Source organism: Streptomyces sp. NPDC046866, from assembly GCF_040704625.1.
Classification (GTDB): domain Bacteria; phylum Actinomycetota; class Actinomycetes; order Streptomycetales; family Streptomycetaceae; genus Streptomyces.
This window is the reverse complement of sequence record NZ_JBEYXN010000032.1, coordinates 1-57,139: the sequence shown is the minus strand read 5'-3', so window position 1 is coordinate 57,139 and position 57,139 is coordinate 1. Positions and strand designations below refer to the sequence as shown.

48 protein-coding genes (1 of these 48 cut by a window edge) are annotated in these 57,139 nt (G+C 73.7%); 25 read left to right on the top strand and 23 right to left on the bottom strand.

What is annotated here, in order from left to right:
• The 3 genes from AB0953_RS31805 to AB0953_RS31795 form a co-directional block, all read right to left on the bottom strand.
• Window positions 1-1,048, bottom strand: partial view of a hypothetical protein gene (locus tag AB0953_RS31805; protein ID WP_366863045.1) — the 5' portion only. The gene continues 518 nt to the left of window position 1, outside the view; the window shows 1,048 of its 1,566 coding nt (coding positions 1-1,048); the start codon lies at window positions 1,046-1,048; the stop codon falls past the left edge of the window.
• Window positions 1,045-2,559, bottom strand: a complete 1,515-nt coding sequence (gene pelF / locus AB0953_RS31800; protein WP_366863044.1) for a GT4 family glycosyltransferase PelF — start codon at window positions 2,557-2,559, stop codon at window positions 1,045-1,047. The genes AB0953_RS31805 and pelF overlap by 4 nt, the downstream gene beginning before the upstream one ends.
• A gap of 224 nt (window positions 2,560-2,783) precedes the next feature.
• Window positions 2,784-4,796 (bottom strand): hypothetical protein, encoded by a 2,013-nt coding sequence (locus AB0953_RS31795; RefSeq protein WP_366863043.1) that lies wholly within the window; start codon window positions 4,794-4,796, stop codon window positions 2,784-2,786.
• Between the two features lie 364 nt (window positions 4,797-5,160).
• On the opposite strand from AB0953_RS31795, the gene AB0953_RS31790 reads away from it, so the two are divergent.
• The 9 genes from AB0953_RS31790 (at window position 5,161) to AB0953_RS31750 (ending at window position 17,348) form a co-directional block, all read left to right on the top strand.
• Window positions 5,161-6,699 carry a leucyl aminopeptidase gene (locus AB0953_RS31790; RefSeq protein ID WP_366863042.1) on the top strand — a complete coding sequence of 513 codons (1,539 nt, stop codon included), beginning with the start codon at window positions 5,161-5,163 and terminating at the stop codon, window positions 6,697-6,699.
• Window positions 6,700-7,050: 351 nt separating this feature from the next.
• Window positions 7,051-8,439 (top strand): dihydrolipoyl dehydrogenase, encoded by a 1,389-nt coding sequence (gene lpdA / locus AB0953_RS31785; protein WP_366863041.1) that lies wholly within the window; start codon window positions 7,051-7,053, stop codon window positions 8,437-8,439.
• Window positions 8,440-8,492: 53 nt separating this feature from the next.
• Complete coding sequence (sucB, locus tag AB0953_RS31780) at window positions 8,493-10,298, top strand: 2-oxoglutarate dehydrogenase, E2 component, dihydrolipoamide succinyltransferase (RefSeq protein ID WP_366863040.1); 1,806 nt, start codon at window positions 8,493-8,495, stop codon at window positions 10,296-10,298.
• A 124-nt stretch (window positions 10,299-10,422) separates the two neighbouring features.
• Entirely contained in the window at window positions 10,423-10,686 is a 264-nt protein-coding gene (locus AB0953_RS31775) for a hypothetical protein (protein ID WP_366863039.1), read from the top strand.
• Window positions 10,683-11,165 (top strand): hypothetical protein, encoded by a 483-nt coding sequence (locus AB0953_RS31770; RefSeq protein ID WP_366863038.1) that lies wholly within the window; start codon window positions 10,683-10,685, stop codon window positions 11,163-11,165. Before AB0953_RS31775 ends, AB0953_RS31770 begins: the two co-directional genes overlap by 4 nt.
• Window positions 11,166-11,444: 279 nt before the next feature.
• On the top strand, window positions 11,445-12,077 hold the full coding sequence (locus AB0953_RS31765; RefSeq protein WP_366863037.1) for a hypothetical protein: 633 nt from the start codon (window positions 11,445-11,447) through the stop codon (window positions 12,075-12,077).
• 1,065 nt (window positions 12,078-13,142) lie between these two features.
• Window positions 13,143-13,766, top strand: coding sequence for a GntR family transcriptional regulator (locus tag AB0953_RS31760; RefSeq protein WP_362180694.1), 624 nt, complete (start codon window positions 13,143-13,145; stop codon window positions 13,764-13,766).
• A 244-nt stretch (window positions 13,767-14,010) separates the two neighbouring features.
• Entirely contained in the window at window positions 14,011-16,695 is a 2,685-nt protein-coding gene (gene aceE / locus AB0953_RS31755) for a pyruvate dehydrogenase (acetyl-transferring), homodimeric type (protein WP_366863036.1), read from the top strand.
• A 134-nt stretch (window positions 16,696-16,829) separates the two neighbouring features.
• Window positions 16,830-17,348 (top strand): DUF4240 domain-containing protein, encoded by a 519-nt coding sequence (locus AB0953_RS31750; RefSeq protein ID WP_366863052.1) that lies wholly within the window; start codon window positions 16,830-16,832, stop codon window positions 17,346-17,348.
• Window positions 17,349-17,372: 24 nt separating this feature from the next.
• Here AB0953_RS31750 and AB0953_RS31745 read toward each other — a convergent pair whose 3' ends face one another.
• The gene (locus AB0953_RS31745; protein WP_366863035.1) at window positions 17,373-18,143 is read right to left on the bottom strand and encodes an SDR family oxidoreductase; all 771 of its coding nucleotides are present in this window, start codon (window positions 18,141-18,143) and stop codon (window positions 17,373-17,375) included.
• A gap of 85 nt (window positions 18,144-18,228) precedes the next feature.
• Here AB0953_RS31745 and AB0953_RS31740 point away from each other — a divergent pair, with 85 nt between their 5' ends.
• Window positions 18,229-18,918, top strand: coding sequence for a TetR family transcriptional regulator (locus tag AB0953_RS31740; protein ID WP_366863034.1), 690 nt, complete (start codon window positions 18,229-18,231; stop codon window positions 18,916-18,918).
• Here the strand turns inward: AB0953_RS31740 and AB0953_RS31735 are convergent.
• Both AB0953_RS31735 and glnA read right to left on the bottom strand, forming a co-directional pair.
• On the bottom strand, window positions 18,890-19,207 hold the full coding sequence (locus AB0953_RS31735) for a MazG-like family protein (protein ID WP_366863033.1): 318 nt from the start codon (window positions 19,205-19,207) through the stop codon (window positions 18,890-18,892). The two genes, AB0953_RS31740 and AB0953_RS31735, sit on opposite strands and share 29 nt — an antisense overlap.
• 132 nt (window positions 19,208-19,339) lie before the next feature.
• Window positions 19,340-20,749, bottom strand: a complete 1,410-nt coding sequence (gene glnA / locus AB0953_RS31730; RefSeq protein WP_366863031.1) for a type I glutamate--ammonia ligase — start codon at window positions 20,747-20,749, stop codon at window positions 19,340-19,342.
• 185 nt (window positions 20,750-20,934) lie between these two features.
• Between glnA and AB0953_RS31725 the strand changes: the two genes are divergently transcribed.
• Entirely contained in the window at window positions 20,935-21,402 is a 468-nt protein-coding gene (locus tag AB0953_RS31725; RefSeq protein ID WP_366863030.1) for an RDD family protein, read from the top strand.
• 156 nt (window positions 21,403-21,558) lie between these two features.
• Here the strand turns inward: AB0953_RS31725 and AB0953_RS31720 are convergent, their stop codons facing one another.
• The 5 genes from AB0953_RS31720 to AB0953_RS31700 all read right to left on the bottom strand — a co-directional run bounded on the left by AB0953_RS31720 (window position 21,559) and on the right by AB0953_RS31700 (window position 25,009).
• Window positions 21,559-22,257 carry a DUF4191 domain-containing protein gene (locus AB0953_RS31720; protein WP_366863029.1) on the bottom strand — a complete coding sequence of 233 codons (699 nt, stop codon included), beginning with the start codon at window positions 22,255-22,257 and terminating at the stop codon, window positions 21,559-21,561.
• A gap of 10 nt (window positions 22,258-22,267) precedes the next feature.
• Window positions 22,268-22,465 carry a hypothetical protein gene (locus AB0953_RS31715; RefSeq protein WP_366863051.1) on the bottom strand — a complete coding sequence of 66 codons (198 nt, stop codon included), beginning with the start codon at window positions 22,463-22,465 and terminating at the stop codon, window positions 22,268-22,270.
• 293 nt (window positions 22,466-22,758) lie between these two features.
• Window positions 22,759-23,712 carry a lipoyl synthase gene (gene lipA / locus AB0953_RS31710; protein WP_366863028.1) on the bottom strand — a complete coding sequence of 318 codons (954 nt, stop codon included), beginning with the start codon at window positions 23,710-23,712 and terminating at the stop codon, window positions 22,759-22,761.
• 108 nt (window positions 23,713-23,820) lie between these two features.
• The gene (gene lipB / locus AB0953_RS31705) at window positions 23,821-24,621 is read right to left on the bottom strand and encodes a lipoyl(octanoyl) transferase LipB (RefSeq protein ID WP_366863027.1); all 801 of its coding nucleotides are present in this window, start codon (window positions 24,619-24,621) and stop codon (window positions 23,821-23,823) included.
• Window positions 24,622-24,697: 76 nt separating this feature from the next.
• A complete protein-coding gene (locus AB0953_RS31700; protein WP_366863026.1) occupies window positions 24,698-25,009 on the bottom strand; it encodes a hypothetical protein in 312 nt (103 codons plus the stop codon).
• Between the two features lie 173 nt (window positions 25,010-25,182).
• Between AB0953_RS31700 and AB0953_RS31695 the strand changes: the two genes are divergently transcribed.
• Window positions 25,183-26,625 (top strand): regulator, encoded by a 1,443-nt coding sequence (locus tag AB0953_RS31695; protein WP_366863025.1) that lies wholly within the window; start codon window positions 25,183-25,185, stop codon window positions 26,623-26,625.
• 48 nt (window positions 26,626-26,673) lie between these two features.
• Here the strand turns inward: AB0953_RS31695 and AB0953_RS31690 are convergent, their stop codons facing one another.
• The 3 genes from AB0953_RS31690 to AB0953_RS31680 form a co-directional block, all read right to left on the bottom strand.
• Complete coding sequence (locus AB0953_RS31690) at window positions 26,674-27,930, bottom strand: NAD(P)/FAD-dependent oxidoreductase (protein WP_366863024.1); 1,257 nt, start codon at window positions 27,928-27,930, stop codon at window positions 26,674-26,676.
• A 234-nt stretch (window positions 27,931-28,164) separates the two neighbouring features.
• Window positions 28,165-29,067: a TIGR01777 family oxidoreductase gene (locus tag AB0953_RS31685; RefSeq protein ID WP_366863023.1), complete on the bottom strand. Its 903-nt coding sequence runs from the start codon at window positions 29,065-29,067 to the stop codon at window positions 28,165-28,167.
• A 274-nt stretch (window positions 29,068-29,341) separates the two neighbouring features.
• Entirely contained in the window at window positions 29,342-30,007 is a 666-nt protein-coding gene (locus AB0953_RS31680) for a VIT family protein (RefSeq protein WP_366863050.1), read from the bottom strand.
• Window positions 30,008-30,123: 116 nt separating this feature from the next.
• Here AB0953_RS31680 and AB0953_RS31675 point away from each other — a divergent pair, with 116 nt between their 5' ends.
• Window positions 30,124-31,236, top strand: a complete 1,113-nt coding sequence (locus AB0953_RS31675) for a PP2C family protein-serine/threonine phosphatase (protein WP_366863022.1) — start codon at window positions 30,124-30,126, stop codon at window positions 31,234-31,236.
• A gap of 113 nt (window positions 31,237-31,349) precedes the next feature.
• On the opposite strand, the gene AB0953_RS31670 is transcribed toward AB0953_RS31675, so the two are convergent.
• On the bottom strand, window positions 31,350-31,607 hold the full coding sequence (locus AB0953_RS31670) for a hypothetical protein (protein ID WP_366863021.1): 258 nt from the start codon (window positions 31,605-31,607) through the stop codon (window positions 31,350-31,352).
• Between the two features lie 115 nt (window positions 31,608-31,722).
• Between AB0953_RS31670 and AB0953_RS31665 the strand changes: the two genes are divergently transcribed.
• From AB0953_RS31665 to AB0953_RS31655, 3 genes are all read left to right on the top strand, one after another.
• A complete protein-coding gene (locus tag AB0953_RS31665; protein ID WP_366863020.1) occupies window positions 31,723-32,094 on the top strand; it encodes an ArsC/Spx/MgsR family protein in 372 nt (123 codons plus the stop codon).
• 124 nt (window positions 32,095-32,218) lie between these two features.
• Window positions 32,219-32,755, top strand: a complete 537-nt coding sequence (locus AB0953_RS31660; protein WP_366863019.1) for a hypothetical protein — start codon at window positions 32,219-32,221, stop codon at window positions 32,753-32,755.
• Window positions 32,756-32,870: 115 nt separating this feature from the next.
• Window positions 32,871-33,854 (top strand): hypothetical protein, encoded by a 984-nt coding sequence (locus AB0953_RS31655; RefSeq protein WP_366863018.1) that lies wholly within the window; start codon window positions 32,871-32,873, stop codon window positions 33,852-33,854.
• Between the two features lie 63 nt (window positions 33,855-33,917).
• On the opposite strand, the gene AB0953_RS31650 is transcribed toward AB0953_RS31655, so the two are convergent.
• Window positions 33,918-34,847: a Gfo/Idh/MocA family oxidoreductase gene (locus AB0953_RS31650; protein ID WP_366863049.1), complete on the bottom strand. Its 930-nt coding sequence runs from the start codon at window positions 34,845-34,847 to the stop codon at window positions 33,918-33,920.
• Window positions 34,848-35,077: 230 nt separating this feature from the next.
• Between AB0953_RS31650 and glnII the strand changes: the two genes are divergently transcribed.
• Together glnII and AB0953_RS31640 are read left to right on the top strand one after the other, a co-directional pair.
• Window positions 35,078-36,097 (top strand): glutamine synthetase, encoded by a 1,020-nt coding sequence (gene glnII, locus AB0953_RS31645; protein ID WP_366863017.1) that lies wholly within the window; start codon window positions 35,078-35,080, stop codon window positions 36,095-36,097.
• 375 nt (window positions 36,098-36,472) lie between these two features.
• A complete protein-coding gene (locus AB0953_RS31640) occupies window positions 36,473-37,060 on the top strand; it encodes a winged helix-turn-helix domain-containing protein (RefSeq protein WP_366863016.1) in 588 nt (195 codons plus the stop codon).
• A 346-nt stretch (window positions 37,061-37,406) separates the two neighbouring features.
• Here AB0953_RS31640 and AB0953_RS31635 read toward each other — a convergent pair whose 3' ends face one another.
• Both AB0953_RS31635 and AB0953_RS31630 read right to left on the bottom strand, forming a co-directional pair.
• Complete coding sequence (locus AB0953_RS31635; protein WP_366863015.1) at window positions 37,407-38,879, bottom strand: PepSY domain-containing protein; 1,473 nt, start codon at window positions 38,877-38,879, stop codon at window positions 37,407-37,409.
• An 83-nt stretch (window positions 38,880-38,962) separates the two neighbouring features.
• Entirely contained in the window at window positions 38,963-39,727 is a 765-nt protein-coding gene (locus AB0953_RS31630; protein ID WP_366863014.1) for a hypothetical protein, read from the bottom strand.
• A 65-nt stretch (window positions 39,728-39,792) separates the two neighbouring features.
• Between AB0953_RS31630 and AB0953_RS31625 the strand changes: the two genes are divergently transcribed.
• From AB0953_RS31625 to AB0953_RS31615, 3 genes are all read left to right on the top strand, one after another.
• Window positions 39,793-40,395: a rhomboid-like protein gene (locus AB0953_RS31625; RefSeq protein ID WP_366863013.1), complete on the top strand. Its 603-nt coding sequence runs from the start codon at window positions 39,793-39,795 to the stop codon at window positions 40,393-40,395.
• Between the two features lie 31 nt (window positions 40,396-40,426).
• Window positions 40,427-41,227 (top strand): tyrosine-protein phosphatase, encoded by an 801-nt coding sequence (locus AB0953_RS31620; RefSeq protein WP_366863012.1) that lies wholly within the window; start codon window positions 40,427-40,429, stop codon window positions 41,225-41,227.
• Between the two features lie 124 nt (window positions 41,228-41,351).
• Entirely contained in the window at window positions 41,352-43,295 is a 1,944-nt protein-coding gene (locus AB0953_RS31615) for a hypothetical protein (protein ID WP_366863048.1), read from the top strand.
• Here the strand turns inward: AB0953_RS31615 and AB0953_RS31610 are convergent.
• The 3 genes from AB0953_RS31610 to AB0953_RS31600 form a co-directional block, all read right to left on the bottom strand.
• On the bottom strand, window positions 43,255-43,695 hold the full coding sequence (locus tag AB0953_RS31610) for a MarR family transcriptional regulator (RefSeq protein ID WP_366863011.1): 441 nt from the start codon (window positions 43,693-43,695) through the stop codon (window positions 43,255-43,257). The genes AB0953_RS31615 and AB0953_RS31610 overlap by 41 nt on opposite strands.
• Before the next feature lie 11 nt (window positions 43,696-43,706).
• On the bottom strand, window positions 43,707-44,627 hold the full coding sequence (locus AB0953_RS31605) for an NmrA/HSCARG family protein (RefSeq protein ID WP_366863010.1): 921 nt from the start codon (window positions 44,625-44,627) through the stop codon (window positions 43,707-43,709).
• A gap of 76 nt (window positions 44,628-44,703) precedes the next feature.
• Window positions 44,704-45,918, bottom strand: coding sequence for a serine hydrolase domain-containing protein (locus AB0953_RS31600; RefSeq protein WP_366863009.1), 1,215 nt, complete (start codon window positions 45,916-45,918; stop codon window positions 44,704-44,706).
• A gap of 136 nt (window positions 45,919-46,054) precedes the next feature.
• On the opposite strand from AB0953_RS31600, the gene AB0953_RS31595 reads away from it, so the two are divergent.
• From AB0953_RS31595 to AB0953_RS31580, 4 genes are all read left to right on the top strand, one after another.
• Window positions 46,055-47,005 carry a metal-dependent hydrolase gene (locus AB0953_RS31595; RefSeq protein WP_366863008.1) on the top strand — a complete coding sequence of 317 codons (951 nt, stop codon included), beginning with the start codon at window positions 46,055-46,057 and terminating at the stop codon, window positions 47,003-47,005.
• 41 nt (window positions 47,006-47,046) lie between these two features.
• Complete coding sequence (locus AB0953_RS31590) at window positions 47,047-48,105, top strand: PDR/VanB family oxidoreductase (protein ID WP_366863007.1); 1,059 nt, start codon at window positions 47,047-47,049, stop codon at window positions 48,103-48,105.
• 132 nt (window positions 48,106-48,237) lie between these two features.
• A complete protein-coding gene (locus AB0953_RS31585) occupies window positions 48,238-49,014 on the top strand; it encodes a TetR/AcrR family transcriptional regulator (RefSeq protein WP_366863006.1) in 777 nt (258 codons plus the stop codon).
• A 24-nt stretch (window positions 49,015-49,038) separates the two neighbouring features.
• Window positions 49,039-49,575: a GNAT family protein gene (locus AB0953_RS31580; protein ID WP_366863005.1), complete on the top strand. Its 537-nt coding sequence runs from the start codon at window positions 49,039-49,041 to the stop codon at window positions 49,573-49,575.
• Here the strand turns inward: AB0953_RS31580 and pulA are convergent.
• Both pulA and AB0953_RS31570 read right to left on the bottom strand, forming a co-directional pair.
• Complete coding sequence (gene pulA, locus AB0953_RS31575) at window positions 49,562-54,955, bottom strand: pullulanase-type alpha-1,6-glucosidase (protein WP_366863004.1); 5,394 nt, start codon at window positions 54,953-54,955, stop codon at window positions 49,562-49,564. The two genes, AB0953_RS31580 and pulA, sit on opposite strands and share 14 nt — an antisense overlap.
• A 119-nt stretch (window positions 54,956-55,074) precedes the next feature.
• Window positions 55,075-56,793 (bottom strand): carbohydrate-binding module family 20 domain-containing protein, encoded by a 1,719-nt coding sequence (locus tag AB0953_RS31570; protein ID WP_366863003.1) that lies wholly within the window; start codon window positions 56,791-56,793, stop codon window positions 55,075-55,077.
• Window positions 56,794-57,139: the final 346 nt, after the last annotated feature.

Genomic DNA, 57,139 nt, shown 5'->3' with positions numbered 1-57,139 from the left:
CGTACAGCACCAGCAGGCCGGTGCCGAGGCCGAAGACGCCGTACGGGACGGAGTCGGCGAGCCGCGGCCGCTGCGGGCCGTACTCCTCGCCGTCGCCGCGCAGCATCCGCCAGCGGACCGGGCCGCCGCCGGGCGCGGCGGGGCGGCGGCTCCACGGCGGCCGGTGCTCGCTGCGCCGGCGGATCCTGCGCGCGGCGGCCCGTACCGCGTCGGGCAGCGGCAGTTCCCGTACGGCGAGGGCGCAGGCGGCCAGCAGGGAGGCGGCCAGCAGGCCCACCCGCAGCGGCAGCGGCAGGTCGGTGACGAGGGCGAGCAGCGCGCCGGCGGTCATCGGGGCGAGCGCGGCGAAGAGCAGCCGTTCCCGGCCGAGGACGAGCAGGACGGTGGCGGCGCCGACGTAGACGGCCTGCCCGGCGGCGAAGGCGTAGCTGAACGGGGGCCCGCCGGGCACGGTGAGCGCGGCGGCGATGCCGAGCAGGGCCCCGGTGGGGGCGCCGACGAGCAGGGTCCGCCCGGCGGCGGCCCGGTCGCCCAGGCCCAGCCAGGAGTAGGCCCGGTGGGACAGGGTCTGGTCCCACACCCAGCCGATGAGCGCCCCGGCGAGGAGGGTGAGGGTGCCGGCGGGCAGGCCGAGCCGGTCGGGCGGCCCCTCCAGCAGGGGGGCGCCCAGGACGTAGGCGAGGCCGGGCAGTGCGAAGATCACCCCGCGCAGCAGGCAGGCGGCCAGGGGCACCTTCCAGGGGTCGGTGCGTTCCTCGGGCTCGGGGAAGGAGCGCGGCACCCGGGCGTAGAGCGCCTCGGCGAGGTCGAAGGAGTCCCGGCGGCCGTAGGTGAGGCGGATGTGCTCGTCGGTCATCCCGTCGGATTCGAGGATGGCGGCGATCTCGTCTGGGTGGACGGCGGCCGCGATGAACCCGTCGAGGCGCTCGGCGAGTTCCTCCATGGGGTCGGCGGCGGCGCAGGCGGTTCCCGGCCCGGTGCGGCGGGGCCGGGGGATGGCGGGCAGGGTGTCGCCGCCGGGGACGCGCAGCCAGAGGGATCCGCTCACCACAGGCTCCCGTCGGCGGCGAGTTCGCGGTACCAGGGGTCGGCGAGCCGCTGGGTCCAGTCGTCGCCGGCGCGGACGGGCAGGACCGGCTGGCCGGCGAGTTCCCGGTAGATGTGGCGGAAGCCGTCCACGGACTGGTGGAGGGTGAACTTCTCCACGACCCGTTTGCGGGAGAGCCGGCCCAGCTCGGCGCGGCGCGCGTCGTCGCGGAGGAGGGCGAGGGTGGCGCGGGCCATGGTCTCGGGCTCGCGCGGCGGGACGACCAGTCCGGTGTCCCCGACGGCCTCGCGGACGCCGCCGACGTCGGTGGAGACGGTGGTGCGGCCGCAGGACATGGCCTCGATGATGCTGAAGGGGAAGCCTTCGCTGATGCTGGAGAGCATCACGATGCTGCCGGCCGCGTAGGCGCGGGAGACCTGGGCGATGCGGCCCTCGTAGGTGATGCCGTCGGTGACGCCCAGTTCGGCGGCGAGCTTCTCCAGGCGCAGCTTGTACTCCTCGCAGCCGGCGGGGACGGGGCCGAAGAGGCGCAGCCGCAGGGCGGGCAGTTCGGCGCGCATGAGCGTGTAGGCCCGGATCAGGGTTTCGAGGTCCTTGATCGGGTCGATGCGGCCGCACCAGCTGAGGGTGGGCACCTCGGGTTCGGGTCCGGCCTCGGGGAAGGCGTACGGGTCGACGCCGTTGTAGACGGTGCGGATCCGGTCGGCGGCGGCGCCGCCGCGCTCCTCCCAGCGGCGGTTGTACTGGTTGCAGGGGGTGATCAGGTCGGCCTGCCGGTAGCCCTCGCTGTTGAGTTCGCGGTAGAAGCCGAGGAGGAGGGCCTTGACGGGCCAGCGCTGGGCGGCGGTGCGGTAGCCGAGGTAGCGCTCGCGCAGGTAGATGCCGTGCTCGGTGAGGAGGAAGGGCACCCGGTCGAGGTGTTTGGCGGCGAGGGCGGGGAGGGTGGCGAGGCCGCTGCTGACGGCGTGCGCGACGCTGTCGGGCGGGATGCGTACGGCCAGCGGGCGCAGCGCGTGCTCCAGCAGGTCGGTGGCGGTGAGCGCGTCGTGGATGGTGGGCGCGGCGGCGGCCGTGGCGAGGCCCGGGCGGGTCCAGACGGCCATGAGCAGCCGCAGGACCGTTTCGGAGCGCAGGGCCGGGGCGAGGCCGCCGGCCCGGGCGAGGACGGCGAGTTCGCGCAGGGCCTCGGAGAAGCCTCCCCGGGCTGGGTCGAGGAGGGAGAGCAGGAAGGTTTCGTAGGTGTCGGTGAAGCGGCGGTGTGCCTTGCCGCGCAGGGCCGCGCGGCGGGTGCGGCCGGGCGGCGGGCCCCACAGGGGCACGGCGGTGTGGCGGTAGACGTTGCGCGGCAGCTCCCAGGTGACCGGTTCGCGGCCGGTCCCGGTGAGGGCCATGACGTTGAAGTCGACCTCCGGCATCCCGCGGACCAGTTGGTCGCACCAGGTGCTGACGCCCCCGTGGACGTGCGGATAGGTGCCTTCGGTGAGCATGGTGACATGACGCCCATGGCTCATGTGCTGTGTCCCCCCGGACTGTTTTTCGGGGCGCGTTCGCTTCCGGGAGCAAACTCGGCCGGCGACGGCGGGCGTGGGTCCTCGGAAAACCGCTCGTTCCTCACGGTTTCCTCCGGGCGCTCGCCCGCCTTCGCGGCAGGCTCCCTTCGGCTCACGCGCGCCAGGCGGCAGCCGAGCGGGGGGCGAGGCCCGCTCGGCCGGACGAAAGGGTGGTGCGGGTCGGGTCAGCTCGGCAGCTTGAGCGTGACCGTGCTCTGGAGCAGTTCGGGCGCGGTCCAGGCCGAGCGGGTGCCGGCGTAGGCGGTGCCGAAGTCGGCGGTGCCGAGCAGGAGCTGCTTCTTGGTGCCGTTGGGTGCGGTGACCGGGGCGACGACGCCGGAGGGCGCCTTGACGGTGACCGTGGTGCCGATGCGGTAGGCGGTGACGCGGCCGTCGGCGAGGGCCTTGTCCCAGGCGGCCCGGCGGCCGAGCTCGACGCCGGTGTCCTTCATGCTCTGGTTGACGATCGGTGCGCTGGGCGCGAAGAGGGTGCGGTAGGTGTCGAGGACGCCGTCGAGGACGGGGTAGAGCGTGCGGTCCTCGGCCAGGTTCGACTGGTGGACGTAGTGCGGGCGCGGGTCGTTGGCCAGCACGTGGCGCAGGGCGGTGCGCGCCTCGGCGGGCACGATGTAGTCCAGGTAGCCGGTGTTCGGGTCGAGGGGGGCGGGCAGGCAGGTGGAGGTGGCCGGGTTGTCCTCGCAGATGCCGCTGCCGCCCTGGGCGCGGCTGGTGTAGATCCAGTTGTACTCGTCGGCCATCTCGGCGTTGGTGCCGGTGTTGTAGTACACGTTCATCGGGTGGCGCGGGACGGTCAGGGCCGCGCCGACCGGGCGCTGCGCCGGTTCGCGCGAGTTGTCGCTGCCGACCCACTTGACCCCGTTGTCGGCGAGCGCCCCGGCGAGGTTGGGGTTGTCCTGGGGCTGTTGGGGGAGGGTCTTGAGGCCGGAGTGCTCTCCGGTGACGAGTTCGCTCCGGTCGGTGGTGATGCCCTTGGAGGCGGCCCAGGTGTTGTTGTCGCGGATCTGTGCGGAGATCTCGGCGCGGCTCATCCAGTTGACGGCGCCCGTGGCGTCCTTGGTGCAGGTCCACGGGATGACCGTGGTGTCCTGGACGCAGCCGAGGAAGGGGTGGGTGTAGGTGTGGTTGAGCCACCGGTACTTGGCGCGGTCGGCGACGAGTTGGGCCGTCAGGGCGTCGGTGCCGCCGTTCTCGCTCTTCCACTCCTCGCCGGCGCCGGCGTTGAAGAGGAGGTCGAGCTTGAAGTTCTTGCTCTGCTGCCACTGCGCCGCGTACTGGGCGTCGGCGGCGGTCATCCTGATGGTGCTCTCGCGGCCCTCGCCGCCAGCGCAGGCGTAGTCGCCGGGGGTGCAGTTGAGGTCCTTGTTCCAGCGGGCGTCGGGTGCGAAGACGTCGTCGACGTGGACGGCGAAGTAGTTGCGGCTCTGCCCGAGGTGGACGCCCTGGGTGAGCCAGTCGACGATGCCGCGGGCGAGGAGCCGGAACTGCTGCTGGTACTGGTTGTAGCCGAAGGTGACGACGAGTTCGCTGCGGCCGTCGTGGGCGTACTCGCCGACCAGCGAGGCGCGGCCGGAGCCGACGGGCGCGTCGACGTAGCTGGTGTAGCCGGCGCGCGGCCTGCCCATGAAGCCGTAGCTCTCCGGGACCAGCGCGGAGTTGTCCTCGAAGGCGACCTGTCCGCCGAGGTAGCCGAAGGGGCCCGCCTTGCCGGCGGCGGTGACGGCTGCCTGGGTGCCGTCGAGCTGCCCGCTGTAGCCGCCGTTGTCGGTGTACTCCAGGCCCACGCCCGGGTGGGCCCAGGTGTAGGCGTCGACCTGGCGGATGCCGTACGCGGTCTCGTACGCGGTCAGCGCGGCCATCTCGGCGGAACCCTCGCCGAAGGGGTTCTCGTTGGGCAGGACGACGCCCTGGTACTTCGCGCGCGGCCGGCCGTCGACGGTGTCGGCGAGGAAGGCCGCGTCGATGACCGGGCGGCCGCTGCTGCCGAGCTGGACGCGGGTGTACGGGACGCCCGTGTCGCGGAGCTCCGCGGTGATCGCCTCGACCGAGCTGCCGCCGTCGTCGACGACGAGCACCTTCAGGTCGATGCGCGGTGCCGCGGCCGCCGCCTGGGCGGACGCGGCGGGCGTTGCGACGGATACCAGGGCGGCTGCGGCCATTGCGGCGGCAACCCTGTTCATCCGGTTCTTTTTGACCATGTCGGCCTTTCCCCCCGCAGGCACTGCTCGACCGCGGCCCATGGCGGCAGGCCGGGCCGAGGAGGCTCTGTGGAAATCATGCAAAGGGACCCCGCGTCCCCTTGCGAGAGTGGCTCGAGTCTCTCGGGACCTCGTCAGGTCCACGGGCCAAACCTGGGGCGAAGACCACAGATGGGTGAATCTGGCGGCCGCGGAATAGAACAACCTCCCAAACCTTCGAGTGGCGTACGGACGACCGCCTACGCGTAGGCTCATTTCTGGCGGCCGTCGGGCCGGAATACGATCGCTCCGGATGGCCGTCCACCCACTCGGCCCACAACACAAACGGAAGCGAGACCTCACCACCGTGACTGCTCTGACTCTCAGCACTGCCGGCGCGGCGACGCTGCGCGCCGACGCCCTCGTGGTCGGCGTGGCGAAGGGCCCGAAGGGCCCGGTCGTCGCCCCGGGCGCCGAGGCCGTGGACACGGCCTTCGACGGCAGGCTCGCCGCCGTGCTCGACGCGCTGGGCGCCTCCGGCTCCGAGGGCGAGACCACCAAGCTGCCGGCGCCGGCCGGCCTGAAGGTCCCGGTCGTGCTGGCGGTCGGCCTCGGCCCGGCCCCGGAGCAGGACGAGTCGTTCGACGAGGAGGCCCTGCGCCGCGCCGCCGGTGCCGCCGCCCGCGCGCTGCACGGCAGCAAGAAGGCCGCCTTCGCCCTCCCCCTGGAGGACGCCTCGGCCGTCACCGCCGTCGCCGAGGGCGCGCTGCTCGGCGCGTACGCCTTCACCACCTACCAGGGCGGCGAGAAGAAGGCCTCCGCTGCCGCCAAGAACGGCGGCCCGAAGCGCCCGCTGGCCGAGGTGGTCCTGCTCGGCGGCAAGCCGCGCGACAAGGAGCACAAGGCCGCGGTCGAGCGCGCCGCCGTCGTCGCCTCCGAGGTGAACACGGCGCGCGACCTGATCAACACCCCGCCGAACGACCTCACCCCCGCCGCCTTCGCCGCCGTCGCCACGGCGACCGGCAAGGAGCACGGCCTGAAGGTCCAGGTCCTGGACGAGAAGGCGCTGCTCAAGGGCGGCTACGGCGGCATCATGGGCGTCGGCAAGGGCTCCGAGAACCCGCCGCGTCTGGTGAAGATCGCCTACACCCACCCCGAGGCGGAGAAGCACCTCGCCTTCGTCGGCAAGGGCATCACCTACGACTCGGGCGGCATCTCCCTGAAGCCGGCCGGCCACAACGAGACGATGAAGTGCGACATGTCCGGCGCCGCCGCCGTCTTCGCCGCCGTCGTCGCGGTCGCCCGCCTGGGCCTGCCCGTCAACGTCACCGGCTGGCTCGCGCTCGCCGAGAACATGCCGTCCGGCTCCGCCACCCGCCCCGGCGACGTCCTGCGCATGTACAGCGGGAAGACCGTCGAGGTCCTCAACACCGACGCCGAGGGCCGCCTGGTCCTGGGCGACGCGCTGACCAAGGCCTCCGAGGAGAACCCGGACGCGATCGTCGACGTCGCCACCCTCACCGGTGCGATGGTGCTGGCCCTGGGCAACCGCACGTTCGGCATCATGGCCAACGACGACGCCTTCCGGACCTCGATCCACGAGATCGCCGAGGAGGTCGGCGAGGCGTCCTGGCCGATGCCGCTCCCCGCCGACCTGCGCAAGGGCATGGACTCCCCCACCGCCGACATCGCCAACATGGGCGAGCGCATGGGCGGCGGCCTGGTGGCCGGCCTCTTCCTGCAGGAGTTCGTCGGCGAGGGCATCACGTGGGCCCACCTCGACATCGCGGGCCCCGCGTTCCACGAGGGCGCCCCGTACGGCTACACCCCCAAGGGCGGCACCGGCTCGGCCGTGCGCACCCTGGTGCGGCTGGCCGAGCGCACCGCCACCGGCGACCTCGGCTGAGGCACCTCCCGTACGGGCCGCACCGCACGCACCCCCGGCGGGAGCGGTGCGGCCCGGTGTGACGCACGACGCACCCCCGGCCCCCAGGGCCCGCTCGACGGGTCCGGGGGTGGTCCGGGAGTGCCCGCGCAACGAAATCCGTAGGTTTCTACGCCTCGGTAACCCCACCTTCGGACAGAACGACCTGCCACAGTCCGGGCCCGGCGTCCCGCGTTCCCCCGACAAATGCGAAGATGGGTTCTCGGCAGGACAGGGCCCCCACCACAGGGCCGAAGAAACAAGCGGCCGAATACCAGCCGCCGCCCGGTCACAGAGGACCGGTGCCCGGCGCACATGCATGGAGGACGTGACGTGGCGAACGACGCCAGCACCGTTTTCGACCTAGTGATCCTCGGCGGTGGCAGTGGCGGTTACGCCGCGGCTCTGCGCGCTTCCCAGCTGGGTCTGGACGTTGCCCTGATCGAGAAGAACAAGCTCGGCGGCACCTGCCTGCACAACGGCTGCATCCCCACGAAGGCCCTGCTGCACGCGGGCGAGATCGCGGACCAGGCGCGCGAAGCCGCCCAGTTCGGCGTCAAGGCCTCGTTCGAGGGCATCGACATCGCGGGCGTGCAGAAGTACAAGGACGAGGTCATCTCGGGCCTGTACAAGGGCCTGCAGGGCCTGGTCGCCTCCCGCAAGGTGACGTACATCGAGGGTGAGGGCCGCCTCTCCTCGCCGACCTCGGTCGACGTCGACGGCCGGCGCATCCAGGGCCGCCACGTCCTGCTGGCGACGGGCTCCGTGCCGAAGTCGCTGCCGGGCCTGAACATCGACGGCAACCGGATCATCTCCTCGGACCACGCGCTGGTCCTGGACCGCGTCCCCGAGTCCGCGATCATCCTGGGCGGCGGCGTCATCGGCGTCGAGTTCGCCTCGGCGTGGAAGTCCTTCGGCACCGACGTCACCGTCATCGAGGGCCTCAAGCACCTCGTCCCGGTCGAGGACGAGAACAGCTCCAAGCTGCTGGAGCGCGCGTTCCGCAAGCGCGGCATCAAGTTCAACCTGGGCACCTTCTTCGAGAAGGCCGAGTACACCGAGAGCGGTGTGCGGGTCACCCTCGCGGACGGCAAGACCTTCGAGGCCGAGGTGCTGCTGGTCGCCATCGGCCGCGGCCCGGTCTCCCAGGGCCTGGGCTACGAGGAGCAGGGCGTCGCGATGGACCGCGGCTACGTCCTGGTCGACGAGTACATGCAGACCAACGTGCCGACGATCTCGGCCGTGGGCGACCTCGTCCCGACCCTCCAGCTCGCGCACGTCGGCTTCGCGGAGGGCATCCTGGTCGCGGAGCGCCTCGCGGGCCTGAAGACCGTCCCGATCGACTACGACGGCGTTCCGCGCGTCACCTACTGCCACCCCGAGGTCGCTTCCGTCGGCATCACCGAGGCCAAGGCCAAGGAGATCTACGGTGCGGACAAGGTCGTGGCCCTGAAGTACAACCTGGCGGGCAACGGCAAGAGCAAGATCCTGAAGACCGCGGGCGAGATCAAGCTCGTCCAGGTCAAGGACGGTGCCGTGGTCGGCGTCCACATGGTCGGTGACCGGATGGGCGAGCAGGTCGGCGAGGCCCAGCTGATCTACAACTGGGAGGCCCTGCCGGCGGAGGTCGCGCAGCTCATCCACGCGCACCCGACCCAGAACGAGGCGCTCGGCGAGGCCCACCTGGCCCTGGCCGGCAAGCCGCTGCACTCCCACGACTGATCGTCCCGGGCGCGACGACCACTTCCGCACTTTCGTAAGGAGCAACTGAAACCATGGCGGTTTCTGTAACCCTTCCGGCGCTCGGCGAGAGCGTCACCGAGGGCACTGTCACCCGCTGGCTCAAGGCCGAGGGCGAGCGCGTCGAGGCCGACGAGCCGCTGCTCGAGGTCTCGACCGACAAGGTCGACACCGAGATCCCCTCGCCCGCGTCCGGCATCCTGGCCTCCATCAAGGTCGCCGAGGACGAGACCGTCGAGGTCGGCGCCGAGCTCGCCGTCATCGACGACGGCTCCGGCGCTCCGGCCGCGGCCCCCGCCCCGGCTGCCGCCGAGGCCCCCGCCGCCGCTCCGGCCCCCGCGGCCGAGGCTCCGGCCGCTGCCGCCCCGGCCCCGGTCGCCGAGGCCCCCGCCGCCGCCCCCGCTGCCGCCCCGGCCGCGTCGGGCACCGATGTCGTGCTGCCCGCGCTGGGCGAGTCCGTCACCGAGGGCACCGTCACCCGCTGGCTGAAGTCGGTCGGCGAGACGGTCGAGGCCGACGAGCCGCTGCTCGAGGTCTCCACCGACAAGGTCGACACCGAGATCCCCGCGCCGGTCTCCGGCACGCTGCTCGAGATCGTGGTCGGCGAGGACGAGACCGCCGAGGTCGGCGCCCGCCTGGCCGTCATCGGTGTCGCGGGTGCCGCTCCGGCCGCCCCCGCCGCTGCCGCTCCGGCCGCCCCGGCTGCCGCTCCGGCTCCGGCCGCTCCGGCTCCGGCTCCGGCTCCGGCTCCGGCCGCCGCTGCTCCGGCCCCGGTGGCTCCGGCCGCCCCGGTCGCCGCTCCGGCTCCGGTCGCCCCGGCCGCCCCCGTGGCCGCTCCGGCCCCGGTCGCCCCGGCTGCCCCGGCCGCCGCTGCGGCCGCTCCCGCCGCCGCGGTCTCCGCCGGTGACGAGGGCGCGTACGTGACCCCGCTGGTGCGCAAGCTCGCCCAGGAGTCCGGCGTCGACCTGAACACGGTCACGGGCACCGGCGTCGGCGGCCGTATCCGCAAGCAGGACGTCCTGGCCGCCGCCGAGGCCGCCAAGGCCGCCGCTGCCGCCCCGGCTCCGGCCCCGGCTGCCGCCGCTCCGGCCGCCAAGGCCCCCGTGGCCGCGGTGTCCGAGCTGCGCGGCCAGACCGTCAAGATGACCCGCATGCGCAAGGTCATCGGCGACAACATGATGAAGGCGCTGCACTCGCAGGCCCAGCTGTCCTCCGTGATCGAGGTGGACATCACCAAGATCATGAAGCTGCGCGAGCAGGCCAAGGCCTCCTTCCTGGCCCGCGAGGGCGTCAAGCTCTCCCCGATGCCGTTCTTCGTCAAGGCCGCGGCCCAGGCGCTGAAGGCCCACGCGGTCGTCAACGCCCGGATCAACGACGACGAGGGCACCATCACCTACTTCGACTCGGAGAACATCGGCATCGCCGTGGACTCCGAGAAGGGCCTGATGACCCCGGTCATCAAGGGTGCGGGCGACCTCAACCTGGCCGGCATCGCCAAGGCGACCGCCGACCTGGCCGGCAAGGTCCGCTCCAACAAGATCACGCCGGACGAACTGTCGGGCGCGACCTTCACCATCAGCAACACCGGCTCGCGCGGTGCGCTCTTCGACACCGTCATCGTGCCGCCGAACCAGGTCGCCATCCTGGGCATCGGTGCCACGGTCAAGCGCCCGGCCGTCATCGAGACCGCCGAGGGCACCGTCATCGGCGTCCGCGACATGACGTACCTGACCCTGTCCTACGACCACCGCCTGGTGGACGGCGCGGACGCGGCCCGGTACCTCACCACCGTCAAGGCGATCCTCGAGGCCGGCGAGTTCGACGTCGAGCTCGGCCTGTAAAGCACGTACTGCCCCTTCGGCAGCACCCGTACGGCGCCCCTGTCCGGAAAACACTCCGGGCGGGGGCGCCGTCGTCTTACCCTGCCGGTCCAGAAGTGGGGAACGTCCGACGGGGGGGCTCGCAATGGCGCGGACACGGGTGGTGGATCTGGTCGTGGTCCTGCCGGGCATCATGGGCAGCCGGCTGGCGAGCGCCGACGGCAAGGCGGTCTGGGACCTGTCGGGCGGCGCCCTGGTGCGCGGCCTGCGCCTCTTCGGCGACTCGCTCGGCACGCTCCGCCTCCCGAAGGACACGGGCGACGGCCACCCGGGGGCGGGAACCTGCTCCCGTTCCCGTACGTCTGGCGCCCGGACCGCGGCTCCCTCGCCGCCCTGGCCCACCTGGTGAACGGCCTGCACCGGGGCTGGGGCCGCTTCGGCAGCGACTTCACCGCCTTCGCCCGCAGCCTCCCCTCGCTGCACATCAGCCCGCCCCGGACTACGCCTGCGTGGCGGTGCCGGGGGGCGGCCTCGCGTACGCCCGGCGACCTGCCGGGCCTGCCGGGGGTGGACCCGCACCTCCTCGCGGACGCGGCCGCCTTCCACGCGGACCTGCGCCGCGCGGCGGCCACCCGCGCAACCCCCGTTCCCCTCCACGCCGTCACCGGCATCCGCCAGCCCACCCCCACCACGGCGGAGCTCACCGGAGACGGGCTGACCCCGCTGTGGCTGATCCGCGGCACGGACGAGCGGGGCGACGGCGCGATCCCCCGCCTGGCGTCCCGCCCCGCGAACGCCGACCTGTCCTGGGACGCCGTGGCCGGGCTGCTGGGGCAGCACCGTCCCTTCCACCGGGTGAGGGCGTCGCGGAGGACGCGGTCCCGCTGAGCGTGCTCGCCCCGCCGCTCCTGGAGCCGGGAGCGGCGTACGAGGCGGCGGTGACGGTCCCCTCCGCCACCCCCGACCACGACGGGCTGCACCTCACCGCTGAACTCCGCCCGGCCGACGGCGCGGAGCCGGTGGGCCGGACGGTCCGCCCGCTGGGCGAGGGCCGCTACACGCCGCGTTCCCGGCCCCGGCCCCCGGCGCGTACCGCCTGGCCGTACGGGTCACGGACCGCCCGAAGGGCGCCGCAGGGGGCGGGATCCGGGGCCGGCCCTCGGCATCGTGGTCGAGCACTACGAGAGCGGCCCCTGGAGGCGCGGGGCTTACCGTGCTCCCGGACCCGCGTCGGGCGGCCCTGCCCCGCGCGATGAAGGACTGGACGACGGGCTGGGAGGCGACCAGCGGGCGCGGCCCCGCCGTCACCTGTGGTCCGGCCACGGGGTACGCAGCGAGCAGGACCTGCGCCTGGTCGTCCGCGACACGGACGATCCCGCCTACGGGGACGAGACGTATTCGGCCAACTTGCTGACCGAGGCGGCGCTGCGCAGCAAGGCGGACCAGATGCTGCTGCTCATCGACACCTGCCGCGCGGGGGCGGGCGTACTGGAGTCCCTGGAGACGGCGTTCGGCAAGCTGTCCGCGCGCAACCTCCCGCCGGGGCGGTCGGCCTGGCTCGGGGTGCTCGCGAGCAGCCGCCCCCAGGAGAAGGCCGAGGCCGCCGGCATCCTGCTGGACACCCTCACCCGGGTGCTGCGCGAGGGGCCGGGCACGGCCGGGTACCGGCACGAGTGGAGCAGCCGGAACGGGCAGGTCAGCGGTGCCACCGTCATCAACACCGTGCTGGCCCAGTGGCCGCAGGAGGTCCGACCGGGCGCACCGACATCGCCGCGCACGGAGCCCTGCGGAGACCGGTGACCCGCACAGCGACGCACTCGCCACCGTCACCGAAGCCGTGGGAATCCGGCGCGCCCTCGCCGAGGACGACCTTGCCGCCCACCTCCCCGACCTCGCAGGCGCCCTCAACAACCTCGTCAATGGGCAGGCGCAGAAGGGGAATTGGCGGGCCGCACTCGGCACGGCCGCCGAGGCCGAGAGTATCCGGCGCGCCCTCGTCGAGGACGACCCTGCCGCCCACCTCCCCAACCTCGCCACGAGGCACACCCTCGCCGGCATCCGGGCGGAGAATGGGGGACCATCGCGGAGCGCTCAGGGCCGCCGCCGTAGCCGTCGGCATCGAGCGCGCCCTCGCGGAGGACCACCCCGCCGCCCACCTCCCCGCCCGCCATGGCCCGCGCAGCCGGCGTCCGGGAGGCCCTTGCCGCCTGCGCCGAGGCCGAGCGGGCGCTCGCCGCGCATCCGGAGTCGGCGCGCCTCTCCCCGTACTGCGTGGGGAGTTGGAGGTGCACGCCGGTGATGCCGAGTCGGGTCTGCGCGCGCTCGTCTCCCTGGCCGGAGCCCGGGAACCAGATCGGGCCGCGCTCCGTGCACGGCAGCTCCTGCGCGCCCGGAGCCGGTCCGATGACGGGCGCACGGCCGCGCTCGCCACCCTCTGGAACCTGGCTTCGGCATGGCTCGCCTGTCCGACTTGGGCCGCTTCCCATGCGTTCTGGGACGAGCACGGCGCCGGAACTCCGGTTGCCGCAGACGCTGTGGGCACTGGAGGAACTCCCTTTGGCCGGCGTGCTGCCCGCCGAGGAGACCTGCGGATCGCGCGGCCGCCCACCTCGCCCTGGCCGGTGCCTTGGCCGGCCGGCCCGACGCACGCGGGCCCGACCCCGTCGCCTGGGCCGGCCGACCCGTCCACCCGGGAGATCCTCGCCGCGGCCGAAGGCGGCACCGCCTGACCGGATCGCTGCGGCTGTAACCAGCCTCACCCGGCGGCCCCGTGCACGGACGCACCCCGTCGGCCTACTCCGCCGTATTGTCTACGCATCAGAGCTGTGCGCTGTGCATGCCCCCACAGGAGATGAAGCCCCGATGATCACCCCACCCGTCGTGCACTCGCTGCGCGAGCAGATCCGCGAGCACATCGTGGAGGGGATCGTCAGCGGGCGCTGGAAGCCCGGTGAGCGGATCGTCGAGCGGCGCATCGCCGTCGAGCTCGAGGTGAGCCAGACGCCCGTGCGCGAGGCGCTGCGCGAGCTGGAGACGCTGCGGCTGATCGAGTCGGCGCCGAACAAGGGCGTGCGCGTGCGGAACCTGTCGGCGGCGGACCTGGAGGAGATCTATCCGGTCCGGGCCGGCCTGGAGCAGATCGCGGCCGAGCTGGCCGCGCCGCGGCTGGCGGCGGACTGCTCGGCGCTGGAGCCGCACGTGGCGGCGCTGTGGGAGGCGGACCGGAGCGCGGACGGGACGGCGCAGGTGCGGCACACGGTCGGCTTCCACCGGGAAATGGTGCGGGCGGCGGGGAACAGCGTGCTGCTGCACACCTGGGAGAGCCTGGGGATCGAGGTGTTCACGGCGCTGTCCATCCGCTGGCTGGGCACCGTGCAGAAGTCGTACGCGGAGGAGCACGCCGCGCTGGTGGAGGCCTTCCGGAACCAGGACCCGGACATCGGTGTGCTGGTGAAGCGGCACGTTCTCGGGTGCGCCCCGCGGGCTTGAAACCGCCTGCCCGGACCCTCCCCCTTGGGGGTTTGTCCCGTTTTATGCGGCACCGAGTGTCTGTTTTGCTGACACCCGGTGCCGACTTTTCGTGGATGTCCCTTAACTTCGCCGCAACCATTTGATCGATCATCGATCAGGGTTTTACAGTCTCTGACGGACCCCACCGGGTCCGCCCACCCTGTCCTGCCCGTCAGGGATCTTCTTCACCACCTCTCCATTGTCCGGAAGGCGGCGCACACCGATGTCCGACCCCGTAGCAAAGCTTCCGAGCGAGCTCGACCAGCTCCCGGACCGCGACACCGAGGAGACCGCCGAATGGGCGGCCTCCCTCGACGCCGTCGCCAAGGCCGCCGGTACGCGCCGCGCCGAATACCTGCTCCGCCGCACCCTCCAGCACGCCGAGTCCGCCGGCCTCGCCCTGCCGAAGCTGCTGGAGACGGACTACGTCAACACCATCCCCACCTCCGCCGAGCCGGCCTTCCCCGGTGACGAGGAGATGGAGGCCCGCATCACCGCGTGGAACCGCTGGAACGCGGCCGCCATGGTGACCCGCGGCTCCAAGTACGGCGTCGGCGGCCACATCGCCACCTTCGCCTCCGCCGCCTGGCTGTACGAGACCGGCTTCCAGCACTTCTTCCGCGGGAAGGAGGCCGACGGCTCCGGCGACCAGCTCTACGTCCAGGGCCACGCCTCCCCCGGCATCTACGCCCGCGCCTTCCTCGACGGCCGCATCTCCGAGCAGCAGCTCGACAACTTCCGCCAGGAGTCCGGCGGCAACGGCCTGCCGTCCTACCCGCACCCGCGGCGCCTGCCGTGGCTGTGGGAGTTCCCCACGGTCTCCATGGGCCTCGGCCCGCTGTCCGCGATCTACCAGGCGCGCTTCAACCGCTACCTGGAGAACCGCAAGATCAAGGACACCTCCAACTCGCACGTGTGGGCCTTCCTCGGCGACGGCGAGATGGACGAGCCCGAGTCGACGGCCGCCCTGGCCCTCGCCTCCCGCGAGCGCCTGGACAACCTGACCTTCGTCATCAACTGCAACCTGCAGCGCCTCGACGGCCCGGTCCGCGCCAACTTCCGCGTGGTCCAGGAGCTGGAGGCCCAGTTCCGCGGTGCCGGCTGGAACGTCGTGAAGACCCTGTGGGGCTCCGCCTGGGACGAGCTGTTCCGGCTCGACACCACGGGCGCCCTGGTCCGCCGCCTGCGCGAGACCCCGGACGCGCAGTTCCAGACGTACGCGACCCGCGACGCGGCCTACATCCGCGAGCACTTCTTCGGCGGCGACCCGGCCCTGGCGGCCCTCGGCGCCCTGCTGTCCGACGCGAAGATCGCCGAGTGCTTCCACACCTCCCGCGGCGGCCACGAGCCCCGCAAGGTGTACGCCGCGTACAAGGCCGCCCTGGAGCACAAGGGCGCGCCGACGGTGATCCTGGCGCAGACCGTCAAGGGCTACACCCTGGGTGCCGGGTTCGAGTCGAAGAACGCGAACCACCAGATGAAGAAGCTGACGATCGACGAGTTCAAGGGCATGCGCGACCTGCTCGGACTCCCGATCCCGGACAGCGCCTTCGCCGACGGCGTGGTCCCGTACGGCCACCCGGGCGCCGACTCTCCCGAGGTGCGCTACCTCCAGGAGCGCCGCGCGGCCCTCGGCGGTCCGGCCCCGGCCCGCCGCGTGCACCACGTGGCCCTGCCGCAGCCCGCCGACAAGTCCTTCGCCCCGCTGATCAAGGGCTCCGGCAAGCAGGAGATGGCCACCACCATGGCCTTCGTCCGCCTCGTCAAGGACCTGATGCGGGACAAGGAGACCGGCCGCCGCTGGGTGCCGATCGTCCCCGACGAGGCCCGCACCTTCGGCATGGAGTCGCTGTTCCCGTCGGCCGGCATCTACTCGCCGCTGGGCCAGACCTACGAGCCGGTCGACCGCGACCAGCTGATGTACTACAAGGAGGCCAAGGACGGCCAGATCCTCAACGAGGGGATCACCGAGGCCGGCGCCATGGCCGACTTCATCGCCGCCGCCACGTCGTACGCGACGCACGGCGAGACGATGATCCCGTTCTACATCTTCTACTCGATGTTCGGCTGGCAGCGCACGGGCGACCAGATGTGGCAGCTCGCCGACCAGCTCGGCAAGGGCTTCATCGTCGGCGCCACCGCGGGCCGCACCACCCTGACCGGCGAGGGCCTCCAGCACGCCGACGGCCACTCGCACCTGATCGCCGCCACCAACCCGGCGTCGCTCAACTACGACCCGGCCTTCGCGTACGAGATCGCGGTGATCGTCAAGGACGGTCTGCAGCGGATGTACGGGGAGAACCCGGAGGACGTCTTCTACTACCTGACGGTCTACAACGAGCCGAAGCCGCAGCCGGCCATGCCCGAGGGCGTCGAGGAAGGCATCGTCAAGGGCCTGTACCGCTTCAACACCGCGGCCGACCTCGAGGGGGCCGCTCCGGCCGCCGACGCCCCGAAGATCCAGCTGATGGCGTCCGGCACGGCGATCCACTGGGTGCTGGAGGCGCAGCGCCTGCTCGCCGCCGAGTGGAACGTCTCGGCCGACGTGTGGTCCGCCACCTCCTGGGGCGAGCTGCGCCGCGAGGCGCTGGAGTGCGACGAGGCGCTGCTGCGCGGCGAGGAGCGCACCCCGTACGTGACCCGCGTGCTGGAGGGCGCCCAGGGCCCGGTCCTGGCCGTCTCCGACTGGATGCGCCAGGTCCCGGACCAGATCAGCCAGTGGGTCCCGCAGGACTACACCTCGCTGGGCACGGACGGCTTCGGCCTCTCCGACACCCGTGAGGGCGCCCGCCGCCACTTCGGTGTCGACGCGCAGTCCATCGTGGTCGCGGCCCTGGCCCAGCTGGCCCGCCGCGGCGAGGTGCCGGCGTCCTCCGTGAAGGAGGCGCGCGAGCGCTACGGCCTGTAAGGCCCGTCCGTACGGTGCGCGGAGGCGGCCCGTCCCCCTGGGGGCGGGCCGCCTCCGCGCATGTCCGGGCCGGTCATACTGTCGGATTCTCGCGGTGGCGGGGTCTCGGCGGACCCCTGATGCTGGAACCCGTGATGGACGAGACGGAGTTCTGGGAGATCGTCGACAGCACCCGCGAGGCCGCCGAGGGCGACCCCGAGGAACACGCCGAGCTGCTCGTGGAGCGGCTCGCGCAGCTCGATCCGGACTCCGTCCTGGATTTCGCCCGGCATTTCGAGTCCCGCTACAACCGGGCGTACACCTGGGACCTGTGGGGGGCGGCCTGGGTGCTGCTCGACGGGGCGAGCGACGACGCGTTCGACTACTTCCGCTGCTGGCTGATCGGCCAGGGGCGGGAGGTCTTCGAGGGGGCGGTGCACGATCCGGACCAGCTGGCGGAGCTGCTCGACGAGTTCGACGAGGAGATCGACGGGGACGGCGAGGAGCTCGGGTACGCGGCCGACGAGGCGTACGAGCAGCTGACGGGGGTGGTCGCGCCGGACCTGGGGATCGCGGCGCAGGCGGCGGAGCCGGAGGGCGCCCCGCTGGACTTCGAGGACGAAGCCGTGCTCGCGGAGCGCTTCCCCCGGCTCTGGGAGCGCTTCAGGGCCTGAGGCGGCCGAGGCGGCGGTTGCGGGTCAGTAGTGCGTGCCGCCGTCGATGCGGATCTCCGTGCCGGTGATGAAGGCGCCGTCCTCGGAGCCGAGCATGGCGACGACGCCGGCCACGGTCTGCGGGCCGGCGAAGCCCTGGCCGATGGCGGGGGCGAGCTTGGCGAACAGGCTCCAGTCGGTGTCCTCGGGCAGCCCCGGGCCGGTGCCGGTGGTCATGCCGCTCTCGATGGAGCCGGGGGCGACGGAGACGAAGCGCAGGCCCTGCTTGCTGTACTCGGCGGCCAGCGCGTGCGTCATGGACTGGATGCCGCCCTTGCTCGCGGCGTACGCCGACATGTACGGGTGCGCGAACGACGCCGAGGTGGAGCTGAAGTTCACCACCGCCGGGCGGTCGCCCTCCAGCAGGGCCGGCAGCGCTTCGCGGATCATCAGGAAGGTGCCGGTCAGGTTGACCTGGATGACCTTGTTCCAGAGCTCCAGGGTGGTCTCGCGGGTGTGCGCGGAGCGCAGGATGCCCGCGGCGTTGACGAGCACGTCGAGCCCGCCGAGCAGCTCGACGGCGGCGGCGACGCCCGAGCGGACGGCGGCCTCGTCGGATATGTCGAGGAGGGCGGTGGTCAGCCGGTCCCCGTGGCCGTCGGCGAGGGCCTGGTCGGCGGTCTCACGGAGGCCGGCTTCGCTGACGTCCACGGTGTGGACGCGGCCGCCCTCGGCCAGGATGCGGTGGACGGTGGCCCGGCCGATGCCGGAGCCGCCGCCGGTGATGAGGACGCGGCGTCCTTCGTAACGGTTCATGGCGCGAGCGTACCGCCGAAGTGACACACTTTGCCAGAGTGACATAACACGCAAGGCGCGTCATCGCAGGGGGTACGCTTCACCCGTGAGATCCCCTCGCCCGTACTCCCCCGTCACCGGCCCCGGAGCCCAGTCGCTGACCGAGCGCCGCAAGGCCGCCACCCAGCTCGACATCGCCCGCGCGGCGTGCGCCCTGTTCGCCGAGAACGGCCCCGACGGCACCACCGCCGAGGACATCGCACACCGCGCCGGCGTCGCCCTGCGCACGTTCTACCGCTACTTCCGCAACAAGCAGGAGGCCGTGGCCCCGCTCCTGGCCACCGGCGGGGACGCCTGGCGCGCCCTGCTCGCCGAGGAAGCGCCCGGCACGCCCCTGGCCGAGGCCCTGGAGCGGGCCGTCACCCGCTCCCTCAGCGACGCGCAGGCCAACATCGAGGAGGGGCTGGAGGTCACCCGCGGCCTGCTGCGCGCGGCCGCGACCGACCCGGCGCTGCGCGCGGTCTGGTACCGGGTGAACCAGGACTCCGAGGAGCACCTGGTGCCGGTGATCGCCCGGCTGGCCGGGGAGGACGCGGACCCGCTGGGGGTGCGCCTCCTCGCGGCGGCCGCCACGGACGCCATCCGCATCGCCCTGGAGCTGTGGTCGGCCACCGACGCCCCGGGATCCGGCCCCGGCTCCCCGGCCGTGCTCGCCGTCCGCTGCCTGCGCGAGCTGACGGGCGGGATGGCGCTGGTCGCCGGCAGGGTCACAGGAACCGGTCGGACTTCAGCCTGAGCTGCTCGGCGAAGTACCCGGGGGCATCGGGCCGCATCCGGGCCAGGGCCACCATCGCCGTCACGATGACGTCGGCGACCTCGGCCTCCACATCGCTCCAGGTGTGCGAGGCGCCCTTGCGCGGGTTGGTGCCCTTGGCCCCGATCACGGCCTGCGCGGCCTCCCCGAACTCCTCGCCGATCTTGAGGATCTGCAGCGTGACGCTCTCCTCGTGCGGCATCCCGCGCTCGCGGTCGTGCGCGTCGAACCGTGCGGCGAGCGCGGCCACCGTCTTCCACTGATCATCCATGCCCCGAACCTAGCGGGAACCGCCCCCTCCGCGGAACAAGATCACGAAAGAGGGGCGGGCGCACCGCGGGGCGGAAACGACGGCGGCCCCGCCGCTCCCGGTGGGGAGCTGCGGGGCCGCCGTGCGCACTTCCTAGAGGTCGAAGTAGAGCTCGAACTCGTGCGGGTGCGGACGCTGGGCGATCGGGGCGATCTCGTGCGTGCGCTTGTAGTCGATCCAGGTCTCGATCAGGTCCGGGGTGAAGACACCGCCGGCGAGGAGGTACTCGTGGTCCTCCTCCAGGGCCTTGAGGACGTCCTCGAGGCTGGTCGGGACCTGCGGGACGTTCGCGTGCTCGTCCGGGGAGAGCTCGTAGAGGTCCTTGTCGATCGGCTCCATCGGCTCGATCTTGTTCTTGATGCCGTCGAGGCCCGCGAGGAGCAGCGCCGAGAAGGCGAGGTACGGGTTCGAGGACGGGTCCGGCGCGCGGAACTCGACGCGCTTGGCCTTCGGGTTCGAGCCCGTGATCGGGATGCGCATGGCGGCGGAGCGGTTGCGCTGCGAGTACACCATGTTGACCGGCGCCTCGAAGCCCGGCACCAGGCGGTGGTACGAGTTCACCGTCGGGTTGGTGAAGGCGAGCAGCGACGGGGCGTGCTTGAGGATGCCGCCGATGTAGTAGCGGGCGGTGTCCGACAGGCCCGCGTAGCCGGCCTCGTCGTAGAAGAGCGGCTCGCCGCCCTGCCACAGGGACTGGTGGACGTGCATGCCCGAGCCGTTGTCACCGAAGATCGGCTTCGGCATGAAGGTCGCGGTCTTGCCGTTGCGCCAGGCGACGTTCTTCACGATGTACTTGAAGAGCATCAGGTCGTCGGCCGCGGCCAGCAGCGTGTTGAACTTGTAGTTGATCTCGGCCTGGCCGCCGGTGCCGACCTCGTGGTGCTGGCGCTCGACCTGCAGGCCCTGGGCGTCCAGCTCGAGGGAGATCTCGGCGCGCAGGTCCGCGAAGTGGTCGACCGGGGCGACCGGGAAGTAACCGCCCTTGTAGCGGACCTTGTAGCCGCGGTTGTTCTCCTCGGAGCCGGTGTTCCAGGCGCCGGCCTCGGAGTCGATGTGGTAGAAGCCCTCGTTCGCGGTGGTCGCGAAGCGCACGCTGTCGAAGATGTAGAACTCGGCCTCGGGACCGAAGAACGCGGTGTCGGCGATGCCGGTGGAGGCGAGGTACGCCTCGGCCTTCTTCGCGATGTTGCGCGGGTCGCGGCTGTAGGCCTCGCCCGTGATCGGGTCGTGGATGAAGAAGTTGATGTTCAGCGTCTTGTCGCGGCGGAACGGGTCCAGACGGGCGGTGCTGATGTCGGCACGCAGCGCCATGTCGGACTCGTGGATCGCCTGGAAGCCGCGGATCGAGGAGCCGTCGAAGGCGAGCTCCTCGGCCGGGTCGAACGCCTTCGCCGGGATGGTGAAGTGCTGCATCACACCGGGCAGGTCGCAGAACCGGACGTCGACGAACTTGACGTCGTTGTCCGCGATGTACTTCTTGATCTCGTCGGCGTTCTGGAACATCCAACTCCTCCTAATCCCGATCCCGGGGGAGGGACGGGCTGTATAGCTCCTGGTGCGTCAGTGCGGTGCCGCACGCTGACCCGACCATAAGCAGGCGGGATTTCCCAAGCATGACCCATTTGTTTCGCACAAGTTAACCAGGGTCCGGCCGGAGGGGCCCGGAGCACCACGGGTACCGTGGTCGGGTGGACAACAGGCAAGCAATCGGATCGTGGCTCTCCGGCCCCCGCGCGGCGGCCGAGGACATGGGCGTCGACTTCGGCTACCCGGGCCAGCGGCTCGGCCTGCCCCGGCAGGGCCCCGGCTCGGCGGCGCGCTTCGGGCGCCGCCTCGGCGGTGTCGCCATCGACTGGATCGCCTGCCAGGTGATCGCATACGGGCTGATCACCGGCGGCAACGCGGCCGCGACGGGCAACTGGACGCTGGCCCTCTTCGTGGCGCTGAGCATCCTGACCCTCGGCACGGTCGGCTTCACTCCCGGAAAGCGCATCGTGGGGCTGCGGGTGGTCGCGGAGGACGGCGGCCGCCTCGGCCTCGGCCGCGTGGTGCTGCGCACGCTGCTGCTGGCGCTGGTCATCCCGGCGCTGGTCTGGGACCGCGACGGGCGCGGCCTGCACGACCGGGCGGCCCGCGCCGTCCAGGTCCGCATCTGACCGCCGCGCACGCACACGGACAGGGGCGCCCCCGAGCCGTAAGGCTGCGGGGGCGCCCCTGTGTGCGTGGTGCGTGCGGCGTCCGTCCGGCCGGACAGGCGCGACAGGCCTGGACGGGCGCGACAGGCCGGACGGACGCCGTATACGAAAAGCGGGTCAGCGCATCTTTCCGCCGCGCGGCATCCGCATGCCCTTGGGCATGGGCCCCTTCGGCAGCGGCATGTTGCTCATGAGGTCGCCCATGGCGCGCAGCTTGTCGTTGGCCTGGGTGACCTGCGGGCCGGCCAGTACGCGCGGCAGCTTCAGCAGCGTCGTGCGCAGCTTCTTCAGCTCGACCTGGCCCTCGCCCTTGCCGACGATGAAGTCGTGCACCGGGACGTCCGGCATGATCCGGGCGAGCTTCCTCTTCTCGGCGGCCAGCAGCGGCTTGACCCGGTTGGGGTTGCCCTCGGCGATCAGCACGACGCCGGCCTTGCCGACGGCCCGGTGGACGATGTCCTGGTTGCGGTTCATCGCGACGGCCGGGGTGGAGGTCCAGCCGCGTCCCACGTTGTCGAGCACGGCCGCGGCCGCGCCGGGCTGCCCCTCCATCTGCCCGAAGGCAGCCCGCTCGGCGCGGCGCCCGAAGACGATCGCCATCGCGAGGAACGCCACCAGGAAGCCCAGGATGCCCAGGTAGACCGGGTGGCCGATCAGGAAGCCGATCGCAAGGAAGACACCGAAGGTGACGATTCCCACGCCCGCGAGGACCAGACCGACCTTGGGGTCGGCCTTGCTCGTCATTTTGTACGTGAGGGCGATCTGCTTCAGTCGCCCGGGGTTCGCAGCAGTCTCTGCGTTTGACTTCCTCGCCATACAGCGAAGTTTACGTGGCCTGGGGAGCCCGGGTCGCCGCGGCCTCGAGTACGTGCTCGGTTTCGACCCGGTCCTTCGCGCGGCGCCGGTCCTCCAGGACGGCCGTCCAGGCGTTGCGTCGGGCACCGCTCATGAGGAGCGATTCGACGCCCCGCAGGGCGTGGGCGAACGACGGAATGGCAATGGCGCGTACGGGCGCGGCCTGCATGATGGCGATCCCTTTCACGGTGCTCACGTCGGTCTGGATGCACAGCGGTGGGGGTGGCAGCGGTGTGCGGCGGTGTGCGCGGTGCGTTGACCTATGGTCACTGATTGGTGTTACCAGGGCATGACCCGCCGGTCAAACGGTGATGAAACATTTACGCGGCCCGTCGGCTCCTCTTCCCACGAAGAGCCTACGGGCCGCGTCGATGCGGTGTTACTTACCGGTAAGAGTTTGTGCCTGAGTTCACAGAGTCCGCGGTGCGGCCCGCGTCACATCCTCGGGCAGGGCGCCGGCGCCTACGCCACGGCGCCGCTGCGCTTCTCCATCGCCTGCTGGTAGAGGCGTCCGGCACGGTACGAGGACCGCACCAGCGGGCCGGACATCACGCCCGAGAAGCCGATCTCCTCGGCCTCCTTCGCCAGCTCGACGAACTCGTCCGGCTTCACCCAGCGCTCGACGGGGTGGTGCCGCGGCGAGGGCCGCAGGTACTGGGTGATGGTGATGAGCTCGCAGCCCGCCTCGTGCAGGTCGCGCAGGGCCTGCGAGATCTCCTCGCGCTCCTCGCCCATGCCGAGGATCAGGTTCGACTTGGTCACGAGGCCGTACGCACGCGCCTTGGTGATCACCTCGAGCGAGCGCTCGTAGCGGAAGCCGGGGCGGATGCGCCGGAAGATCCGCGGAACGGTCTCCACGTTGTGGGCGAAGACCTCGGGGCGGGAGGCGAAGACCTCCTCCAGCAGCTCCGGGACCGCGTTGAAGTCGGGGGCCAGCAGCTCGACCTTGGTGCGGCCGCCCTCGCGGCCGGCGGTCTGCTGGTGGATCTGGCGCACGGTCTCCGCGTACAGCCAGGCGCCGCCGTCCGCCAGGTCGTCGCGCGCGACGCCGGTGATGGTGGCGTAGTTCAGGTCCATCGTGACGACCGACTCGCCGACGCGGCGCGGCTCGTCCCGGTCCAGGGCCTCGGGCTTGCCGGTGTCGATCTGGCAGAAGTCACAGCGCCGGGTGCACTGGTCGCCGCCGATGAGGAAGGTGGCCTCGCGGTCCTCCCAGCATTCGTAGATGTTCGGACAGCCGGCCTCCTGGCACACCGTGTGCAGCCCCTCGCCCTTCACGAGGTTCTGCATCTTCGTGTACTCGGGACCCATCTTCGCCCGGGTCTTGATCCACTCGGGCTTGCGCTCGATGGGGGTCTGGCTGTTGCGGACCTCCAGGCGCAGCATCTTGCGTCCGTCGGGTGCGACTGCGGACACGACCGGCTCCCTGTGACTGTGATTCCTCGGCGCCCACCAGGGTACGCCCGTAATTTCGTACGCTCTTACGTCGGCCAACCTGCGGGGGGCCGGACGCATTCCCCGGGGCTAGGCGCCCGCGGCGGTCTCGATCTCGCGCGGCCGCAGCTCGGCGTGCTCCAGTACGTCCTTCAGGTGCTTCTCCACGACCGGCACGACCTCGGCCATGGAGACCTCGCGGCCCAGTTCGTACGAGAGCGAGGTCACACCCGCGTCCCGGATGCCGCAGGGCACGATCCGGTCGAACCAGGTGTTGTCGGGGTTCACGTTGAACGAGAAGCCGTGCATCGTGACGCCCTTGGCCACGCGGATCCCGATCGCGGCGAGCTTGCGGTCCTCGCGCCGCTGGCCGGCGTTGGAGGGGGCGTACTCGGGGCCGTTGAGCCGGGCGTCGAACTCCTCGTCGTGCAGCCGCGGGTCGAGGTCGAGGGAGAGGCCGCCGATCTTCGGGCGCTCCTCGACGGGGTCGCCGAGGACCCACACGCCGGAGCGGCCCTCGACCCGGGTGGTCTCCAGGCCGAAGTCGGCGGCGGTGCGGATGAGCGCCTCCTCCAGGCGGCGCACGTGCGCGACCACGTCCACCGGCCGGGGCAGCTTCATGATCGGGTAGCCGACGAGCTGGCCCGGGCCGTGCCAGGTGATCTTGCCGCCGCGGTCCACGTCGACGACGGGCGTGCCGTCGAGCGGGCGCTCGCTGTCGGCGGTGCGGCGGCCGGCCGTGTACACGGGCTCGTGCTCCAGCAGCAGGCAGGTGTCGCCGATCTCGTCCGCGAAGCGGGCCGCGTGGACCCGGCGCTGCTCCTCCCACGCCTCGGTGTACTCGACGTAGTCCGGCCCGAAGCCCAGATGGACAAACCCAAGCTCAGCCACCGCAGCGCCTCCTCGTTGAACCTGCTGTGTGCACGCATCGCACCGGTCCAGGGTACGGCGGCCCCCTGCGGGCCCCTCAGGCGCCCGTCTCCGCAGGCCCGGGCGCCGGTGGAGCAGCCGGTTCGGGGGCCGGCAGCAGCCGGGGCGGCCTGCGCCCCTTGGGCGGCCGGTCGGGGTCCTCGTCGGCGCGCGGCAGCCGCCGGTGGCCCTCCGAATGGTCGTTGACCCAGCCGCACACGCCGCACGCGTACCGGCCGTCGAGCCCGGCGATGTACGTGCCGCACCGGCGGCACTCGGCCTCGGTCAGCTCGGGCGCGGGCAGCGGCGCGGTGGCGTCGCCGGCGCCGTCGGCGGCGGGCGGCTGCGCGGGAGCGGGTCTGGGGCTCATGTGACGCAGCGTACGCGGGCGGCGTCGACCCGGCCGTAAAGAGCCCTACCGATTCTGCACACGATCGGATGAATCTGGGGCAGAGGGGGCGGCGTAGGGGAAGTTCGCCGCTACATTCACGCCGTTCACAGGGCCGGGACCCCGGTCCGTCACGTCAGGAAACCGTGGAGCCGATGACGGAACGACCCGCGCAGCACGTCCCCAACCGGCAGCTCGCGGCGCTGATCGCGGAAGCCGGGTTCTCCAACGCCGGTCTGGCCCGCCGCGTCGACCAGCTCGGCCTGGAGCACGGCCTCGATCTGCGGTACGACAAGACCTCCGTGACCCGGTGGCTGCGCGGGCAGCAGCCCCGCGGCACCACCCCGGCGCTGATCGCCGAGGTCTTCACCCGGCGCCTGGGCCGCCGGCTCTCCGCGCAGGACCTGGGCCTGGACGCCTGCGCGCCGGTCTACGCCGGCCTGGAGTTCGCGGCCACCCCCGAGGAGGCGGTGGACATCGCCAGCGGGCTGTGGCGCAAGGACTCCGGCTCCCACGCCGAGCTGCGGAAGATCGCGTTCACCCCGGCCGGGCTGGTGGTGCCCAGCCGGGACTGGCTGATCGGGCGGCCCGACGAGCGGGTGGGCCGGGGCGCCGACCCCGCGGCCGCGGCCCGGGTCCCGCTCCAGGGGCGCACCTCGGTGCCCCGCCAGCGGCAGATCGACCGCGGGCCGGGCCAGCGGGTCACCGGCGGGGACATCGCCGCGCTGCGCTCGGTCAGCGAGCTGTTCAAGACCCTCGACCAGACCTACGGCGGCGGGCACGCCCGCCAGGCCCTCGTGCGCTACCTGGAGCACGAGGCCGAGCCGATGCTCCGCGGCACCTACGGCGAGACCACCGGCCGCCGGCTCTTCGCGGCCGCCGCCGACCTGACCCGGCTGGCCGGCTGGACCTCGTACGACATCGCCGCGCACGGGCTCGCCCAGCGCTACTTCGTCCAGGCCCTGCGGCTCGCCCAGGCCGCCGCGGACCGGCCGTACGGCAGCTACGTGCTGGTGACCATGAGCCGGCAGGCGGTCTACCTCGGCCACGGCCGGGAGGCGGTGCAGCTGGCCCGGGTGGCGCAGCAGGGCATCGGCTCCGGCCCGCCACCGGTGGTCCAGGCGCTGCTGCACTCCGCCGAGGCGCGCGGGCACGCGGTGCTGGGCGAGGTCCGGGCGGCGACGGCCGCGCTGGTGCGGGCCGAGCGCTGCCTCGGCGCGGCCCGGCCGGGCGACGACGTGCCGTACTGGGCGAAGTTCTTCGACGAGGCCCAGCTCGCCGACGAGTTCGGGCACTGCCACCGCGACCTCCAGCAGTACCGGGCCTCGGCGCAGCACGCGGAGCGCTCGCTGCAGCTGCGGGCGCCCGCGTTCGCCCGCTCGCGGCTGTTCTGCCGGGTGGTGCTGGCCACGGCCCGGCTGGGGCTGGGCGAGCTGGACCAGGCGTGCGCCCTGGGCGCGGAGGCGGCGCAGCAGGCGATGGAGATGCGCTCGGTGCGCGCGGTGGAGTACGTACGGGACTTCGAGCGGCGGCTGGAGCCGTACCGGGACGCGGCGGCCGTGCGGACCTACCGGGACCGGGTCGCGGCGCTGTCGTGAGACGGGCCCGGCTCCGCAGGGGGGAACCGGGCCCGTGGCCGGTGGTTCTCAGGCCACCGCCGGGAGGCTGCTCTCGGCGGTGGCCGGGAGCCGGATGCCGAAGTCGCGCAGGACGGCGGTGGAGGCCCGCCGGGCCGAGTGCAGCGCGCCCTGGACGGTGTTGGCGTCGCGGTGGTCCCCGCACACGTACAGCCCGGCCAGCACCCGCACCGGGCGCCGCAGGTCGTACGGGGGCGGCATCGCCGGCACGGCCTCGGGGGCGTGGTGGACGGCGAGGAGGTCCCAGTCCCGGGTGGCGGTGTCGTACAGCCGGGCCAGCCGTGAGGCGACGGTGCGCACGGGCGGCGGCGGCCCGAGCACGGTGGTGGTGACCAGGCTGCGGCCGGCCGGGGCCCGCGTCGGGTCGACCGCGCTCATCACGGCGGTGTGCGCGACGGGCCAGCGGCGGTCCCCGTCGAGCAGGAGCGAGCCGTCCCGGGGCAGCGGGGCGGCGGTGGCGTGGTGGATGACGGTGACCTCGTGGAAGCCGGGCACCCGCAGCCCGGGCAGCAGCTCCGCGGCGGCCCGCGCCCCCGTGGCCAGGACCAGGGACCGGCAGCTGAAGTCGCCGTGCTCCTCGGTGGTGACGCCCTGGGTGGCCACCGAGCGGACCCGGACCCCGGTACGGACGGTGCCCGGCGGCAGGGCGGCGGCGAGCAGCCGCGGCAGGGCCGCGGCGCCGCCCTCGGGCACGGCGAGCCGGCCGCGGGCGAAGGCGCGCAGGGCCAGGTCGGCGACGCGGCTGGAGGTGGTGAGCTCCGGGTCGCGCAGCAGGGCGGCGAGCAGCGGCCGCAGCGCCGTGCCGAGGGCGCGGGAGCGCAGGGCGGCCGCGGCGGTGCGCTCGGGCCGCGCGAGGACGCGCTCGACGGGGGTCGCGGCGAGCCGGCCGAGGTAGGCGCTGAGCCGTGCCTGGTCGAAGGAGCCGCTGGCCAGCGCGCGGGCGGGGGTGGTGGCCCCGGCGCGCAGCGGTTTGCCGTCGGTGTGGACGAGGACCCCGGGCGCGAAGGGCCGCAGGACCAGGGAACCGAGGCCGGGCGTCCGGTCGAGCTCCGTGTACGAGGTGTTGAGCAGCTGGCCGACCCGGTCGAGCCGGAAGCCGTCGGCGTGCTCGGTGGCCATCCGGCCGCCGGGGTCGTCCGCCGCCTCCAGGACGGTGACGGTGACCCCTGCCGCGATCAGGTGCTGTGCCGCCGCGAGTCCTGAGACCCCGGCTCCTACGATGACGACGTCCGCATGCTGTGCGGCGCGGTGCGAGCTGCTGAGCACGTGCCCCTCCCCGAGGTCGGCGCGGCTGTGTGGGGATCCTCCTTCCCCCAACGGGCTCGAGGGGAACCCGAGTTCGGTGCGGTATTACGGTCGGATCCGGTCGCACGCCGGTCGCACACGGGTCACATACGGTCGCACGGGGGCGGCGCGTGCGCCGCGGCTCACCCCGGCCGCCGTCCGCTCCGCGTACGCCGCCTTCGGCACCGCCGCCGCCGGGGAGCGAAGCGGCCGGACTCAGGCCGTCGGCCGGCCGAGCGCCGCCCGGATCGCCTCCTCGATGCCGGGGTGGCGGAAGACGAAGCCCGACTCCAACAGCCGGGCCGGCAGCGCCCGCTGACTGCCCAACACGTCCTGGGAGAGCTCGCCCAGGACGGCGCGCAGGACGGGCGCCGGCACCGCCATCAGCGTCGGGCGGCGCAGCACCCGACCCATCGCCGCGGTCACCTCGCGGTTGGTCAGCGGCTCCGGGGCGGTGAGGTTGACCGGGCCCGACAGCTGCGGGCTGTCGATCAGGTGCCGCAACGCCGCGATCTCGTCGTGCAGGGAGATGTACGACCAGTACTGGCGGCCGCTGCCGAGCCGCCCTCCCATCCCGGCCCGGAAGACCGGGAACATCCGGCCCCATGCGCCGCCCTCCCCGGCGACCACCAGGCCGGTGCGGGCGAACACCGTCCGGACGCCCGCCCGCTGGGCCGGAGCGGCGGCCGCCTCCCACTCCACGCAGACCTCGGGCAGGAAGCCGCGCCCGGCCGGGGCCGTCTCGTCGACGGGCCGGTCGCCGGTGTCCCCGTAGTAGCCGACGGCCGAGCCGCTGACGAAGACCGCGGGGGGCTCCTCCAGCGCGGCGACCGCCCGGGCCATCGCCGCGGTGCCCTCGACCCGGCTGTCCCGGATGACCTTCTTGTACGCGGGGGTCCAGCGGTGGTCGCCGATTCCGGCGCCGGCCAGGTGGACCACGGCCGCGCAGCCGGCCAGGGCGGCGGGGTCGACGTAGCCGCGCGGCGGATCCCACCGCGCCTCGTCGGGCGCGGCCGGCTCCCGCCGCACGAACCGGACCACGTCGTGGCCGTCCGCCCGCAGGGACCGCACGAGTGCACTGCCGATGAGCCCGGTGGAACCGGTGACCGCGATGCGCATGCGCCCATGATGCCGGTGCCTGCGGCTGCGGGCGCATGACCCCGCGCCCGCGCCGCTGCGCGGAGCCGTCCCCTCCCCGCCCCTTCCCGCTGTGCCGGATATGCGGCTCCGCCGCGTGGCGGGGCTCCCCCCCCCGGACCCTCCCCCAGCTACCGCCGGGGGGCAGCCCCGCCGGCGTTCGAGGCGAACCAGGTCCGGGCGGAGCCCGGTTTCGGGAAGGGGGGGAGGGGACGGGCTCCGCGCAGCGGCATCAGCGGCGGCGGCCGGGGCCGGGTCAGGTCGTGCCGAGCCAGGTGCCCACCCCGTACGTGACCGCCATGGCAAGGGCGCCGCCGGCGACGTTCCGCAGGACCGCCCGGCGGGCAGGCGCACCGCCGAGCCGCGCACTGACCACCCCGCACAGCGTGAGCGCGGCCACCACGGCCGCCGCCGTCACGGGCACCCGCCACGACGGCCCGGGCAGGACGATCGCCAGCAGCGGCAGCACGGCGCCCACCGTGAAGGCGACCAGGCTGGCGAACGCCGCGTGCCAGGGGTTGGCCAGCTCGTCGGGGTTGATGCCGAGCTCCACCCTGGCATGGGCGCGCAGCGCGTCCCGCGCCGTCAGCTGCTCCGCCGCCTCCCGGGCCAGGCCCCGGCTCAGCCCGCGGGCCGCCAGCAGCTCGGTCAGCTCCTCCAGCTCCGCCTCCGGCTCCGTCGCGAGCTCGCGCCGCTCCAGCTCCAGCGCGGCCCGCTCGGAGTCCCGCTGGGAGCTGACCGACACGTACTCCCCCGCCGCCATCGACAGGGCCCCGGCCAGCAGCCCCGCCACGCCCGCCGCCAGGATCGCCGGGCGCGAGGTCGTCGCCCCGGCCATGCCGACCACCAGGCCCGCGGTGGAGATGATCCCGTCGTTCGCCCCGAGCACCCCCGCCCGCAGCCAGTTCAGCCGGGTGCTCATCGCCCCGCTCGGCGTCGCTTCCGTCACGGGACCACTGTCGGCGCACGGGCGCCGGCGGGCCACCCGACGGGCCGGTCCGGGGTGCGCGGCCCCTGCCCCCGTACCAGGGTGGAGGAGTGAGACGCCGACGCCAGGAGCCGGGCTGGCTGCGCGGGGAGCCACCGCCGCGCTGGGCCCGTATCGCGCCCGCGGTGGCCCTGGCGGTGCTGGTGCTGGCGCAGCGGCTCACGCCGGGCGTCGAGCTGGGCTACTTCCTGGCCGGGCTGCCCCCGGTGGCGGCCTTCGCGTACGGGGCGGCGGGCACCGCCGTCTTCGCCGGGCTGGTCCTCGCCCTGCTCGGGGTGCCGTGGACGGGGATGGCGCACCCCCGCGGCGCGGACCTGGCCACGGTGGCCGCGATCGGCCTGCTCAGCGTGGTGATCGCCTGGGTGCGGCGGCGGCGCGACGCCCAGTTGGTCAACGTGCGGACCGTCGCGGAGGCGGCGCAGCTGGCGGTGCTGCCGCCGGTGCCGGAGCGGGTCGGCCCGGTGCGCTGCGCCGGGCTGTACCGGGCGGCGCAGCACGGCACCCTGGTCGGCGGGGACCTGTACGACGTGCGGGGCGGCCCGTACGGGGTGCGGGCCCTGGTCGGGGACGTGCAGGGGCACGGCCTGGCCGCCGTCGGCACGGTGGCGGCGCTGCTCGGCGCGTTCCGCGAGGGGGTACTGGACGACCCGGAGCTGACGGGGGTCGCCGCCCGGCTCGACCGCAGGCTGCTGGCCGACACCGCCGGCTCGGCGAACGCCGCCGTCGAACACCCGGAGCTGTTCGCCACGGCCCTGCTGCTGGAGTTCCCGCCCGGGCTCGACCTCGTACGGATCGTCTCGTGCGGGCATCCGCCGGCGCTCCTGCTGCGCGGCCGGTCGGTGTCGGAGGTGGCCGTGGAGCCCGGTCCGCCCCTCGGGCTCGGGCTCGCCGGAGGCGCCGGTGCCGGGGTCACGGGCGTCCCGCTGCGGCCGGGGGACCGGCTGCTCGCCGTCACGGACGGGGTCACCGAGGCCCGGGACGCGGCCGGCCGCTTCTACCCCCTGGCCGCCCGCATCCCGGTCGTGGCCACCCCCGCCGCGGCGGACCCGGCCGGGCTGGTCGGCGCCCTGTGGCAGGACCTCGTCACCTTCACCTCGGGCGGCCCGCGCGACGACGTGGCCCTGCTGGTGCTCTACGCGGAGGACGGGGCGGAGGGGGCGTGAGGGCGGGGGGCGGAGGCGGCCGGCCGAACGGGCGGAGCGGCCGGGAACGGGCAGAACGGGCGGAACGGGCGGAGCGCCCCGGCCGGCCGCCGGAACGCCCCGCCCGGGCCGGCTCAGCCCGCGTTGCTGACGATGTACGCGCGCACCAGCTTGCACGTGGTGTTCGACGGCCGGTGGATGCCCGTCCGGACGGCCATGGTGCGGATCTTCCGGTTGGTGGCCCGCCGGGCGTCGTACGTCCCCGAGTCCAGCAGGGATATCGCCAGCCGCATCGCCTTCAGCCGGCGGTTGTGGCTCTCGTACCACTCCCGGGGCAGCCCTGCGGGCAGCGGCTTCTTCTTGACGGGCCGAAGTGTCGTGGCAGTGGCCATCTACAGCCTCCCAAACGGTAGTTGGCTTCCTGTCGGACTTCCTTGTTCTCCCCTGATTTTACGGTGGGGCACTGACAAAGGCCCTGGCCAGACGGCCCTGGCTAGGCTGGAGGCCATGGAGATCTGGATCAATCCCGCCTGCTCGAAGTGCCGCAGCGCACTGACCCTGCTCGACGCCGAGGGCGCCGACTACACGGTCCGCCGCTACCTGGAGGACGTGCCCTCCGAGGACGAGATCCGCGAGGTGCTGGGCCGACTCGGCCTGGAGCCCTGGGACATCACGCGCACCTCCGACCCCCTCGCCAAGGAGACCGGGGTGCGGGAGCTGCCGCGCGAGGCGACCGAGGAGGCCCGGGCCCGCTGGATCGCCCACCTGGCGGCGCACCCGAAGCTCATCCAGCGGCCCATCATCACCGCGGAGGACGGCACGGCCGTGGTCGCCCGCTCGGAGGAGGCCGTCCGCGAGGCCCTCTCCCGCCGCGGCTGACCCCCGGGGCGCGCGCCCGCACCGCTCCGCCGGCTTCGGCGTCCTGTCCTCATCCCGTGCTCACGCCCCCACCTCGTAGGGTGTGAAACCGACCAAAGGATAGATATCGGACCAAAGGAGCACCGTGCGTACACCGCTGAACCCGCAGCCTCCGACCGGACCCGGTCCGCGCGTCCCCCCGGCCCACCGCGGCTCCGACTGGATGTTCGGCGGGGTGTACGGCACCGTCCTCGCGTCCGCGCTGCTCGCCGCGCTCGACCGGGAGGGCGGGCCGTACCTCCCGGTCCAGGACGCCGGCTGGATCCTGGTCACCGCCGTGGCGGCGGGGCTCGCGCACGGGTACGCGCACCACATGGCCGAACACCGGACCGGCTCCCCCGCCCACCGGTGGCGGCTGCTGCTGCGGGCGCTGTGGACCGAGTGGCCGATCGTCGCGGCCACCGGGCCCACCGTCCTGCTGCTGCTCCTGGCCGGGTTCGCGGACCTGTCCTCCACCGGGGTGACGGCCGTCGGGCTCGGCCTGAACACCGCGCTGCTGTTCGCCTGGGGTTCCTCCGTGGCGCTCCGCGTCCGCTACCGGATCGGCCCGGCCCTGCTCATCGGCCTCGCGGACGCCACCATCGGGCTGGTCATCATCGCCGCCAACGCCGTTCTGAAATAAGTCACTTTTCCGGCAGGGCGTTTCGATCGGGACCGTAGTGTGCGTGGCTGTCGCCGCCCGGGCTCTCGAAGGCGCTGGCCTGGTCCGGGGGGCCCGTTCCACGAACAGGAGACCCATGCGTACCGCACTGCTCAAGCACGGGCCGCGCGCGGCGGCCGCCTTGACCGCGCTCGTTCTCGCCGCTTCCCTCGGCGGTCCGGCCGCCGCCGAGACCGCAGCCGGCACGGCAGCCGGCACGGCAGCCGACAGCGCCGCCACCGCCACCGCCACCGGCGGCGCGGACCCCGCCCGGCGGGCACCGGCCTCCGTCGACGTGAAGGTCACCGCGTCCGGGATCGAGGCGCCGCCGTCCGCGCAGGCGGGGCTGGTGTCCTTCCGGGTCACCACCGACGACCCGAACGGGCACCTCCTGCAGGCCTTCCGGCCGCACGCGGGCGTGACCGCGGACCAGGTGCTGGCCGACCTCGCCAAGGCCGTCAGCCACCGGCCCGTCCCCACCGCCGAGGGCATCGCCGCGGTGCGCGACGAGGCGGAGCTGTTCGGCGGGGCGCAGGTCACCCCGTCGGTGCCGGAGACCTTCACCACCCCGATCGGCGCGGGCGAGGTCGTCCTGCTGGACTTCAGCGCCTTCCTCGCAGACCCGGCGCATCCGGTCACCCGCACCCTCCGGCTGCGCGGCGACCGGCCGTACGCGACCCCCGGGAGCCCGAGCGGCACGGCGGGCCTCGCCGACAGCCTCGTGCTCGAACGGGACACCGCCGACGGCCCCCGCTTCGAGGTGCACGGCCTGGACCGGGCCGGGGAGAGCATCCTGGTGCACAACGCCTCGGCCGAACTGCACGAGATGGCGCTGCAGCCCGTCGCGCCCGGCACCACGGACGCGCAGATCCAGGCCGTCTTCGACCGCACGGCGCCCGGTCCGCTGCCCTACGCCGGACGCCCCGTCGGCCTCGGTGTCGTCTCCCCCGGCCGGTCGGTGCTGCTGGAGACGCGGAACCTGCCGCCGGGCACGTACGTCCTGCTCTGCTTCGTGCCGGACGACGTGACCGGGCTCCCGCACGCCGTCAAGGGCATGCACCAGGTCGTCGTCCTCACCTGACGCCCGGTCGGCTCCGCGCGACCCTGTCGGGTCCGGTCCGCTCCGGCCCCTCCCGGGGCCCGCTCAGACCGGCAGTTGCGCCTCCGCCTGCGCCAGGATCTCCGTCAGCCGCGCCGCGAACCGCGCGTCGCGCGCGTCCGGCACCCCGGTGCGGGCGGCGTTGAGCAGCGCGTCCAGCGCCCGCCCGTACGCGCCCGGTACGTCGGTCCAGTCGGGCAGCGAGAAGACGCCCTCGGCCCCGCGCACCTCCAGCCCCACCCCGGCGGCCGCGACGGGCGCGCCGAGGCTGAGGACGGCGGTGCTGGCCGCGCCCGAGGTGTGGCGCAGCGCCAGCTGGACCACGTCGGACGGCCCCCGGGCGGCGGTGACGGAGGTGACCTCGCCCAGGACCGGGATCAGGACGGACAGGGCGTGCGGGCCGACGTCCCACAGGCCGCCCCTGGCCTTGCGCCAGGGCGAGTCGGCGTACGCGCTGGGCGCGCCGTCGGGCGGGAAGACGGCGCCGAGCCAGTGGGCGCTGGCTGTGAACCAGCCGGAGCGGCGGGCCTGCTCCTCGACCCAGGCCGCGGCCGGCTCGGCGAAGCGGAGGGTGAGGAAGACGACGGAGGCGACGCCGTGGCGTTCGGCGGCGTCGGCGACGGCGCGGGCGTCCTCGACGGTCGTGGCGACGGGCTTGTCGAGCAGGAGTCCGCAGCCCGCGGCGGCGGCGCGCACGGCGAGCGGGGCCTGCACGTCGGGCGGGAGGGCGAAGGCGGCCACGTCGCAGTCGGCGAACAGGGCGTCGGGATCGTCGTACACCTTCACCCCGTACGCCTCGGCGAGCTCGGCCGCGGCCTCGCGCCGGCGGCCCCAGATCCCGGCGAACTCGGTTCCGGCGTGGGCGGCCAGGGCGGGCGCGTGCGTACGGCGCGCCCAGGGGCCGGTGCCCAGCAGGCCGACGCGGGACCGGGCGGGCGGACGGGAGGATTCCGACGCGCCGCCGGTCGAGGTCAAATCATACGAAATGCTCACCATGTCAGTCTGCCGCACGCGGACGGGCGAGCCGGCAGCGACCCGCACAAGCCGCCCGGCCTGCGGGGTAAACCCCGGTAACACGGGGTTCACACACGGGCAACGGAGGGGAAATCGCCACGGGGCACGCTGCGGACTACACCGCAGCACCGCCCGCCGCAGCATCCGCAGAGCCTGCCCGGCGCGGCGCGACGCACCGAAGGATGGGGCCCGTGAGCTACAAGGCTGAGTACATCTGGATCGACGGCACCGAGCCGACGGCCAAGCTGCGCTCCAAGACGAAGATCCTCGCCGACGGCGCCGAGCTGCCGATCTGGGGCTTCGACGGTTCGAGCACCAACCAGGCCGAGGGGCACGCCTCCGACCGCGTCCTGCAGCCGGTGTTCTCCTGCCCGGACCCGATCCGCGGCGGGAACAACCTCCTCGTGCTGTGCGAGGTGCTGAACATCGACATGACCCCCCACGAGTCGAACACCCGCGCGCTGCTGCGCCCCGTCGCCGAGAAGTTCGCCGGGCAGGAGCCGATCTTCGGCATCGAGCAGGAGTACACCTTCTTCGACGGCCAGCGGCCGCTGGGCTTCCCGGTCGGCGGCTTCCCGGCTGCGCAGGGGGGCTACTACTGCGGTGTCGGCTCGGACGAGATCTTCGGCCGCGAGATCGTCGAGAAGCACCTCGACCACTGCCTGGCCGCGGGACTGGACATCTCCGGCATCAACGCCGAGGTCATGCCCGGCCAGTGGGAGTTCCAGGTGGGGCCGCTCGGCCCGCTGGAGGTCGCGGACCAGCTGTGGGTCGCGCGCTGGCTGCTGTACCGCACCGCCGAGGACTTCAACGTCTCCGCGACGCTGAACCCGAAGCCGGTGAAGGGCGACTGGAACGGCGCGGGCGCGCACACCAACTTCTCCACGAAGGCGATGCGCGAGGACTACCGCGCCATCATCTCCGCCTGCGAGGCGCTGGGCGAGGGCAGCAAGCCGCTGGACCACGTCAAGAACTACGGCGCGGGCATCGACGAGCGCCTGACGGGTCTGCACGAGACCGCCCCGTGGAACGAGTTCAGCTACGGCGTCTCCGACCGCGGTGCCTCGGTGCGCATCCCGTGGCAGGTGGAGAAGGACGGCAAGGGCTACATCGAGGACCGCCGCCCGAACGCCAACGTGGACCCGTACGTGGTGACCCGTCTGATCACGGACACCTGCTGCACCGGCCTGGAGAAGGACGGCCTCGTCTGACGGGCCCCTGACATGCGCCGACGCCCGCCGAACCGCAACGGTCCGGCGGGCGTTGCCGTGTCCCCCCTGCCTGAATATGAGATTCCGATCCACCTGGTGAGACGGGGTCTGCCCCGTGCGGCACTCATCTGCTTCAATGGCCCCATGGCCAGCCCTTCGTACACCTCGACCGGTCGCAGCGACCTCGAGCCGTTCTGGCCGTCCCGTCAGGATCACGACTTCGACCGGGTGTGTTGCCGCGCGACGAACGCGCCGGCCCTCTAAAGCCTCCCGGGACTCGAACCGACCTTCCCCGAGGCCTTCGGTCTGCGCGGTGCAACGACGACGTACGCACGTCCTCCTGCCGACCACTCCGCGTGAAAGAGCTGACCACTCATGTCTCCTCAGACCCGTTCCCTGACGTCCGCCGCCACCGCTGCGACCGCACCCCTGCCCTTCCCCTCCAGTCCGCGCCACCGGCTGCGCGCCGTGGCCCCGGACGAGGCGGCCCGGGTCGCCGACCTGCTGCCGCCCGGCGCCACCTGGCTGCCCGCGCCGCAGCACTCCCTGCCGGCGCTTCCGGGCCAGCCGCCGATGGTCGGCTACCTGGTCCTCGTGCCCGCCGACCAGCAGCCGATCGCCTTCGCCCCGCAGTCCGTTCCCGCTCCGGCCGCCCCCGCGGCGTCCTCCACCACCACCGGTGACGCCCTGGTCCGCATCGACACCGCGCAGCGCACCGCCGAGGTCGACGGCCAGGTACTGGACCTGACCTACCTGGAGTTCGAGCTGCTGGCCCACCTGGTGGCGCACCCGCACCGGGTGCACAGCCGGGACCAGCTGGTCACCACGGTGTGGGGCTACGGCCACGTCGGCGACGGCCGGACCGTCGACGTCCACGTGGCCCGCCTCCGCCGCAAGCTGGGCGCCTCCCACCGAGGCGCCATCCAAACGGTCCGCCGCGTCGGCTACAAGTACGCCCCCTGACCACCCCTCCCCCCAGCCCGCGCGGCGCGCCATCCCGGCCCGCGCGGCTGTTGAGCGCTGGGGCTCCCCCAGCGGTAGGTGGCTGGGGGGAGGTCCGGGCGGAGCCAACCAGCCCGCGCGGCGTTTGAGCGCAACGGTCCGGGCGGAGCCCGGGAAACGGTGAAAGGGCGGGTAGGGGACAAGCCCCGCAGGGCCCGGCCCCCGCCCGCCCCGCCCACCCGGCCCCGCGCGGCGCCGCCCGCCCCCGCAACGACGGTGGGCCCGCACCCCGACAGAGGTACGGGCCCCCCGCTCAGGAGCGGCGCCGGCGCCGGCGCCGAAGCCGAAGCCGAAGCCGAAGCCGGCGCTACCCGGCGGCCACGACCCCCCGCCGCCCGGCAACCACCCCGACCACCACGTCGACCACGAGGAAGACGGCAAGGCTGATCCCGAGCAACGGCACGAACCACCCCACCACGCCCGTCACGGCGACCAACGGAAGCAGCACAGTCACCGGCACCTTGCGCCAGGCTCCCCGCGGCTGGACCCGCCCGACCGAGACCCTCCGCTCCTTGGTGGGCCGCCGCAGCCACCACATCCGGTAGCCCCAGAACACCAGGAACATCAGCGCCACGGCCAAGGCAGCCAGACCGATCTGGTTGACGAGACCGAAGGTCAACCCCATGTGCAGGTCGATGCCGAAGCGGGTCAGCTTCGCGAGGACGGGGTAGTCCGAGAACCGCAGCACGTCGAGGACGCGCCCGTCGGCGGGGTCGACGGCGACGGAGTCGAGGTGGACCGGGAACTGCCGGTCCTTCTCCTTGATGACGTAGCCCTTGCCCTTGGCCGGCAGCGTGACCTGGAGGGTCTCGGTGATGCCGGCACGGTGCGCGGCCGCCACGGCGGCGTCGATGCCGATGTCGGCGGTGGGCGCCGGCGGCGGCATCTCCATGCCCTCGGTCATCACGTGCCCGGCGTGCTCGTCACCGCCGGCCGCCGCGTCCGCCCCGGCGGCGGGCGTGGCGGAGACCGACGGGGTGGCACCGCCCAGGCGGTCCTGGAGCTGCCCGATGTGGTCACCGGCGTACTTCGACCAGGTCAGGCCGGTGGCCGAGAGCGCGACCAGACCGGTGACGGCCCACAGGCCGACGGCCCCGTGCCAGGAGAGCGTCTTGCGGCGGCCGGTGGCCTTGCGGTCGGGCAGGACCAGCTGCGCCTTGCGGGAGCGGCGCCGGCCGATCCACAGGGCGAGGCCGCCGAGGGCGACCACCCACAGCCAGCTCGCGGCGAGTTCGCTGTAGTTCCGGCCGAATTCGCCCAGCTGGAGGTTGGAGTGGAACTCGCTGAGCCAGGCGCGCAGCGGCAGTGCGTCGCCGGAGGTGGTCAGCGCGCCGTTGACCTCGGCCGTGTACGGGTCCACGAACACGGTGCGGTTCCGGCCCTCTTCCAGCCCGGGAACCTCCATGATCACGCGTGTGGTGGCCTCGGAGTCCGGGGCGGGCCACACGCCGACGACCTTCCCGGAGGGCTCGGCGCGCCGGGCCGCCGCGACCTGGTCGGCGAGCGTCCGCTCGCTGTCCCCGACGTGGGAGACGGTCAGCTCGTCGGCGTAGATGATCTTCTCGGCCTGCCACGAGCCCGCGTAGAGCAGGCCGGTGGCCGCGGCCAGGAAGAGCAGGGGGGCTATCAGGATCCCTGCGTAGAAGTGCATGCGCAGGAGCAGCGGCCGCAGGGCCGCCCAGGCGCCGGGCCGGGCGGCCCCGGCGGGTGCGGGTGCGGCTGCGGGTGCGGGTGTGTCGGCGTCCCGGGTGCGGGCGCCCTGGGCCTGGTCAAGAGACATGGTGGTCCTAGCGGTTGGCGAAGACATGGGTGAACCGGCCCCAGGTCTCGCCCCCTCACCGCGAGCGGGAGGTGCGCCGGTCGTCAGGCGCAGGCAGGACGGCCGGGGGCCGTGGCGCGGATGTCCGGCCGCAGCGGCGGCCCGCGGCGCACCAGGGCGTGGGCGGCCACGGCCCCGCGCAGCCGGTGCGGCCGCGGGTGTGCGGGCCGGTGCGCGGGCGGCTGCGGAACGTCGGCCGGGCGGGCCCGCAGCAGGGCGAGCGCGCGGGCGAGCGGCCGGGCCGCCAGCAGGGCGGTGGCGCCGGCGGTCGCGGCGAGCCGGAAGACGGCGGCCTCGCCCCGCGCGAGCCAGGCGGCGCAGAAGAGTGCCGCGAGCACGTGGGCGGCGATCATGCCGAGGCCGCCGTGCCCGGCCGTCCCGGCCATGTCGCCCAGGGCGCCCATGCCGTCCATGCCCTCCATGCCCTCCATGCCGCCCATGCCGTGCCTCGGCGCTGGCACCCCCTCCGGCGGGGCGGCGTGCAGGGCCGCGCCCTCGGCGTGGTGGTGGCCGGGCATCGGCCCGGGCAGGTGCCGGCCGACGGTGTGCCGGCCGGTCTGGCTGCCGGAGAAGAGGAGGTGCAGGACCGCCTGCACGGCGAGGAGGGCCGCGCCGATCCCCACGGGCCCCCTGCGGCGGCCGGCGCCGAGCCAGGCGAGCCCGCCGGTCACGGCGAAGGCACCCGAAAGGCCCAGCGCCGGGACATCCGCACCGGACATGTACGCATGCCCCGCCGCGCCCAAGGCGGTGGCCACCGCCGCGAACATCGCGGCCCGGGTGGCGCGCAGTGGCGCGGGGTTTGCTGACATGGCCGGAACATGCTCGCACAGGACCCGGCTCCGGCCGCCACGGGGCGGTATCCGATCATGGTCGGGTGAAGCCATTGCCATGGCCGCCGCCGATATCCGGCGCGGTGTACGCGGGAGGGGTCCAGCTCGGGGCGTACGCCCTGGAGGGACGGGGCGCGGACGAGCGGGATCGGGTGCTGCGCCGCTGCTCGACGAACGTCGACAATCTGGCCGCCGGGCGCTGGGACACGCTGCTGAGCAGCGCCTTCGTGGTCGAGGAGCCCATGCCGCTGCCGTACGCGCTGCTGCTGGTGGCGGTGCTCGGGTACGCGGAGTACGCCTACGGAGCCTGGTGGACGGCCGCGGTGTTCCTGTTCGGGCACGTCACGGCGACCCTGATGGTGTACGGGGTGCTGCGCGGGAGGGCCGGCCGCGAGACCCGGCGGGCGCTGGACGTGGGCACCAGCTACGGGTTCAACGCCGTGCTGGGCGCCCTGACCTCGGCGCTGCCCCGCGGGCCCGTCCGCACGTCCGCCCGGGTCGGGCTGCTCGCCGTCGCCGCCCAGCCGCTGCTGCGGCGGGGGCGCACGTTCACGGACGCCGGGCACCTGGCGGCGCTGGGCGTGGGCATGGGCCTCTCGCTGGTCTTCGATTACCTATCCCGCCCAAATCATCCGAAAATCGGATGACCCTGCACTCTTCCCTGCTGGAGCCGCCACGATGACCGCCACCGCCACCCCCTCCACCACCGTCGCCAATTTCCGCGACCTCGGCGGCACCCCGCTCGCCGGCGGCCGTACCGTGCGCCCCGGCCTGGTCCTGCGCTCCGGCCAGCTCGACCGCCTCGACGTCGACGCCGACCCGGCCGTGGCCGCCCTCGGTCTGCGCACCGTCATCGACTTCCGCACCGCCGCCGAGCGCGCCGCCCACCCGGACCGGATACCCGCCGACGTGCGCCTGCTGGTCAGCGACGTGCTGGCCGACAAGCTGAACGCCGGGCAGATCCCGGCCGCCACCCAGCTCAAGGACCTGCTGTCCGACCCCGCCGTGGCGGAGGAACACCTCGGCGGCGGCAAGGTCCAGGCCCTGTTCGCCGACACCTACCGGTCGTTCGTGAACACCGCCTCCGCCCAGGCCGCGTACCGCCTGCTCCTCACCGAGCTCGCCGACCCCGAGGCGGGCCCCCTGCTCTTCCACTGCACGGCCGGCAAGGACCGCACCGGATGGGGCGCCACCGTCGTCCTGGCGCTGCTCGGCGCCGACGACGACACCCTGATGGCCGAATACCTGTCGGTGAACCCGGCGGTGAAGCAGGCCTTCGCACGGATGATCGAGGGCTTCACCATGGCCGGCGGCAACCCGGACATCGCCCTCGGGCTGATCGGGGTGTTCCCCGTGTACCTGGAGGCCGCGCTCGACGAGGTCCGCACCCGCTACGGCTCGATGGAGAAGTACGTCCGCGAGGGACTCGGCGTCTCCGACGAGGCGGTCGAGGCCCTGCGCGCCCGCCTCACGGCATGACCGCCCGACCCGGGCGCCGACGGCTCCGTCGGGGGCCCGGGCCAGGCCGCGGGCGGGGCCCCGCCGCGGGATGCGACCCGAACGTGTGAGCCGCAGGCGGTGACCGTCCGGCCATTCGCTCGTTCTGCTGAACGTGACTGCGCCGGACACCGCCACCCGCCACCCCTCTCCCGTGCCGCCCGACGTCGAGCAGGCCGAGGCCGCCATCGTCGAGCACTACCCGCGGCTGGTGCGGCTCGCCTACCTGGTGCTGCCGCCCTTCCTGGGCCGCCACCGGCGGGTGCTCACCGCCCACGCCCTGGCCCAGCGCGCCCTGCCGCGCGGCCGGCGGTCCAGCGGCGGGGCCGCCCAGGCGGGTCTGCCCGGCCAGCGCGGGACGGCCGGCAGCGGCGACGCCGGGTACGCCTACGTCCGGCTGCGCGTGCTGCGCTCGGCCCTGGAGGCCGGGGTCCCGCCGACCTTCCGGGCGTGGCCCAAGCGGGCGCAGTTGCCCGCGCTGCTGCCGCAGGTGTGGGGGCTGCGGCTGTTCCCGCGCTCGGGCGGCGCCGAGGAGCTGGCCCTGGACCAGTGGCTGGCCACGCTCGACGGGCCCGGCCGGGCGGCCTGCGTGCTGCGGGCTTTGGAACGGCTGCCGGAGCCGGAGGTGCTCCAGGTGCTCGCCGCGGCCGGGGTCGCCAACCCGGCCGCCGCCGTCGCGGAATCCGGCGATCCCGTGCACGACGCCCTGTTCACCTCCCCCGAGTTCGACCCGTGCGTCCTCCAGGCCCGGCCCACCGACCTCCTGCGCCGGCGCCGCTTCGCGCGGGCCGCACTGGCCGCCGGCGCGGCGCTCGCCGTGTGCGGGGCGCTGCTCGCCCTGCCGGGCGGCGGCTGGGGCGACGACGGCGCGGCTGCCCCGCCGTACGCCCGGAACGCCGCATCGGAGCAGGCCCTCGACCCGGGCAAGCTGATCCGGGTCCAGCCCACGCTGTGGCGCACCTCCTCCCGCACGGGCTTCTCCACCTGGCCGGCCCGCGGCGACCGCGCCGACGACACCGGGCTGCTGCGCCGGGCGCTGGCCGTGTGGGCCCGGCCCGGCAAGTCCGTCGTCGCCTCCGCCACCCCCGGCACCCCGCCGGGGCCGCCGATGGGCCCGCCGCAGCTGCTGTTCGCCGGCGCGGTCGACCAGGCGGTCGTGGTCCTGCTCTACGACGGCCTGCGCGTGGTCCGGTACGCCGAACCCCGCGACGGCACCTCGGTCGCCGCCCTGGACTTCGCCCGCACGGACGGCGCCTCGGCCGAGTCCGCCACGGCCCTGGTGCTCAGCCGCGTCGACGGCAACGTCCGCTACCTCACCGCCCCCTGGGTGACCGGCGCCGCGACCCGGGACCTGCTCAAGCCCGGCGAGGCCCCGACCACGCTGAAGCTGGGCCCGGACGGGGTCACCCCGCCGGTGGTCAGCCCCGCCCCCGGCGGCAACTGCACCGGCTGGAACGCGCTGACCCTGACCGGCGAGGGCACCACCCGCCTGGTCACGGACCTCGGCGAACTGACCGCGGCCCGGCTGACCTCGGGCGCCCCCGGCTCGGAGCGCGACGTGACGGAAGGCGCCGAGCTGGGCGAGTGGTCGCGCACCGCGTGCCTGCTGGCCTCGGTCCGCTCCCACGGCGTCCGCAGCGTCAACGCCTGGACCTACGCCAAGCAGACCCTGCCCGAGGGCGACGGCACGGCCACCTGGCTGTGCAGCCGGGCCGAGACCTGGGCGGGCGTGCAGGACCGGGTGCAGGCCCAGTTCCTCACGCCGGGTGCCCCGTTGGCGGCGCAGGCGGCGCAGGCGGAGGGCTCGCCGGCCTGCGGCCCGCGGGAGCCGCGGGTCCTGGCGGGTGTCCTGTGGAAGTCGAAGGCGGGCCAGTGGTACGTCCTGGCGGCGGGCAGTGCGCAGTTCGCGTCGCTGTCGGCGTCGGGCGGCGGCGTGAGCGGGGCCGCGACGGGCAACCGGCTGGCGGTGAAGGCGCCGGCGGGAGCCCAGGTGGAACTGTCGGGCAGGCTCACGGACGGGACGAAGGCCGGGGTATTGGGGAGGGGCTAGCCTCCAGGTTCCGCGTCATGCGCTCCAGGACGTGCACGGCCGTCCGGTACTCCTGCGGGGAGATCCCGGCCGTGCACTGCTCACGGAACGCCTCCACGCGCAGGGCGGCTTCGCCCAGCCGCTGCCGCCCGCGGGAGGTGAGGGCGAGCCGGCCTGGCGCGGGCCGGTCGGCCCAGCCGTCGGCGAGGACGCTGCGGAGGGCGGCGTCCAGCACGGCAGCCTCGGCGTGGGCCGCGAGGACGGCCCGGACCTCGCTGTCGCCGGCGCCGTCCGAGGCGTCCTGGACGACGTTGAGGACCTGCCAGGCGATACGCGTGAGGCCGAACGGTCCGAGCATCTCGTCCATGCTGCGGGTGAGGGCCCGGTCGGTGCGGTGGAGCCAGTGGCCGATGGGTTTCACGGAAGTGCTCCTCAGGTGTGGGCGGGGGTGGCGGCGAAGTGGGCGGACCAGTCCTGGGCCGCAGCCCATTCGGCGAAGGTGTGCCAGCCGACCTCGGGGAAGTCGCGGCGCAGGGCGGCGGTGTCCACGGTGAGGCCGCGGGTGGTGAAGTACTCGAACATGGCGGCGAGGTCGTCGGAGAAGTTCCGGACGTAGGCCGACGGGACTTCGCGGTGGGCGATCGGGCGCCCGGCGGCGGCCGCGAGGACCTCCGCCATGCCGGCGGCGGTGAGCTCGTCGGAGGCGATGTCGATGCGGCGACCGGCGAACTCGTCGCGGCGCTGGAGGGTCAGCGCCGCGAAGGCGCCGATGTCGTCGGCGGGTATGAGGGTGAGCGGGATGTCCGCGGGCATGGGCCAGGCGAACACCCCCTCACGCAGCCCGTCGAGGGTCCAGCCGCCGGTGTAGTTGTCCATGAACGCCGCCGGGGCGATCACGGTCCACGGCACTCCGGAGTCCTGCAGGTGCTGCTCGATGACGTACTTGCTGTCGTAGTGCGGGATTCCGGTCGCGCGGTCCGCATGCGCGGCGGAGGTGAACACGACGTGCCCGACGCGGGCGCCGGCCGCGGCGTCGACGAGGGACACACCCTGTCGGACCTCGGTGGCGGTGTCGGTCCCGAACGGGGTGGTGACCGCGAAGAGCGAATCCGCCCCGGCGAGCGCGGCGTCGAGCGAGCCGCGGTCGTCGAAGTCGGCGCGGACGACCTCGGCCCCGAGGCGCCGCAGGGCTTCGGCGGCCGGCGCGCCGGGCTGCCGGGTCAGGGCGCGGACGCGGTGTCCGGCGGCGAGCAGGGCGCGGGCGGTGGCGCCGCCCTGGGCGCCGGTGGCTCCGGTGACGGCGATGGTGAGCATGGTTCCCCCAAGGAATCCGCAGTCGTCAGTCTTCTGCATGACGCAATTGCTTCGTCACGCAGAAGGCTACCGGAATTCCCCTGCGCCGCGCAGGCATTTCGAAATGTGACCTGCGTCACACACCCAGGGCGGCGATCGGGCGGCCGTCCACGGCCTCGCGGATCGCGGCCGCAGCGCGCATCGAGGTGCCGTCGGGGGCGCCGAGGGTGAGGCGGCTGCGGGTGAAGGCGAAGGCCAGCCCGCGGCGCGGGTCGGCGAAGGCGATGCTGCCGCCGCTCCCCTGGTGGCCGAAGGCCGTGGGCTCGCGGCCCGACTCGGGCAGACCCAGGAAGTAGCCCAGCCCCTTGGGCACCGGAGCACCGAGGATCCGGTCGGGCTCCGCCGTCTGCAGGGCGTACAGCAGCGGCAGCCGCTCGGCCGGCAACAGCCGGACGCCGTCCACCTCGCCGAGCAGCGCCGCGTACATCCGGGCCACGGCCCGCGCGGTCATCGTCCCCCCGGCCGGGACGTCCGCGGCCAGGTAGGCGGGCCGGTTGGCGAGCTCGGCGGCGGGCCACACCGCGCGGTTGGGCACGGCCGCCAGGAGCGGCGCGTCGGCGGGCAGCCCGGCCAGCATGGCGTCCCAACTGCCCGGCAGCAGCGGCACCACGCGGTGCATCTGGTCCGCGGGGACGCCGAACAGGAGCGAGTCGGCGATGCCGAGCGGCCCGGTGACGTGGCGGCGCAGGGCCTCGGAGACGGTGAGGCCGGTGGCGCGGCGCACGGTCTCGCCGACGATCCAGGCGAAGCTCCAGCCGTGGTAGCCGGTGGCGGTGCCGGGCTCCCACAGCGGCGCCTGGCCGGCGACCAGCGCGCACATGCCGTCCCAGTCGCACAGCTCCTGCGGGGTCAGCCCGGACGGCAACTGCGGGATGCCGATCCGGTGGGTCAGCGCATCGCGCAGGGTGGCACCGCCCTTGCCGTGGGCGGCGAACTCGGGCCAGAGGTCGGCGATCGGGGCGTCCAGGTCGACCAGCCCCCGCTCGGCCAGGACGTGGACCAGGGTCGCGGCGACGCCCTTGCCGGTGGAGTAGCCGTGGAAGAGGGAGTCCGAGTCCACCGGTCGACCACCCGCCCCACCGGCCCGGCCCACCTCCCCGGCCCGCCCCGCCCCACCGGCCCGGCCCGCCTCACCGGTCCCGCCCACCCCGTCCGGCTCCACCGCCGCACCCGCGCACGCGTCCACGATCAGCTCTCCGTGCAGGTACGCGGCCACCTGCACGGCGGACTCCCGCCCGTCCCCGACCGCGGCCCGCAGGATGCACTCAACCCGCGCCTGTACGTCCGCCATGGCAACTCCCCCTGTTCGACGGCCCGCTGGGCCGGACCGCCCGACCCGACAGTGATCACCGCAGCTTGCCACCCCCGCTCCCGCGGAATCCGGCAGAGGGCTTTTCCTCCCCGGCACCCGTCAGTACATTGACGCCATGTCTAATAGGCCGCCCGCCCACGCCGCCGCCCCTCCCGACGCCTCCGCGTCCGCCCACGCCCACGCGCCCGCCCCCGCCGCCGCGGCATCGGAGCGGACCCGGCTCAAGGCGCGGAACGTTTCCTTCGGCTGGGAGGACACCCCGCTCCACTGGCTGCCCGGCGATCCCTTCGCCACGCACACGATCAACGTGCTGCACCTGCTCCTGCCCGCCGGCGAGCGCTGGTTCGTGCACGTCTACAAGCAGGTGCTCCCGTACATCGAGGACGAGCGGCTGCGGGCCGACGTCATCGGGTTCATCGGCCAGGAGGCCATGCACGCCGCCGCCCACGACGACGTGCTGCCGCACCTCAAGCGCCTCGGCCTGGACCCGACCCCGTACACCGCCCAGGTGGACTGGCTCTTCGAGAAGCTGCTCGGCGACCGGACCCTCCCGCCCGGCAGGGCGCGCCACTGGTGGCTCATGGAGCGCGTCGCCATGATCGCGGCGATCGAGCACTACACCGCGTTCCTGGGGAACTGGGTGCTCAACGCCGACGAGTTGGACCGGCGCGGGGCCGACCCCGTGATGCTCGACCTGCTGCGCTGGCACGGCGCCGAGGAGGTGGAGCACCGCTCGGTGGCCTTCGACCTGTTCATGCACGTGGACGGCAGCTACCGCCGCCGCGCCCGGACCTGGGCCACCGCCTTCGCGGCGCTGGTGTTCCTCTGGCAGCGCGGCGCCCGCTTCTTCATGGAGAACGACCCGCAGCTGGTGGACGGCAGGGCCTCGCTCGGCCAGTTCTTCCGCGCCGGGCAGCAGGGCGTCCTGCCCTCGACGGGCGCGATGCTCAAGTCGATCCCGACGTACCTCTCCCGTGCGTACCACCCCTCGCAGGAGGGCTCGACCGCCCAGGCCGCCGCCTACCTGGCCTCCTCCCCCGGCGCGAACGGCGGTGTCCGCCCGTGAACCGTGGCGCCGCGACGAGGACCGCCACGACGGGGACCGCGATGACGAGGACCGCCGCGGCGGCCGTGCTGGCCGGCGCCGCCTGGGCGACCCGCCGCGCCCTGCGCAAACGGATATCCCGCTCGCCCCTGTGGCCGCTCCCGGCACTGCAGACCCCGGTCTCGGGGTATTCACCGCGCCGCTGGCTGCGCGCCACGATCGTCTCCCGTACGGAGCCGGCCCAAGGCGTGGTGCAGCTGACGGTGGAGTCCCCGGAGCTGCCCGCCTGGACGCCGGGCGCGCACGTGGACCTCCGGCTGCCCTCCGGGCTCGTACGGCAGTACTCGCTGTGCGGGGACCCGGCGGACGCCGGCCGGTACACGATCGCCGTCCGCCTCGTCGAGGACGGCCGCGGCGGCTCCCGCGAGGTGCACGCCCGGCTGACGGAGGGCGCCGAGCTGGAACTGCGCCCGCCGCGCAACCGCTTCGGGCTGGAGCCGGCCGCCGCGTACCTCTTCGTCGCGGGCGGCATCGGCATCACCCCGCTCCTGCCGATGCTGCGCGCGGCCACCGCCGCAGAGGCGCCGTGGACGCTGCTGTACGGGGGCCGCTCGCTGGCCTCGATGCCCTTCCTGCCCGAACTGGCCGGCTACGGCGACCGCGTCACCCTCGTCCCCGAGGACGAGGCGGGCCTGCCCGACCTCGCCGGGCTGCTGTCGGGCACGGGCCCGGGCACCCTCGTCTACGCCTGCGGCCCCGAACCGCTGATGGCCGCGGTCCTGGCCGCCGCCCCCGACCCCGCGGCGGTGCGCCTGGAGCGGTTCGCCCCCGACCCCGCCTCCGCCCGCAGCGGTGCGGACCGGCCCTTCACCGTCGAACTCCACCGCTCCGGCCGCGCCGTCGAGGTCGCGGCGGGCGAATCGGCCCTGGCGGCCGTCCGCCGGGAGCTCCCGGACACCCCCTACTCCTGCGAGCAGGGCTTCTGCGGGACCTGCCGGCAGCGGGTGCTGGCGGGCGGGGTGGACCACCGCGACGTGCTCCTCACGGACCGCGAGCGCGCGGACTCCGTCCTCCTGTGCGTCTCGCGGGCGGAGGGCGACCGGCTGGTCCTGGACCTCTGACCGGCGCGCGTGCCGCCGACTGCCGTCGCCCGACTGCCGCCCGACTGCCGCCCGGCTGCCGCCGGACTGCCGCCGTCCGCTCACCCGGCCGGCGGCCCCGCCGCAGGTCCGGCGGCGAAGTAGGGTGTCCGCATGACAACCGGGGTGCGACGCAGGATGGGTGTCGAGGAGCGGCGGCAGCAGCTGATCGGGGTGGCCCTGGAGCTGTTCAGCAACAGGTCGCCCGAGGATGTGTCGATCGACGAGATCGCGGCGGCCGCGGGCATATCCAGGCCGCTCGTCTACCACTACTTTCCCGGCAAGTTGAGCTTGTACGAGGCTGCGCTGCGGCGGGCGGCCGACGAGTTGGCGCAGCGGTTCGTGGAGCCGCAGGAAGGCCCGCTCGGGGCCCGGCTGCTGCGGGTGATGGGCCGGTTCTTCGCGTTCGTCGACGACCACGGGCCCGGTTTCTCGGCGCTGATGCGGGGCGGGCCGGCCGTCGGGTCGACGCGGACCAACCAGATGATCGACGAGGTGCGGCAGGCCGCGTACGAGGAGATCCTGCGCCACCTCGGCATCGAGAGGCCCCCGGCGCGGCTGCGGCTGGTGGTGCGCTCGTGGGTGTCGCTGGCCGAGTCCACGGCACTGATCTGGCTGGAGGGGCGGGAGATACCGCGGTCGGAGCTGGAGTTGCAGCTGGTGCACGATTTCGCGGCGCTGGCCGCCGTGAGCGCCGCCTACGACGTGGAGATGGCCGGGATCCTGGCGCGGATCCTCGCCGACGAGCCGGCCGACGGGCCGTTCGGCGAACTGGTGGGCCGGCTGGTGCCCCTGGTCCCCGGCGACGCGGACACGGGTACGGCGGCCGCAGACACGGGCACGGACCCGGCGGACACGGGCTCCGACGGGCCGGTGCCGCCCGGCCCGTGATGATCATCGCGTGATAATACGCGCGTGAACATTGACGAGGGGATCCTGTTCCGGCGGGCCGTGGAGAAGGACGCCGCCACCCTGGTGGCCCTGTACGACCAGGCCGCCCGGTGGATGCAGAAGCACGGGATCGAGCAGTGGAAGCCCGGGGAGAAGGACGCCGCGCACTTCGTGGCGAAGATGCGCGAGGGCGAGGTGTGGCTGGCCGGCGACGCCGAGGGGCGGATCATCGGGGCCTACGAGCTGTGGTGGTCGGACGAGGAGGCCTGGGGCGTGCAGCCCCCGGTCGCCGGCTACGTGCACCGGCTGATGGTGGAGCGCAGGACCGCGCCCGCGGGCACCGGCCGGCGGATGCTCGAACACGCCGAGCGGCGGATCGCCGGTTCCGGGCTGCCGCGGGCGCGGCTGGACTGCGTCTCCACCAACCCCCGGCTGCTCGCGTACTACCAGGGTGCGGGCTACCGGGTGGTCGGGGAGTTCCCCCACAAGGAGGGCGCGGACGGCCGCGTCTACGGGGTGATCCTGCTGGAGAAGCGGCTCGACCGGCTCAGCGTCGTGTGAAGACCGCGACCGTGCGGGCCGGGGTCGTGAAGGCTCCTGTCGTCACGTCGTACGCGGCCTGCCGGGCCACGGGGTCGGAGCCGGCCGCCTGCACCGGGTGCAGGCGGTAGACGGTGCCGGCGAGGGCGGGCAGGGACTGGGTCCGGGCCTCGGGGGTGGCGTTGAAGACGACCACCAGGTCGCCGAGGGCCATGGTGATCACGCCCGGGGTCTCGTCCTTCCCCGACAGCGGGAAGGCCAGCGCGGCCTGGACCGCCTCGGGCGTGGCGAGCCGGAAGCCCGGCTCCGTGGTCCGGATCCGCAGCAGGTCGCGGTAGGCGGCCGAGGCTCCCGTGATGTCGGCGCAGGCCGGGGCCGGCCCGGTCAGCAGGGGCTTGGCGTAGACCCACTTAGAGCGGTTGTCGCCGGCCGGGGGCAGGCCGCGGCCGAAGCCGTTGCCGTCCCGGCAGTCCCAGTGGATGGCGTTGAACCAGTCGCCGCTGTCGTACGAGTTGCGGTCGAGCGACTTGGAGCGGAGCAGGTCGGTGCCCGCCTGGGACAGGGCCGGGCCCTGGGAGAGCGCGGGCACGGCCATGGCCAGGACCTGCATGCGGGCCCGGTCGGCGGCGGTGGTGCCCTGCGGGAGCTTGTACGCCAGGGCGTCGGCCAGGGTTTCGTTGTCGTGGGCGTCGGCGTAGGCCAGGGCGTCGCCGGGGGCGGCCGCGTAGCCGGCCGGGGCGCCGTTGTAGTCGACCTCGGAGCCCTTGACCCGGCGGCCGGAGGTGTCGGTGAAGGCGTACGAGGCGAGGTTGCCGGACAGGCCGACCTTGATCAGGTCCTGGTCGTGCAGCAGGCGGGCCCGCTGCTGTTCGGCGGTGCCGTTCGCGGGGGAGCCGTTGGGGGCGGTGAACAGGCCGGTGGCGAAGCCCTGGACGCGGGGGTCCTCATCGAAGGGGCCGCCGCCGCGGACCGCGTCGCGGGCCCGGTCGGAGAAGGTGGCGATGCCGGTGCCGGCCATGTTCTGCTGGGTGGCCTGGACGAAGCGGGCGTCGTTCGCGACCTCCCCGAAGTTCCAGCCCTCCCCGTACAGGACGATCTTCTTGCCGTCCACGCCGTCCTTCTCGACGGTGAGGGCGTCCAGGGCCTTGCGCACGGCGAGGATGTTCGCCTTCGGGTGGTGACCCATCAGGTCGAAGCGGAAGCCGTCGACCTTGTACTCCTTCGCCCAGGTGACGACGGAGTCCACGACGAGGCGGCCCATCATGGCGTTCTCGGGCGCGGTGTTGGCGCAGCAGGTGGAGGTGGCGGTGCTGCCGTCGGGCAGCAGGCGCTGGTAGTAGCCGGGGACGATCCGGTCGAGGACGGAGCCGTCGGCCTGGCCCGCGGCCACCGTGTGGTTGTAGACGACGTCCATCACCGTGCGCAGCCCGGCCCCGTTGAGGGCCTGGACCATCCTGCGGAACTCCACCGTCCGGGCGGTGCCGTTCGGGTCGCTCGCGTAGCTGCCCTCGGGGACGGTGTAGTGCAGCGGGTCGTAGCCCCAGTTGTAGGAGTCCTTGGCGGCCGCCGCGGCCACGCAGGCCTGCTGCGCCTCCGAGTCGGGCGCGTACACCTTCAGGTCGCAGGCCGGCTCGGTGCGGTCCGCGGGCTTCTCGGGGACGGTGCCGAAGTCGAAGGCCGGCAGGAGGTGCACGTACGAGGTGCCCGCGGCGGCCAGGTCGCGCAGGTGCCGTACGCCCTTGGAGTCGGTGTCGGTGAAGGCCAGGTACTGGCCCGGGTGCTTGCTGGTGGGGTCCGCGACGGAGAAGTCGCGGATGTGGAGCTCCTGGATCTGCGCCGAGGCGAAGGGCACGGCGGCGGGCTTGCGCAGCTGCCGCCAGCCGGGCGGGGCCAGCTTGGGGTCGGCGAGGTCGGTGACGAGGCTGGCCGCGGAGTCGGCGGTCAGGGCGGTGGAGTAGGGGTCGGTGACGAGGTTGCGGACCAGCTGCCGGGTGGACGGCGCCCAGACGGTCACGGCGTAGCGGTACGGCTTGCCGTTCCAGGAGCGCTCGCCGCGCACGGACCAGACGCCGGTGGCGTCGTCGCGGCGCATCGCGACGAGGCGGCCGTCGAGTTCGAGGTCGACGCGGCGGGCCGTCGGCGCCCAGACGGACAGGGTGGGGCGGCCGTCCTTGAAGACGGGACCCAGCGGGGCGCCCGCGGCGGACGCGGCGTACAGGTCGTCGAGCACGCCGGCGAGCTGGACGCCGGTGGCGGCGAGGACGGCCCCGTTGGCGGCGCGGGCGCTCGCGACGAGCTGGCCGCGCAGGGCCTCGGGGACGCGGCCGCGGTCGCGGGGGTCGACGGTGTAGGCGGCGTAGGAGGCCAGGTGCGGGAACTTCTGCTTCTGGGCCTCGGTCAGCTGCGACTTCGCCAGGCGCAGCCACCGAGCCGTGGCGGCGCCGGTCAGGCGGCCGTCCTCCGCCTTGACCGTGCCCTCGGCGGAGGCCAGGAGCTGGACGGAGGCGGCCGCCGCCGGGGCGTTCCAGGCGAGGGTGTCGCGGTCGATCCAGACGGCCTCGGCCTTGCCGAGGTCGAGGGCGGCGGCCGAGCCGGCGGGCTGCGGGAGCAGGTAGGGGGCCCGGCCGGCCAGCATCCACACCTCGTGGCCGGCGGCCTTGAGGTCGAGGGACTGGTCGGCGGGCAGGTCCTTCTCGTCGCCCTTGTGGAGGATGTACGAGAGCGAGCCGGCCCCGGCGGCGAGCGGGACCTCGTACACGGCGCCGTAGGAGTCGAAGCGGGCCGGCATCAGCGGCCTGGACCAGTCGGTGGGGGTGGCGGCACCGGTCCACACGTGCAGGCCCCAGCCGTCGTAGGCGCCGTCGGGGCGCTGGTAGTGGAGCACGGCCTTGGCCTGGTCCTGCGGCGGGTAGGCGGGCCGGTCGGTGCGGACGGGCTCCTGGCCCTGCTCGAGCCAGATCTCGCCGCTCCGGGTCACGTCGAGGGTGCGGTCGGCGGAGACGTCCTTGGTGCCGTCCTTGTCGATGACGAGGTAGCCGATCGAGGAGGCGCCGGGCTTGAGGCGGACGTAGGCGAAGGCGCCGTACGCGTCGCGGCCGGTGAAGCCGTGGCCGGCGGGCCAGGGCGTGGCCTCGCCGTCGGCGAGGTCGCCCCAGGCGTAGAGCCGCCAGTCGGTGTAGTCGCCGTCGGGGCGGTGGTAGTGGACGACCGCGTAGTCGCGCTGGGTGGCGGTCGGCACCTCCACCGGCGGCACCCGGCCGGCGGTGGATTCGGCGAGGGCGCTCGCGGTGCGGCCCGCGGAGTCGACGACGACGGCCTTGTAGCGCAGCGGTGTCCCGGCCGGTGCGGCCGAGGGGTCGATGTACTGGGTGACCTTGTAGGGGGCGTGGTCGGCGGAGCCGAGGACCTGCCAGCGGCCGGTGCCGGCCTGGGCGGCGAAGACGACCCGGTTCAGGCCGCCGCCGGCGACGTCGGCGGAGAGCTCCACGGTGCCGGCGGCGCCGGGGGCCGGGGCCTTCAGGGTGAGGGCGGGCTTGGCCGCGGGGGCGGCGAGCGGGGTGGTGGCCCGGAGGACCACCGTGCCGAGGGCCGGGACGGTGACGGTCAGCTTCCCGGCGGCGGAGGCCCTGATGAGCGCGGTGCCGCCGTAGAGGGTGCGGTACTGGACGCCGGCCGGGGCGTCGAGCTCCACGGTCCGCTCGGTGGTGCCGCTGTTGGCGGCGACGAGGTACTCGGTGCGGCCCTTGGCCTTGCCGTCGGCCTTGCCCCCGGCCGCGGCGTCGGTGCGGGCGAAGGCGTAGACGGAGCCGTCGGAGAGGCGCTCGCTCTGGACGCCGTCGCGCAGCGCCGGGTGCTCGCGGGTCAGCCGGGACAGGGCGGCGATCTGCCGGTAGAGGGGGTGGGCGGGGTCGTAGGCGTCGCTCGCGTGGGTGCGGTCGGTGCCGAGCTGGTCGTCGTCCAGGTAGTCGGCGGTCTTCGACGCGAACAGCGGCTGGCGGGCGTCCTTGTCGCCGCCGGGCCCGGTGAAGCCCTGCTCGTCGCCGGAGTAGACGACCGGGTTGCCGCGGGTGAGGAACATCAGCTCGTTGGCGAGCCGGTAGCGGTCCAGGAGCTCCTGCTCGGGCGCGCCCGGCCGGTCCTGCCGCAGGAAGCCGCCGAAGCGGCCCATGTCGTGGTTGCCGAGGAAGGTGACCTGCTCGTAGGCGTTGGCCTTGTCGGTGGTGTACCGGTAGTCGTCGGCGAGGACCCCGGCGAGGCGGCCGGCTCCGGCGCCCTGGGAGGCGTACGCGCGGATCGCGTCCTGGAGCGGGAAGTCCAGGGTGGCGTCGAGGCGGCCGCGGGTCACGTACGGGGAGGTGACGGCGGTGTCGGCGGAGTAGACCTCGCCGAACATGAAGAAGTTCTTGCGTCCCTGCCTGGCCGCGTACGTGTCGAGCGCGGTCGCCCACTGGGTCCAGAACGGGGTGTCGACGTGCTTGACGGTGTCGATGCGGAAGCCGTCGACCGCGAAGTCCTTCACCCACTTCTCGTAGATCTTCTCCATGCCGCTGACGACCTCGGGGCGCTCGGTCCACAGGTCGTCGAGGCCGAAGAAGTCGCCCTGGTCGGAGGATTCGCCGGCGAAGGTGGAGTCGCCCCGGTTGTGGTACATCGTGGGGTCGTTGAGCCAGGCGGGAACCTTGAGGTTTTTCTTGGCCTCGGGGACGAAGGGGGTCCGCGGGAAGGACGAGGCGTCCGTCGCGGGGAACTTCTTCTTCCCGTCGGCGTCGTCGAAGGCGACCCCGTCCTTGGTCAGGTAGGGGAAGGCGCCCTTCGACAGGTACGAGGAGGACTGCTCCCGGTAGTCCACGACGTCGGCGGTGTGGTTGGTGATGACGTCGAAGAAGACCTTCATCCCCTTGGCGTGCGCCGTGTCGATCAGCTTCGTGAGGTCGGCGTTGGTGCCGAAGTGCGGGTCGACCTGGGTGAAGTCGGTGATCCAGTAGCCGTGGTAGCCCGCGGAGGCGTCGGCTCCCTCGCCCTGCACCGGCTGGTTCTTGAAGATCGGCGCCATCCAGATGGCGGTGGTGCCGAGGCCCTTGATGTAGTCGAGCCGGTCGGTGAGGCCCTTGAGGTCGCCTCCCTGGTAGAAGCCCTTGTCGGTGGGGTCCAGTCCGGTCTCCAGCCGGGTGCCGGTCAGGCCGCCGGTGTCGTTGCGCGGGTCGCCGTTGGCGAACCGGTCCGGGAGGACGAAGTAGAACTGCTCCCGGGTCAGGTCGTGGCGGGCGGGCTCGGCGGCCAGCTTCGCATCGGAGGGCGGGGCCGGCGGGGCCTTCGCGGCTGCGGCTGCCGCGGCGGGAAGGGCGGGCAGGAGCGTCACGGCCAGGGCGGCGGCGAGGACTCCTGCGGCGGGGCGTATCAAGGCGGCGTCTCCTTGGTCACGGTCGCTGCATGGGCGCTGCGGATCGCATGAGGAGGGCCGCCCGGCGGTGGCGGGGTTCTTACGGGTGCCGGGCGGCCCTGGTCTGTGGGACGGCTGGGTCAGCTGCGCCAGGTGTCGTTCAGCGTGACCTTGCCGCTCGCGGGGACGGTGGCGGTGCGGTTGGCGCCGCTCTCCCAGGTGACGTTCCCGGCGGCGTCCTTGCGGATGTACTTGTACGAGAACGCGGTTCCGGCCGGGAGGGTCACGTCCAGCTTCCACACCGGGTAGGCGGAGGGGTCGAGCTTGGGGGCGGAGGCGGTGTTCCAGCCGCCGAGCTCGGCGCGGTCGCCGGCGACGTAGACGTTCTGGCCGGGGACGGTGGTGGCGTTGACCGCGAACGAGGCCCCGGCGGCCGGGGTTCCGCTGCCGGTGCAGGTGCGGGCGCCGGTGTGCAGGGCCAGGGCCGTACCGGCGCCGAGGGTGGCGGTGAAGCGGCCGTCCGCGCCGACGGTGACCGTGCGGCCGCTCTGCACGTCGCAGTAGTCGCCGGAGGGCAGGGAGGTCTGGAAGGTCCGGGTCAGCGCCGAGCCCTCGTGGTTGAGGGCGACGTACGCCTTGGCTCCGCGCCCGAAGGCGATCTGGTCGGCGCCGTTGTCCCACCAGTCGGTGACGGCCTGCCCGCGGGCGGTGTTGCGGAAGGCGACCATGGAGGAGATCTCCCGCCAGGCGTGCTGGCACTTCCACCCGTCGCTGTAGCAGGCGTTGACCGTGCCGCCGTTCGGCGGGCCGGCGTCCTTGTCGGTCCACTCGTATCCGGAGTGCACGTCCGGGGAGCCGTACGGCCAGGCCAGCATGAAGACGCTGGCGAGGGTGTAGGCCGAGCCGCTCTTGTAGGTGAGGGTGTCGCCGACCCGCTCGGTGTCGTGGTTGTCGACGAAGACGGCGGACTGGCCGGAGGGCATGTAGCCCCAGCCCTCGCCGAAGTTCTTCAGGTAGGCGAGGTTCTCGCTCTCGAAGACCCGCTTGAGGTCGCGGGCGTAGCGGAACTCCTGCACGTCGCCGTTGCCGAGGTACTCGGAGGGCGAGACGGCCTCGCCGGCGCCGTGGATGGCCTCCTGCTTCCAGTACGCGTGGGGGTTGGCCAGGCGCGACTTGATGTTGGCCAGGTCGGCGGCCGGCATGTGCTTGGCGGCGTCGATCCGGAACCCGTCGACACCGAGCGACAGCAGGTCGTTGAGGTAGGCCGCGATCCGCCCGCGGACGTAGTCCTCGCCCGTGTCCAGGTCGGCGAGCTGGACGAGCTCGCAGTTCTGGACGTTCGCCCGGTCCTGGTAGTTGGAGATGGCCGCCCGGCAGTCGTCCATGTCGGCGCCGGAGTAGATGCCGGGGTAGTTGTACTTCGTGTACGAGGACCCGCCGGTCCCCACTCCGTCCCCGGCGGCCATGTGGTTGATGACGGAGTCGGCGACGACCTTGACCCCGGCGGCGTGGCAGGTGTCGACCATCGCCTTGAAGGCGGCGCGGTCACCGAGCCGCGAGGCGATCTTGTAGCTGACGGGCTGGTACGAGGTCCACCACTGGGGGCCCTGGATGTGCTCCTGGGGCGGCGAGACCTGGACGAAGCCGTAGCCGGCGGGGCCGAGCGAATCGGTGCAGGCCTTGGCCACGGAGTCGAACCGCCACTCGAAGAGCACGGCGGTGACGTCCTTGTCGCCGGGGGCGGCCGCCTCGGCGCGGGGAGCCTGCGCGGTGAGCGCGGCGGCGGCGAGCAGGGCCGCCGCGGCGGCCGCGCCGACCGTGGTGGCGGCGCTGCGGGGTCTGACGGCTCTGGCAGACATGGGGGGTGCCTCCTGGCGGGGAGAGGTGTGGATTGCACGCGACCGTAGAAGGCGCCCCGGCTTGTTGCAAGAGTTTGCGCAAGAGATTGCAGAATTGTTTCGCCGTGGCGTGCGGTGCCGTGGCCGGGGCCGGAGCTCGGTTGCCGCTGCGCGGAGCCTCTCCCCGCCCCGCCCTTTCTCCGTATCCCGGGGCTCCGCCCCGGACCCCCGCGCCCCAAACGCCGGCGAGGCTGGATAAATCCAGCCCGCGCGGCGTTTGAGCGCACCGGGCGCGAAGCGCCCGGAACCGGGTCCGGGCGGAGCCCGGTTTCGGCCGATCAAGGAGATCGGCCACGACTTCATCCAC

What these genes read in the sequence shown, in the direction of transcription:
- pelF (WP_366863044.1), bottom strand. Translation starts at nt 2,559, where the DNA reads ATGAGCCATGGGCGTCATGTCACCATGCTCACCGAAGGCACCTATCCG.
- AB0953_RS31795 (WP_366863043.1), bottom strand. Translation starts at nt 4,796, where the DNA reads ATGAACAGGGTTGCCGCCGCAATGGCCGCAGCCGCCCTGGTATCCGTC.
- sucB (WP_366863040.1), top strand. Translation starts at nt 8,493, where the DNA reads ATGGCGGTTTCTGTAACCCTTCCGGCGCTCGGCGAGAGCGTCACCGAG.
- AB0953_RS31775 (WP_366863039.1), top strand. Translation starts at nt 10,423, where the DNA reads ATGGCGCGGACACGGGTGGTGGATCTGGTCGTGGTCCTGCCGGGCATC.
- aceE (WP_366863036.1), top strand. Translation starts at nt 14,011, where the DNA reads ATGTCCGACCCCGTAGCAAAGCTTCCGAGCGAGCTCGACCAGCTCCCG.
- AB0953_RS31750 (WP_366863052.1), top strand. Translation starts at nt 16,830, where the DNA reads ATGGACGAGACGGAGTTCTGGGAGATCGTCGACAGCACCCGCGAGGCC.
- AB0953_RS31745 (WP_366863035.1), bottom strand. Translation starts at nt 18,143, where the DNA reads ATGAACCGTTACGAAGGACGCCGCGTCCTCATCACCGGCGGCGGCTCC.
- AB0953_RS31735 (WP_366863033.1), bottom strand. Translation starts at nt 19,207, where the DNA reads ATGGATGATCAGTGGAAGACGGTGGCCGCGCTCGCCGCACGGTTCGAC.
- glnA (WP_366863031.1), bottom strand. Translation starts at nt 20,749, where the DNA reads ATGTTCCAGAACGCCGACGAGATCAAGAAGTACATCGCGGACAACGAC.
- AB0953_RS31720 (WP_366863029.1), bottom strand. Translation starts at nt 22,257, where the DNA reads ATGGCGAGGAAGTCAAACGCAGAGACTGCTGCGAACCCCGGGCGACTG.
- AB0953_RS31715 (WP_366863051.1), bottom strand. Translation starts at nt 22,465, where the DNA reads ATGCAGGCCGCGCCCGTACGCGCCATTGCCATTCCGTCGTTCGCCCAC.
- AB0953_RS31700 (WP_366863026.1), bottom strand. Translation starts at nt 25,009, where the DNA reads ATGAGCCCCAGACCCGCTCCCGCGCAGCCGCCCGCCGCCGACGGCGCC.
- AB0953_RS31695 (WP_366863025.1), top strand. Translation starts at nt 25,183, where the DNA reads ATGACGGAACGACCCGCGCAGCACGTCCCCAACCGGCAGCTCGCGGCG.
- AB0953_RS31685 (WP_366863023.1), bottom strand. Translation starts at nt 29,067, where the DNA reads ATGCGCATCGCGGTCACCGGTTCCACCGGGCTCATCGGCAGTGCACTC.
- AB0953_RS31680 (WP_366863050.1), bottom strand. Translation starts at nt 30,007, where the DNA reads ATGAGCACCCGGCTGAACTGGCTGCGGGCGGGGGTGCTCGGGGCGAAC.
- AB0953_RS31670 (WP_366863021.1), bottom strand. Translation starts at nt 31,607, where the DNA reads ATGGCCACTGCCACGACACTTCGGCCCGTCAAGAAGAAGCCGCTGCCC.
- AB0953_RS31665 (WP_366863020.1), top strand. Translation starts at nt 31,723, where the DNA reads ATGGAGATCTGGATCAATCCCGCCTGCTCGAAGTGCCGCAGCGCACTG.
- AB0953_RS31655 (WP_366863018.1), top strand. Translation starts at nt 32,871, where the DNA reads ATGCGTACCGCACTGCTCAAGCACGGGCCGCGCGCGGCGGCCGCCTTG.
- AB0953_RS31640 (WP_366863016.1), top strand. Translation starts at nt 36,473, where the DNA reads ATGTCTCCTCAGACCCGTTCCCTGACGTCCGCCGCCACCGCTGCGACC.
- AB0953_RS31635 (WP_366863015.1), bottom strand. Translation starts at nt 38,879, where the DNA reads ATGTCTCTTGACCAGGCCCAGGGCGCCCGCACCCGGGACGCCGACACA.
- AB0953_RS31630 (WP_366863014.1), bottom strand. Translation starts at nt 39,727, where the DNA reads ATGTCAGCAAACCCCGCGCCACTGCGCGCCACCCGGGCCGCGATGTTC.
- AB0953_RS31620 (WP_366863012.1), top strand. Translation starts at nt 40,427, where the DNA reads ATGACCGCCACCGCCACCCCCTCCACCACCGTCGCCAATTTCCGCGAC.
- AB0953_RS31605 (WP_366863010.1), bottom strand. Translation starts at nt 44,627, where the DNA reads ATGCAGAAGACTGACGACTGCGGATTCCTTGGGGGAACCATGCTCACC.
- AB0953_RS31600 (WP_366863009.1), bottom strand. Translation starts at nt 45,918, where the DNA reads ATGGCGGACGTACAGGCGCGGGTTGAGTGCATCCTGCGGGCCGCGGTC.
- AB0953_RS31595 (WP_366863008.1), top strand. Translation starts at nt 46,055, where the DNA reads ATGTCTAATAGGCCGCCCGCCCACGCCGCCGCCCCTCCCGACGCCTCC.
- AB0953_RS31590 (WP_366863007.1), top strand. Translation starts at nt 47,047, where the DNA reads ATGACGAGGACCGCCGCGGCGGCCGTGCTGGCCGGCGCCGCCTGGGCG.
- AB0953_RS31585 (WP_366863006.1), top strand. Translation starts at nt 48,238, where the DNA reads ATGACAACCGGGGTGCGACGCAGGATGGGTGTCGAGGAGCGGCGGCAG.
- AB0953_RS31570 (WP_366863003.1), bottom strand. Translation starts at nt 56,793, where the DNA reads ATGTCTGCCAGAGCCGTCAGACCCCGCAGCGCCGCCACCACGGTCGGC.